This is a genomic window from Stenomitos frigidus ULC18 (assembly GCF_003003795.1).
In the GTDB taxonomy this organism is placed as follows: domain Bacteria; phylum Cyanobacteriota; class Cyanobacteriia; order Leptolyngbyales; family Leptolyngbyaceae; genus Stenomitos; species Stenomitos frigidus_A.
This window is the reverse complement of sequence record NZ_PVWK01000121.1, coordinates 1-57,671: the sequence shown is the minus strand read 5'-3', so window position 1 is coordinate 57,671 and position 57,671 is coordinate 1. Positions and strand designations below refer to the sequence as shown.

General features: G+C 50.3%; 47 protein-coding genes (1 of these 47 running past the window's edge). 24 read left to right on the top strand and 23 right to left on the bottom strand.

Annotation, left to right across the window (positions count from 1 at the left end):
• Positions 1-193 carry the end of a cofactor assembly of complex C subunit B gene (locus C7B82_RS22105; RefSeq protein WP_106258646.1) on the top strand. Its footprint begins 338 nt before the window's first position, so the window shows 193 of its 531 coding nt (coding positions 339-531); the start codon falls outside the window, past its left edge; the stop codon is at positions 191-193.
• A 210-nt stretch (positions 194-403) separates the two neighbouring features.
• Here C7B82_RS22105 and C7B82_RS22100 read toward each other — a convergent pair whose 3' ends face one another.
• Positions 404-721 (bottom strand): DUF3155 domain-containing protein, encoded by a 318-nt coding sequence (locus C7B82_RS22100; RefSeq protein ID WP_106258644.1) that lies wholly within the window; start codon positions 719-721, stop codon positions 404-406.
• Positions 722-1,357: 636 nt separating this feature from the next.
• On the opposite strand from C7B82_RS22100, the gene C7B82_RS22095 reads away from it, so the two are divergent.
• Positions 1,358-2,767 (top strand): GAF domain-containing sensor histidine kinase, encoded by a 1,410-nt coding sequence (locus C7B82_RS22095; protein WP_245940042.1) that lies wholly within the window; start codon positions 1,358-1,360, stop codon positions 2,765-2,767.
• A gap of 648 nt (positions 2,768-3,415) precedes the next feature.
• Here C7B82_RS22095 and C7B82_RS22090 read toward each other — a convergent pair.
• Positions 3,416-4,642: an S-layer homology domain-containing protein gene (locus C7B82_RS22090; RefSeq protein WP_106258702.1), complete on the bottom strand. Its 1,227-nt coding sequence runs from the start codon at positions 4,640-4,642 to the stop codon at positions 3,416-3,418.
• Between the two features lie 431 nt (positions 4,643-5,073).
• Between C7B82_RS22090 and C7B82_RS22085 the strand changes: the two genes are divergently transcribed.
• Complete coding sequence (locus C7B82_RS22085; RefSeq protein ID WP_106258641.1) at positions 5,074-8,352, top strand: PAS domain S-box protein; 3,279 nt, start codon at positions 5,074-5,076, stop codon at positions 8,350-8,352.
• Positions 8,353-8,484: 132 nt separating this feature from the next.
• On the opposite strand, the gene C7B82_RS22080 is transcribed toward C7B82_RS22085, so the two are convergent.
• The gene (locus C7B82_RS22080; RefSeq protein WP_106258639.1) at positions 8,485-9,261 is read right to left on the bottom strand and encodes an RNA polymerase sigma factor SigF; all 777 of its coding nucleotides are present in this window, start codon (positions 9,259-9,261) and stop codon (positions 8,485-8,487) included.
• Between the two features lie 734 nt (positions 9,262-9,995).
• A complete protein-coding gene (gene psbO / locus C7B82_RS22075) occupies positions 9,996-10,826 on the bottom strand; it encodes a photosystem II manganese-stabilizing polypeptide (protein ID WP_106258700.1) in 831 nt (276 codons plus the stop codon).
• A 438-nt stretch (positions 10,827-11,264) separates the two neighbouring features.
• On the opposite strand from psbO, the gene C7B82_RS22070 reads away from it, so the two are divergent.
• Complete coding sequence (locus C7B82_RS22070) at positions 11,265-11,636, top strand: hypothetical protein (RefSeq protein WP_219904634.1); 372 nt, start codon at positions 11,265-11,267, stop codon at positions 11,634-11,636.
• Between the two features lie 199 nt (positions 11,637-11,835).
• Here the strand turns inward: C7B82_RS22070 and psbM are convergent, their stop codons facing one another.
• Complete coding sequence (gene psbM / locus C7B82_RS22065) at positions 11,836-11,952, bottom strand: photosystem II reaction center protein PsbM (protein WP_106258638.1); 117 nt, start codon at positions 11,950-11,952, stop codon at positions 11,836-11,838.
• Positions 11,953-12,128: 176 nt separating this feature from the next.
• Positions 12,129-12,434 carry a 2Fe-2S iron-sulfur cluster-binding protein gene (locus tag C7B82_RS22060; protein WP_106258698.1) on the bottom strand — a complete coding sequence of 102 codons (306 nt, stop codon included), beginning with the start codon at positions 12,432-12,434 and terminating at the stop codon, positions 12,129-12,131.
• Between the two features lie 533 nt (positions 12,435-12,967).
• Between C7B82_RS22060 and psbB the strand changes: the two genes are divergently transcribed.
• The 3 genes from psbB (at position 12,968) to C7B82_RS22045 (ending at position 15,561) form a co-directional block, all read left to right on the top strand.
• A complete protein-coding gene (psbB, locus tag C7B82_RS22055) occupies positions 12,968-14,500 on the top strand; it encodes a photosystem II chlorophyll-binding protein CP47 (protein WP_106258636.1) in 1,533 nt (510 codons plus the stop codon).
• Between the two features lie 144 nt (positions 14,501-14,644).
• Positions 14,645-14,740: a photosystem II reaction center protein T gene (locus tag C7B82_RS22050; protein ID WP_106258635.1), complete on the top strand. Its 96-nt coding sequence runs from the start codon at positions 14,645-14,647 to the stop codon at positions 14,738-14,740.
• Positions 14,741-15,099: 359 nt separating this feature from the next.
• Positions 15,100-15,561: a GNAT family N-acetyltransferase gene (locus tag C7B82_RS22045; RefSeq protein WP_106258696.1), complete on the top strand. Its 462-nt coding sequence runs from the start codon at positions 15,100-15,102 to the stop codon at positions 15,559-15,561.
• Positions 15,562-15,766: 205 nt separating this feature from the next.
• Here the strand turns inward: C7B82_RS22045 and C7B82_RS22040 are convergent, their stop codons facing one another.
• Positions 15,767-16,786, bottom strand: a complete 1,020-nt coding sequence (locus tag C7B82_RS22040) for a long-chain acyl-[acyl-carrier-protein] reductase (protein WP_106258633.1) — start codon at positions 16,784-16,786, stop codon at positions 15,767-15,769.
• A gap of 338 nt (positions 16,787-17,124) precedes the next feature.
• Entirely contained in the window at positions 17,125-17,820 is a 696-nt protein-coding gene (locus C7B82_RS22035) for an aldehyde oxygenase (deformylating) (protein ID WP_106258632.1), read from the bottom strand.
• 342 nt (positions 17,821-18,162) lie between these two features.
• On the opposite strand from C7B82_RS22035, the gene C7B82_RS22030 reads away from it, so the two are divergent.
• Positions 18,163-19,002, top strand: a complete 840-nt coding sequence (locus tag C7B82_RS22030; RefSeq protein WP_106258630.1) for a carbohydrate ABC transporter permease — start codon at positions 18,163-18,165, stop codon at positions 19,000-19,002.
• A 99-nt stretch (positions 19,003-19,101) separates the two neighbouring features.
• On the opposite strand, the gene C7B82_RS22025 is transcribed toward C7B82_RS22030, so the two are convergent.
• Both C7B82_RS22025 and C7B82_RS22020 read right to left on the bottom strand, forming a co-directional pair.
• Positions 19,102-19,992: an alpha/beta fold hydrolase gene (locus C7B82_RS22025; RefSeq protein ID WP_106258629.1), complete on the bottom strand. Its 891-nt coding sequence runs from the start codon at positions 19,990-19,992 to the stop codon at positions 19,102-19,104.
• Positions 19,993-20,114: 122 nt separating this feature from the next.
• Complete coding sequence (locus C7B82_RS22020) at positions 20,115-20,867, bottom strand: ferritin-like domain-containing protein (RefSeq protein ID WP_106258627.1); 753 nt, start codon at positions 20,865-20,867, stop codon at positions 20,115-20,117.
• A gap of 266 nt (positions 20,868-21,133) precedes the next feature.
• On the opposite strand from C7B82_RS22020, the gene C7B82_RS22015 reads away from it, so the two are divergent.
• Positions 21,134-22,804, top strand: a complete 1,671-nt coding sequence (locus C7B82_RS22015) for a bifunctional pantoate--beta-alanine ligase/(d)CMP kinase (RefSeq protein WP_425443650.1) — start codon at positions 21,134-21,136, stop codon at positions 22,802-22,804.
• Between the two features lie 777 nt (positions 22,805-23,581).
• Here C7B82_RS22015 and metK read toward each other — a convergent pair.
• The 4 genes from metK to nrdR all read right to left on the bottom strand — a co-directional run bounded on the left by metK (position 23,582) and on the right by nrdR (position 27,957).
• Positions 23,582-24,841, bottom strand: coding sequence for a methionine adenosyltransferase (metK, locus tag C7B82_RS22010; protein WP_106258624.1), 1,260 nt, complete (start codon positions 24,839-24,841; stop codon positions 23,582-23,584).
• 340 nt (positions 24,842-25,181) lie between these two features.
• Complete coding sequence (locus C7B82_RS22005) at positions 25,182-25,925, bottom strand: HAD family hydrolase (protein WP_106258623.1); 744 nt, start codon at positions 25,923-25,925, stop codon at positions 25,182-25,184.
• A 129-nt stretch (positions 25,926-26,054) separates the two neighbouring features.
• Entirely contained in the window at positions 26,055-27,029 is a 975-nt protein-coding gene (locus tag C7B82_RS22000) for a 30S ribosomal protein S1 (RefSeq protein WP_106258621.1), read from the bottom strand.
• A 391-nt stretch (positions 27,030-27,420) separates the two neighbouring features.
• The gene (nrdR, locus tag C7B82_RS21995) at positions 27,421-27,957 is read right to left on the bottom strand and encodes a transcriptional regulator NrdR (RefSeq protein WP_106258619.1); all 537 of its coding nucleotides are present in this window, start codon (positions 27,955-27,957) and stop codon (positions 27,421-27,423) included.
• Between the two features lie 1,272 nt (positions 27,958-29,229).
• Between nrdR and C7B82_RS21985 the strand changes: the two genes are divergently transcribed.
• Positions 29,230-32,718 (top strand): response regulator, encoded by a 3,489-nt coding sequence (locus C7B82_RS21985; RefSeq protein WP_106258617.1) that lies wholly within the window; start codon positions 29,230-29,232, stop codon positions 32,716-32,718.
• A gap of 88 nt (positions 32,719-32,806) precedes the next feature.
• On the opposite strand, the gene C7B82_RS21980 is transcribed toward C7B82_RS21985, so the two are convergent.
• Together C7B82_RS21980 and C7B82_RS21975 are read right to left on the bottom strand one after the other, a co-directional pair.
• Positions 32,807-33,712: a tetratricopeptide repeat protein gene (locus tag C7B82_RS21980; RefSeq protein WP_106258615.1), complete on the bottom strand. Its 906-nt coding sequence runs from the start codon at positions 33,710-33,712 to the stop codon at positions 32,807-32,809.
• Between the two features lie 277 nt (positions 33,713-33,989).
• Complete coding sequence (locus C7B82_RS21975) at positions 33,990-35,645, bottom strand: mucoidy inhibitor MuiA family protein (RefSeq protein ID WP_106258614.1); 1,656 nt, start codon at positions 35,643-35,645, stop codon at positions 33,990-33,992.
• A gap of 453 nt (positions 35,646-36,098) precedes the next feature.
• Between C7B82_RS21975 and C7B82_RS21970 the strand changes: the two genes are divergently transcribed.
• The gene (locus C7B82_RS21970; RefSeq protein WP_219904633.1) at positions 36,099-37,364 is read left to right on the top strand and encodes a glycosyltransferase; all 1,266 of its coding nucleotides are present in this window, start codon (positions 36,099-36,101) and stop codon (positions 37,362-37,364) included.
• Between the two features lie 442 nt (positions 37,365-37,806).
• A complete protein-coding gene (locus C7B82_RS21965; RefSeq protein WP_106258611.1) occupies positions 37,807-38,532 on the top strand; it encodes a class I SAM-dependent methyltransferase in 726 nt (241 codons plus the stop codon).
• A 140-nt stretch (positions 38,533-38,672) separates the two neighbouring features.
• Here C7B82_RS21965 and C7B82_RS21960 read toward each other — a convergent pair whose 3' ends face one another.
• Both C7B82_RS21960 and rpaB read right to left on the bottom strand, forming a co-directional pair.
• Complete coding sequence (locus C7B82_RS21960; protein WP_106258695.1) at positions 38,673-39,869, bottom strand: cysteine desulfurase family protein; 1,197 nt, start codon at positions 39,867-39,869, stop codon at positions 38,673-38,675.
• A 73-nt stretch (positions 39,870-39,942) separates the two neighbouring features.
• A complete protein-coding gene (gene rpaB, locus C7B82_RS21955; protein WP_181357608.1) occupies positions 39,943-40,674 on the bottom strand; it encodes a response regulator transcription factor RpaB in 732 nt (243 codons plus the stop codon).
• A gap of 199 nt (positions 40,675-40,873) precedes the next feature.
• Between rpaB and radA the strand changes: the two genes are divergently transcribed.
• The 7 genes from radA to C7B82_RS21920 all read left to right on the top strand — a co-directional run bounded on the left by radA (position 40,874) and on the right by C7B82_RS21920 (position 48,441).
• On the top strand, positions 40,874-42,487 hold the full coding sequence (radA, locus tag C7B82_RS21950; protein ID WP_106258608.1) for a DNA repair protein RadA: 1,614 nt from the start codon (positions 40,874-40,876) through the stop codon (positions 42,485-42,487).
• Positions 42,488-42,531: 44 nt separating this feature from the next.
• Positions 42,532-42,753 carry a hypothetical protein gene (locus C7B82_RS21945; protein ID WP_106258606.1) on the top strand — a complete coding sequence of 74 codons (222 nt, stop codon included), beginning with the start codon at positions 42,532-42,534 and terminating at the stop codon, positions 42,751-42,753.
• A 119-nt stretch (positions 42,754-42,872) separates the two neighbouring features.
• Positions 42,873-43,340 (top strand): DUF2141 domain-containing protein, encoded by a 468-nt coding sequence (locus C7B82_RS21940; protein ID WP_106258605.1) that lies wholly within the window; start codon positions 42,873-42,875, stop codon positions 43,338-43,340.
• A 96-nt stretch (positions 43,341-43,436) separates the two neighbouring features.
• A complete protein-coding gene (gene nfi / locus C7B82_RS21935) occupies positions 43,437-44,159 on the top strand; it encodes a deoxyribonuclease V (RefSeq protein ID WP_106258603.1) in 723 nt (240 codons plus the stop codon).
• 121 nt (positions 44,160-44,280) lie between these two features.
• Positions 44,281-46,254, top strand: a complete 1,974-nt coding sequence (locus C7B82_RS21930) for a glycoside hydrolase family 10-like protein (RefSeq protein WP_106258601.1) — start codon at positions 44,281-44,283, stop codon at positions 46,252-46,254.
• Between the two features lie 197 nt (positions 46,255-46,451).
• Positions 46,452-47,453 (top strand): DNA cytosine methyltransferase, encoded by a 1,002-nt coding sequence (locus C7B82_RS21925; RefSeq protein ID WP_219904632.1) that lies wholly within the window; start codon positions 46,452-46,454, stop codon positions 47,451-47,453.
• Positions 47,443-48,441, top strand: a complete 999-nt coding sequence (locus C7B82_RS21920; protein ID WP_106258598.1) for a restriction endonuclease — start codon at positions 47,443-47,445, stop codon at positions 48,439-48,441. The genes C7B82_RS21925 and C7B82_RS21920 overlap by 11 nt, the downstream gene beginning before the upstream one ends.
• A gap of 407 nt (positions 48,442-48,848) precedes the next feature.
• Here C7B82_RS21920 and C7B82_RS21910 read toward each other — a convergent pair whose 3' ends face one another.
• Together C7B82_RS21910 and C7B82_RS21905 are read right to left on the bottom strand one after the other, a co-directional pair.
• The gene (locus C7B82_RS21910) at positions 48,849-49,085 is read right to left on the bottom strand and encodes a type II toxin-antitoxin system Phd/YefM family antitoxin (RefSeq protein WP_106258596.1); all 237 of its coding nucleotides are present in this window, start codon (positions 49,083-49,085) and stop codon (positions 48,849-48,851) included.
• Between the two features lie 59 nt (positions 49,086-49,144).
• Positions 49,145-50,017 (bottom strand): S-methyl-5'-thioadenosine phosphorylase, encoded by an 873-nt coding sequence (locus C7B82_RS21905; protein WP_106258594.1) that lies wholly within the window; start codon positions 50,015-50,017, stop codon positions 49,145-49,147.
• A 120-nt stretch (positions 50,018-50,137) separates the two neighbouring features.
• Here C7B82_RS21905 and C7B82_RS21900 point away from each other — a divergent pair, with 120 nt between their 5' ends.
• From C7B82_RS21900 to C7B82_RS21890, 3 genes are all read left to right on the top strand, one after another.
• Positions 50,138-50,806 carry an endonuclease III domain-containing protein gene (locus C7B82_RS21900; RefSeq protein ID WP_245940041.1) on the top strand — a complete coding sequence of 223 codons (669 nt, stop codon included), beginning with the start codon at positions 50,138-50,140 and terminating at the stop codon, positions 50,804-50,806.
• A gap of 99 nt (positions 50,807-50,905) precedes the next feature.
• Positions 50,906-51,610 carry an exonuclease gene (locus C7B82_RS21895; protein WP_106258593.1) on the top strand — a complete coding sequence of 235 codons (705 nt, stop codon included), beginning with the start codon at positions 50,906-50,908 and terminating at the stop codon, positions 51,608-51,610.
• 59 nt (positions 51,611-51,669) lie between these two features.
• Complete coding sequence (locus C7B82_RS21890) at positions 51,670-52,041, top strand: MGMT family protein (protein WP_106258591.1); 372 nt, start codon at positions 51,670-51,672, stop codon at positions 52,039-52,041.
• 50 nt (positions 52,042-52,091) lie between these two features.
• Here the strand turns inward: C7B82_RS21890 and C7B82_RS21885 are convergent, their stop codons facing one another.
• Positions 52,092-53,057, bottom strand: coding sequence for a ferritin-like domain-containing protein (locus C7B82_RS21885; RefSeq protein WP_106258590.1), 966 nt, complete (start codon positions 53,055-53,057; stop codon positions 52,092-52,094).
• A 116-nt stretch (positions 53,058-53,173) separates the two neighbouring features.
• Here C7B82_RS21885 and C7B82_RS21880 point away from each other — a divergent pair, with 116 nt between their 5' ends.
• Positions 53,174-53,557, top strand: a complete 384-nt coding sequence (locus tag C7B82_RS21880) for a hypothetical protein (RefSeq protein ID WP_106258588.1) — start codon at positions 53,174-53,176, stop codon at positions 53,555-53,557.
• Between the two features lie 23 nt (positions 53,558-53,580).
• Here the strand turns inward: C7B82_RS21880 and argS are convergent, their stop codons facing one another.
• A complete protein-coding gene (argS, locus tag C7B82_RS21875; protein WP_106258586.1) occupies positions 53,581-55,341 on the bottom strand; it encodes an arginine--tRNA ligase in 1,761 nt (586 codons plus the stop codon).
• Positions 55,342-55,748: 407 nt separating this feature from the next.
• Here argS and C7B82_RS21870 point away from each other — a divergent pair, with 407 nt between their 5' ends.
• Entirely contained in the window at positions 55,749-56,603 is an 855-nt protein-coding gene (locus C7B82_RS21870) for a C39 family peptidase (protein ID WP_106258585.1), read from the top strand.
• A 30-nt stretch (positions 56,604-56,633) separates the two neighbouring features.
• Here the strand turns inward: C7B82_RS21870 and nadC are convergent, their stop codons facing one another.
• Entirely contained in the window at positions 56,634-57,494 is an 861-nt protein-coding gene (nadC, locus tag C7B82_RS21865) for a carboxylating nicotinate-nucleotide diphosphorylase (RefSeq protein WP_106258583.1), read from the bottom strand.
• Positions 57,495-57,671 lie beyond the last annotated feature (177 nt).

Below are 57,671 nucleotides of genomic sequence, written 5' to 3'. Positions count from 1 at the left end.
GCTAGGGCTAACGTTGTTGTCTCCAGTGGCTGGGTTATTTTACTGGCGTGGGGCTGCACGGCCTGAGCAGGTGGTGCTTCAGGTTGAAAAGGAGGGCGCTTCAGAGCAGGGCACAGTCAGCATTGTCACGGTGACAGCGCATCGTGATGAATTAGCAGCACTGCAGCGAAACCTTCCCTTAACGCTGCTTTAAGCCGCGTGCAGGTGCGTTGGGTAGGAGCAAGGTTATAACGCTACTGCCGCATGTTGATTCAAGCTTGTGCATAAGCTCGTTGTAAAAGCCAAACCCCGCCTGAAAGCTTTCAAGCGGGGTTTTTGATTCAATGCTTCGTTTATCGAGGTCTTGAATATTGTGAGAGTAAGAAAATACTCACTGTCAATTTTTAAAACTGTCATCCGGACTTCAACAGCTCTGCGCCACCACTGGAAGCTCATCAGCTTCTTCATCCGACAGTTTTAAACTAGGGAACAGAAAATGGTTTTCTTCAACGTATTGTGCCCCAAACAACCCCTTCTCTGCCCAGAAGTACCGATCCGTGGTGTGCTCATTGCGCTTTACTAGCAGCAGAGCTGGCGGCGCAATGCCTTCTGAGTGGATGAATTTTCGGGCTGCTGTGACTGGTTTGTCCTCTCCGCATTCGATGCTAAATTGAGGCACATTTTCCAGAATTCTCCGACCTTCCTGCCGTCGACGGCTTTTCCGCTTACGTCTCCTTGCCAATCCCGTTACCCCCTTTGTTGTCGATCAAGTGTAGTGATAGTTACAAAGACGACGCAAGTATATCGATTCGGGACTAAAATTTCAACTTCTTTTAACCCATTGATACAAACATTAAATCTTCCCTTGGGCAGAAATTAAGCGATACCATACAGTCAGAGCGTTCTAGCCTGAAAAGAGTAGCTTGTATCATGGCTCTTTAAGCAGCCTTCGTGATTAACGAGCCTTAGTCTACCCAAAGCATAGCAACCGCAGCTTCGAAAAAAACATCAAAGAAACATCAATATTTGAACTCAGGGCCTTCCGTTTGCTCTTTGCCAGGTATTGCTTCAAACGCGTCGGCATTGTAGAAAGAAGAACGATATGGAGGGGCCTGTGTAAGCGATCGGGCCTAAGCGTTTCATCATGAGGCCTCACAGCTATGATTGCCCTGCATCAATCGCCTCATTTAAGGAATTCCTTACATCCCTGGATAGAGTGTTTGAGGCGTAGATAACCGAGCTATGCTTGAGGACAAGTAGGGAGGAGTGGCTATCGACTACTCTTAAACGTCGATTCATGTTGATGCTGACTAGTTCAGAATTCATTGCCCTTTGTCGGGCTCAGATTATACTCCTGACCCAAGCGTTAGGTGCATCTTTGAGCGTTGTATATCTCACACAGGAGCTGTCAGAAGGTGCCGAGACACAGCTGATACCGATCATGGCGTATCCAGAGTCGGCTCTTGATTGGCAGGCACAGGGGATGCCGCGATCGCTCATGTCTGCAACTGACACAATTAACGCCAGCCCTCGTCTCCTGGCTGATGATCAGCCTACCCTGCCTCAAGCTAAACAACTTCCAGGCTTGCCGCACCGCCAAACAACGCCTCCCTTGCCTGAAACCGCATCGGATTGGTTTAAGGCTGATGCCGATCGCACTCCACAGGCCGATGCAAGTAACGCAGGACGTGCGGCAATCGTCGCTGAGCGCCGGGTTGTTTTGCCGCTGATGCACGAAGATGTGGTCCTGGGTCTACTGGTCACCGAACGCAACGATCGCCCCTGGACGGAGTGGGAGCAAACGCAAATTCATCAGATTGCTGAGACGTTGGCGATCGCATGTGTGCTCGATCAGCGCTATCAGTGGTTAAAACAAGACCATCGCCAGCAGCAGCAGCTTCAAGAACAGCAGCATGATTTACTAGATAATTTGCTGCATCAGTTTCGTAACTCTCTGACCACGCTTCAGACCTTTGGCAAGTTAATTCTCAAACGATTGTTACCAGAGGATGGTAATCGTGAGATTGCTGCCAGTCTTGTGCGTGAAACAGCGCGTTTGCGTGACCTTGCCCAGCAGCTTGAATTGGCTGTAGCGGGAACCGAAGCCGTTACTGTGCCGCCACTGGCGTTGCCCCCTGCTGTGCAGCGGCAACTGGACGATCCTGCTGCCGCTGCTAGCCCCATCCTTCAACAAGACGCACAACGGTTGCCTCTTTTACCAGCGGCCGGTTTTCTGTCAAGCACCCCCTTGTCTTTAGTGCCTTGCCAACTAGCGGCAGTACTGGAGCCACTGCTAGCTGCGGCAAGTGCGATTGCCCAAGAGCGTGACCTCAAACTACTTACCGATATTCCCGACGATCTGCCGCCGGTGCAGGCAGAGGCTCAGATGCTGCGGGAAGTCTTGAGCAATGCGATCGACAATGCCTTAAAGTACACTCCCACTGGCGGGCTGGTGCTAGTGCAGGCGAGCGTGGGAAACGTAAAGGGTCAAACTGCAGACGACAGACGACAGGCAGCAGAAATTGCCATCACAGATACGGGGCCAGGCATTCCACCTCAAGACCTGCTGCATCTCTTTGAGCGGCGTTATCGGGGTGTTCAGGCCCAAACCGCTATTCCTGGCAGTGGTCTAGGATTGTCGATCGCGCGTGCTTTAGTCACACAAATGCAGGGTGAAATTGATGTGTTTAGCCCTGCGCGGAGAAGCTGGGTGCAGACGGATGCAACAAATACTATGACCGCACAAGGCCCCGGTACAACGGTTGTTGTGCGACTGGCGATCGCTTAGGACTTGTTAAAAAATATAGCAATAGACAGATGGGTTAGGACGGGGTGCAGGGGTGGAACCCCTGGCTGGGGGCAACGCCCCCACCCCCCTTTCATCCCCATGTCCTAAACGTTGTGACGATCGCCATAACCCTCTTCTGTCACTTTCGCTGGAGTGAATTCTAAAAGCCCTGCCTAGTGCCTCTTTTTCAATAAGCCTGTCAATAAGTATCAGAGGAGCGAAACTGCTACACAGCATAGCTTTCATCTTTTCATCTGCCTAGAGTGATTAAAGAGGGATAACTGCATACGTTTGGATTAGCTACCAGCTATCAGCTTTTCTCTAACGGCTGACCGCTGATGGCTGATCGCTGATGGCTGACCGCTGATGGCTGACCGCTACAGTCCATGACGTTATTGCTTTACACCCCTTAGTTAGCTATTAATTGCAGCAGAATTTAGGAGTCAGAATCCAGGAGTTAAGGCTGTTGGCTTCACAGGCGAACCTGTAGCCAGTGATTTTAGAAGGAGTGCAAAAGGCTACAAACAAAGCCCTTAGGCTTAGATGTGTCCTTACATCAAGCTGAAGATACTGTCTTTGCTACCAGCTCTTAACCCTCTAACCACTGACTACTAACCACCGACTCCTTACTACTGACTACCACACGTTCTAGCGAATCACCAGATCGGATGTCAGCGTCAAGTTCAAATCCGTATTGGGGTTGATCACCAGCAGCTCTACTTTGTCTTTGCCAAGGAAGAATCCGGCAAGCGCACCAACGGCTGCACCGGGCAGAACTTCCTCAGCCTTGATGGTGCGATCGCCCGTGACTCCAGCAATGCCAGCCGCTGCGCCAGCTCCGACAACGGTACCAGCGATAATTCTGCCAACATTGGCGCCTTTGCGGATCGTCTCCGTTTTGGTAATCAACTCAGAATTGGCGCTCACAGGTAACTGCGTACCATCTGGCAGCACAATCTGGCTGGCAACAAACTGGGCACCGCCCTGGGTCGTTTGCAGTTGCCCATTCACGTCGCTATTGACTGGAATCAGCACCTTTCCTTGGGCATCAACAATGTTCTGCGACACTTTTAAGGTCAGTGGTGCGGGATTGGGTTCGTTTTTAGCAAGCAGAATTTTGTCTGCTTTTTCGTAACGTAAAGGGAGCGCTGTGCCAGCCGGAATGCGGATTCCTTGTGGTACTGCTCCAACAATGTACGGTGAATTGATTGCCGATGCTTGCCCGGCGCTGACCAACGCTTGATACACAAACGCTGCGACTTCAGCCCGGGTTGCCGTCTGATTCGGACCCAGCGTCTTCACATCGGGGTAGTTGACGACAATCTGCTTTTGAGTCGCTGCCGCAATGCTAGGACGAGCGTAGTCGGGAATGCTAGCAGCGTCATTGTATGCAACCAGCACACTATCGACCGAACCGCTAGCGGTATAGTTCAAACCGTTGGCGAGTGAGACTAGCACTTGGGCGCGAGGAATATTTTCGCTCGGCCTAAAGGTATTGCCAGGGTAGCCTGCCAAGAAGCCAGTCGTGTAGGCCGCTTGAATCGCATCCGCTGCCCAGAAGCCAGCCGGAATATCCGTAAACTGCACCGGATTGCGAATGGGAGTTTTGTTAAAGGCTTTGCGAATAATAGAGGCGAACTGAGCACGCGTTACTGGCTCTTCAGGACGAAAAGATCCATCCGGAAACCCAGCGATGATGCCCCGAGTGACCAGTTCTTGAATAAAGCCGCTTGCCCAGTAGCTGGAAGGTACGTCTGGAAACGTGGTTTGGGCAGACGCGGGAGCCATTATGACGATCGGTGCCCCGGTTCCCGCAGTCATCCCAAGAGCAACCAAAAGGGCCGTCCCAGATTTCCACGCATTGACATAAGACATGGGAAAGATCTCCAAGCGATACATTGATGATTCGTTAGATTTATAGACCTTGAGGGAGCCTGAAGGTTCCTTTGAAGGAAATTCAGCGAAAAGCTTCGATTTTCAGCACAAAAGCCGTGATTTCAAGTCTCACGATCGAGAGTGTCTTCTCTCCTTCTAAAATTGAAGACGAATGGTTATGCAATTAGTTGCTGTTAAAACTGGCAAAGAGCTGCGACGGAAAGTTGACCGTGATGATACCCGTTCCCCGCACAAATGCACGATTATTTTCTCATGCTCTTTAAAGAATGGGTTTATGCACGTCTGGTACAGTGCTGCAATAAGCCAACGAGCCTAAATTCTTCCTTTGAAAATGAGTTCATCTCAGGTTTTAACAGCAAGATGGGATAGAAGCAGTAAATAAGCAGACGCGTTACTTGCAGGAATTGGCGATGATTCTTGACACAGCTGACTTACAGACAATTCGGGACTGCTGTCGAGATGAGGCAGCCTTTGAGCGTCTTCTCAGTGTCCTGGCGGGTTCTCTGGCACCACCAGAAACTCCGCCACCGCCACCGCGACAGATCTGGTATGAAGCCATCTTGCAGGCATTACCCGATCGCGTGTTTCTCGTTAACCGCAATGGCGACAGCCTGGATTTCAAAGGCACTCCAGAGGACACTGAACACGGGTTTAGCCGCGAGGCGATCGTGGGCACCAATCTGCGCGAGTTTCTGCCGCCTGATTTGGCTCAAAGGTGCCTGGATGCGATTGCCCGTACCCTCGACTCAGGCACACTGCAAACTTTGGAGTACCAGATTCCTACAGCCTGGGAAACCGCTGCAGGGGAACTGCGTGACTATGAAGTCCGTTTAGTCGTGAGTGGCCCCTCTGAAGTCTTGGGGATTGAGCGGGATATCACCGCGCGTAAGCGCACCGAGGAGGCACTACGCGAACGCGAATATCGCTATCGATCGCTCTACACCAATACGCCTGCCATGCTGCAGTCGATCGACTGTCATGGTTGTTTGATCAGTGTAAGCGATTACTGGTTGTCGTCTCTGGGCTATACACGTAGCGAAGTGTTGGGTCGTCAAGCGGTGGAGCTAATGACGCCAGCATCGCGCCACTACGCCGAAACCGTCGTGCTGCCGGAGTACTTTGCAACGGGCGTGTGCAAGGATGTGCCCTATCAATTCGTGAAAAAGAATGGCGAAATTATGGATGTGTTGCTATCTGCAATCGCCGAATGGGATGCGGACGGCTCCATCATTCGCTCCTTAGCTGTTCTAACCGATGTCACCGAACGTAGGCGCGCCGAACAAGCTAGCGATCGCGCGCGACGACTGTTTGCAGAAGGTCCAGTCGTGGTTTTTCGTTGGCTGGCGCAAACAGGCTTCCCAGTCGAGTATGTTTCTGCCAACGTCAGCCAGTTTGGCTACCAACCAGAAGACTTCACCAGTCGGAGCCTCCTTTATGGCGACATTATCCATCCTGATGATGCCGCTAGAGTGTCCGCAGAAGTAGAGGCTGGTAGCGCCGTACACTTAACAGCGATCGAGCAGGATTACCGCATCATCACCGCCGATGGAGAGGTGCGCTGGGTTTATGACTTTTGCAGCTTGATTTGCAGCGAACAGGGGCACCTGACCCATTACGAAGGCTACATTCTAGACATTACTGAACGGAAGCGATCAGAGCAAGCCTTACGCGAATCAGAAGAGAAGTTTTCAATCGCCTTCCGTTCCAGCCCCACCGCCATCACCCTGACGACGCTGCAGCCAGCCGCTTTGTCTCGCATCATTGATATCAACGATAGCTTTCTAGACGTTACAGGCTATCAGAGAGAAGAAATCATTGGGCTCACGATCTCAGAGCTAGATCTGTGGGTTGACCCGGCAGCACGTGCCCAGATGTTGCAGACGCTTCAAGCCTCTGGGTCAATACATAACCTGGAAATGAAATTTCGTCGCAAATCCGGTGAAATAGGGGTAGCTCTCCTTTCTGCGGAAATCATTCACCTCAAAGGCATCTCTTGCTTGCAGACGGTCACAATCGACATCACCGATCGTAAGCGTACAGAAGAAGCACTCCAAATCAGTGAAGCGCGAAATCTAGCGTTTTTAAACGCCATTCCCGACATGATGTTTCGCATTCGTCGAGATGGCGTTTACTTGGACTGCAAAGCCGATCAGGAAAGCGATTTTGTGATATCACCTAGTCACATGATTGGCAAAACTGTCTACGAGGTACTGCCTCTTGCCGCAGCCGAACAGCGTATGGCGTATATCGAGCGCACATTGGAAACAGGTGAAATCCAAATTTTTGAATATCAACTGCACAATCGGGGTGAACTGCGTGATTATGAAGCCCGTTTAGTGGTGAGCGGCAAGGATGAAGTGCTAGCCATCGTGCGTGACATTACGCAGAAGAAGCGAGCGATCGCACAATTACAGGCAAATGCTGAACGCGATCGTCTATTAGGGTTGATTGCCCTCCGCATCCGACGATCGCTCAATCTGGATCAAATCCTTACAACGACCGTTGCTGAGGTTCGTCAATTCCTGCAGGTCGATCGCGTCTTTATCGGCCAGATTGATGCGGCATGGCAGGGCAAAGTGGTTGCAGAGTCTGCCGCTCCGGCGTGGGGTTCGATCCTTACATGGATCGCTGATGATATGTACCTGCGCGAAATTCGGGCACTCTTTGCTCAAGGGCAAGTGCAGGCGATTGATGACACCGCTACCGCTACCGTATCGCCTTTGCTGGCAGATTATTACACGCGCTGTCATATCAAAGCCAGTCTGGGGGTGCCCATCATCCTTGGCGACGAATTTTTCGGCGTGTTAATTGCCAATCAGTGTGACAACCCACGCCCTTGGGCCGCCTTTGAGGTGCAGCTCTTAGAGCAATTAGCGGTGCAGGTAGCGATCGCCATCCAGCAAGCAGGGCTCTATCAGCAAGTGCAGACGCTTGCCGCCAGTCTCGAACATCAGGTGCAGGAACGTACCGCTCAACTACAGCAGAACATGCAAGAACTCCAGGAACTTAGCCAAACCAAAGACGACTTTCTGAACGCCGTTTCTCATGATTTGCGGACACCCGTGATGGGTACGATGATGGTGCTCAAAAATCTGCAGCATAAACCGGGCGCTACGGTCGCCATTTCCCGCTCTGTCTTGGACCGGATGCTACAAAGCAGCGATCGCCAGCTCAAGATGATCAATTCTTTGCTAGAGGCGCATTCCAGCGAAGCAGGGGGCATCAATCTAAACTGCGAACAGCTACATCTGGGTAATCTGGTACGGGCGATCGTGGACGATCTAGAACCTCTACTGGTCGAGAACCAGGCAACGCTGATCAATCAAGTGCCGTTTGATCTGCTACCCGCCACTGCTGATCCGGCGCTGATTCGGCGTGTGTTTGAGAACCTCCTCACGAACGCCCTCAAGCACAATCCGCCCGGATTACAGCTGACTTTAACGGTTGCGATCGAGGACGATCTCATCCGCTGTAATGTTCAGGACAATGGGGTGGGTATGACTGCCAGCGAGTGCGATTCCCTTTTCGAACGCTACGCTCGTGGTACCCGTGCTCGTCGCTCTACTGGCATCGGTTTGGGTCTCTATCTTTGCCGACAAATTATCACTGCTCATGGTGGACAAATTGGTGTGAGCAGTACGCCAGGTGAGGGTGCTACCTTTTGGTTTACGCTCCCGCTGACAACCTAAGGCTGCCGCTTAGGAATGAGAATGAAAGCAGCTTGAGCGTTCGTCGGAGCGAAACTTGCTTGAAAACCAAGAGCGGCAGAACTTAATCATGTTCTGCCGCTCTTGATCAATGCTGCAATTGGCTTAGAACGGTTAGTCCTCAGCCCCTACCATGAGATGCTGAAGTGACTCTAATCCTTTTTTGACTCGACGAGAAACCGTTACAGCACTGATACCGAGTCGATCAGCAGTCTCTTTCTGGGTTAAGTCATGAAGAAAGACAAACTCCAAAATTTCACGAGTTCGTTTCTCCAACTGGACTAACGCCTGCTGCAACCGTAGTTGATCTTCTTGCGCTAGCTGAAAGCTCCGATACTGGGTATCTGGCATCAGTTCACCCAGCGACGACGCCCCTTCTTCCTCATCGCGGATGGGTGCATCTAAACTGAGCATGGCGCGGTTGCGGCAAGCGAGCTTAATCTCTTGCCACTCAGCTAAGCTAATGTCGATCGCCGCTGCGATTTCTGAATCGATCGGTTGACGCTTCAGCTTGACTTGTAACTCTCGTACTGCCAATACGGCCTGCCGCTCTAGCGCTTGCCAACGGCGGGGAATACGCACAGAAGGGCTTTTATCACGCAGGTAATGCTGAATTTCACCCCGAATATAAGGGATGGCAAACGAACTGAAGGCGTGTCCTTTGGATAGATCGAACCGCTCGATCGCTCGAATTAAACCAATCGAGCCAACCTGAAGCAAATCCTCGTAGCACTCGTTGCACTGGTTAATCCAGTGATGAGCTTCTTTTCTGACTAAGCCAATATTGAGTTCCACCAATTGATTACGAACCTGAGGACAAGGTGATTGTTGATAGGCTCGCAAAAGCTGCAAACTCTCGCTTTTTAATTCACAGTTAGCTGTCGTAAGCATGACGAATTTCAGTCGGTAGAGCAAGTGACATCAGGACTATTCAAACTTCAGTCTTGTTTGATGTTCAGCAAGGGCACACTGATTAAAGGCAGATACCGGGTTTAAAGCAGACATCGGGGACAGGGGCTCTTCAAAGGACTGGTAACGAACTGGGAGCACTCAAGTGTTCAATAGAACGTACCAAAGTGGTGTGGTCAGGGGCAGCGCATTCAGCGTCACCAAACATTGTGCTAACGTCCTACCGTTACAAACCAACCTTATCCGTTCCTGTAGGCTCCTAGCAACGGCATTCTTACGGACTTAGGGTGTCTGTGAAACCGCCTCAAGGCCGGGTTTTTACCAAGTGCTGGAGCACCATTATTCAAGAAGCATTCTACACAGTCGTCACTCCCTCAGCAACGTACCACGAACTCACTAATTCTACGGAAATGTAAGGGAGCAAAAACTAATTTTTACGAAGTCTGCTTCAAGCGGCTAACTGTACGCTTAATTTTCCAGACTGAAGATTCAGTGTTTATGCACAAAAAAAGGGGCATGAAGCCCCCTTAAAATGAAAGATAGCGATTGGATCAAAAGATAGTAGTACCCTTTGAACTGCCGTTTTTTGGGCCAGGAGTGAAGTGCCTTCAAGACCGATACCCAGTCAAACAATTGATGAGTACGCTGCGGTAGTGATGAACTGCTGGTGCACGTTCAGCGCAAACACATAGAGACACCTAAGTAGATTCACACGCCTACACTGCCGTTTGCTCAACGCGAGCATAGAAAAGACCACGAATCTTGATATCGCTTGCCTTTTTAGAACCCATATCGGTTTCAGACGGCTGTTCACTTTCAAACGTGCCCGCAATTTCACCTGTCACATTGTCAATTTTGGCAACCCGAAGTGAAATTTTGCCCTTATCGAGCTGAAACTGTTTGGTGTTTTCTTTTGCTAATTCTTCGTCGTCCGCTTGTCCAGGAAGGCCAACCGCATTGTCATAGCCAGCAGTCAAACCACGCCCTTTGGGGTCGAGGAAGTTAGAGGTTCGGTATGAGGGTACCTTAAAGACGCCCTCAAAATCAGTTGATGTACTGATGCTGGTTGTCCCTGGCTCTGTTGTAGCAACCAAATTCTTGATGGTGAAGAGAAATGGCACACGCTCACCACCGGGAAGCTGAACGGTAATGGCTTGGAAGTCAATACCGTCTTGTTCAACAAATGTCAGGCTCCCGTCAGGATTGACGTTTAGCTTGCCCTCTACCGACTCGATACTGGAGGTGTAGCGGGTCATTAATTTAGCGGAAACGAATTCTGCTTTTTGTCGCTTGTTAGCAGATTCTTCCTTGACCAGGAAGCTTGTCGGCTGCAAGCAAAGAGAGGTGAGGGAGTAGGACTTGTCAGGATCGATCGGAATCGATCCACGAGACGTTTCTTCTAACTGAGGGCAACTGTTAGCCAAACCTGTACCTCGAATCTGATCGTAGGTTAGAGCTTCTTTAGCAAACGCTGGGCTTGTAGAAAAAGCGGTCAACAGGCTAAAGCAAAGTGCCAGAAGTGCAACGGTTAAAGCGCGGTACCTCATGAAAACCTCAATATCAACGTAAATATTTTTTTGCCAGTGCAATCCAGAGCCGGGTTTCAATGGTCTTCGTTCATAAGGCAGGAGGGTTGCCCTTTCAACAAAGATGACAGCAGGCACGCTCCAAGAAAGCCCAGACGCTAAGTATCTGAGACAATGCCCGATTTTCGAAGAGACAGATTGAACCACGCCTACACTTGACTAAGTTCTCATGTCCCCGGAATGATTTAACAAAGGTTTCATCCTGCATTTTACATGGCAATGTAACCTTTACTTTGACTTCAGCAACAAAATTGGTGTGATGGCGACAGTCGTTGTCCATTGAGAGTCGCGGGTAAGTGAAGGGCAGCCTGTTCAGGATGTTTTTATTGACTGTGCCAGAGTACGCTAGAGCTAAACTCTGGCCAAATGGGCTGATGGCGTTTACAGGGATACACTTTGATGAGCAATCGCGATCGTTCTAAGACAGAACAGCTTGAATTTGAATCGAAGCTAAAGTCTCTTGGCGACACCATTCGAAATTTAGCCAATGCTCGGCAGGGGGAAAGCTTGGCTTTGCTGTCACTACTGAGGATGTTAGAAGGCTTACACCAGGAGATCCGCGATAGCCTTTTTCAGGATTCCTTACCTGACAACCGCCAGGCGCTATACAGTCTTTTGAAAGACATTGAGACGTCTGGTGGCTGGCCTTATATTCATCGTATGAAGCTAAGGGCCTTGCTCAGCAATTTTCAAGATCTCTCGGATGAGGATATGGGCGCGATGTTTACAACCCTATCGCCTGTGGCACCCGTAGACGAGACGATCGACTAGGGCATTTATGCGCAATCAACTTTTCTCAGCACCACGTTGCTGAGAAAAAGAGGGTCTTTAGATGCAGATCCTCAGTAAAAAGCTATCCCTTCAATTGGTCAAGCCTCAGACTAACGAAATCGATCGGCCTCATAAACAGAAAGCGCTAGAGGTAAATGCCTCCAACGCTTAAAGGGTAAAGAATGCTGGGTAGCATTGCTTAGGAATCTTTATTGGCATTACTGCTTGCCGTTTGAATGTAAAGGATGAGCAGAAAAACTGCTGGAACCAATACAAAGAGGATGCTTGCAATAAATCCTAGATCGTTGACTTGCATAAGACTTGCCTAATTTTTAGATAGCGCTGCATCGACACAAATAGAATACCACTGTGCGATCGCCCCCTGCAGCGTGTAAAACCTGGTTGAGCCTTTCGAATCGTTCTAAAGCTTATTTCTCTTTAGACATTATTTCTTCGGAAAGCTGTTGTGGCGGCTGAGAGTACGGTGAAGAATTATTTGGCAGACGGCTTAGTCTTGACCGTAACAGCGCCGTTAACAAGGGTTTGACAGGCTAAACGGTAGGTTGCAGGCTTCTTCTTCAGCTTCTTTTTTTCGGTCTCAGTGGGCGGTGAAAGATTCTCCATCCCATCGACAATTTCAACAATGCAGGTGCCACATTGACCGTAGCCACCGCAATTCGTCATTTTTCCGACAAAAGTATAAATATCAATACGGTTCTCTATGGCTTTAAGTCTTAGGTTTGCGCCATCTGCCACAACAACTTCTCGATCTTCCTTTAAAAATTTGATGGTAGTCATTGACTTGATTTCCTTTAAGAGAGCAGTGGCGCTATTGGCAAACGAAACGGGGCGCGCTTGGCATGTCGGTTTGCATCCCATTTGTTCCTTACTCCGACAGAGAAGTCAAGCACGGAGGCCAAAAGAGCCTTCTTGCCAATGCTCCTAAACGCGACGGACCTGAATGATTCAAGTGTTCACAGCCTACCGACTTTGCCGCCTCTAAAATTTCCGCGCTACTTCGAGCGGGGGATGGACTGTGTCTGTTACACAAGTTCACAAAAACGCGTCCAATTCCCTCAAAACTCTGGCAGAGTCATCCTTTGCTTGCAATCGGTTCTCACACTGGTTACACTTCTTTATACGCTTTCATTTTCATAAACACGGCTGGTAGATTGCGATTCGACTCTATTTGAAGGTCGAACTGGAGACCAGATTGAGGAGTGCAGAGTTGAAGTAGCCTCAGACCTGGTACATTTACCAATGTCCGGCGCTTTAATAAAATGTTTAGGAATACGTTGAACTAGAGCTATTCACAAGGAGGAGCGTAGTCAATGGGACTACCCTGGTACCGAGTACATACTGTCCTTATCAATGATCCCGGGCGGCTGATTGCAACGCACCTGATGCACACTGCACTGGTGGCGGGCTGGGCAGGTTCGATGGCACTCTACGAACTAGCAATTTTTGATCCTAGCGATCCAGTTTTAAATCCGATCTGGCGGCAGGGCATGTTTGTACTGCCATTCATGGCACGTTTGGGTGTTACTGGTTCCTGGAGCGGTTGGAGCATCACTGGTGAAACTGGTGTTGACACTGGCTTTTGGTCGTTTGAGGGTGTTGCTGCTGCACACATTATCCTTTCCGGTCTGTTGTTTTTAGCTGCTTGTTGGCACTGGGTTTACTGGGATCTGGAGCTTTTTAGAGATCCTCGCACGGGTGAGCCTGCACTGGACTTGCCAAAAATGTTTGGCATCCATCTGTTCTTGTCCGGTCTACTCTGTTTCGGTTTTGGTGCGTTTCACTTAACTGGCCTTTTTGGCCCTGGCATGTGGGTTTCTGATCCATATGGTCTGACTGGTAGCGTTCAACCGGTCGCGCCCGAATGGGGACCAGCAGGATTCAACCCCTTCAATCCAGGGGGCGTTGTGGCACATCACATTGCTGCGGGCATTGTTGGCATTATCGCGGGCCTATTCCACTTGAGTGTTCGACCACCAGAACGCCTGTACAAGGCACTACGGATGGGGAATATTGAAACGGTGCTGTCTAGCAGTATCGCCGCCGTTTTCTTTGCAGCGTTTATTGTTGCAGGTACGATGTGGTTTGGTAGTGCTACGACACCGATCGAACTGTTCGGTCCAACGCGCTATCAGTGGGACAGCGGTTTCTTCAAGCAAGAGATCGAGCGTCGCGTGCAGTCGAGTTTAGCTAGTGGCGACAGTTTGACCGATGCTTATGCGGCCGTTCCTGAGAAACTAGCGTTCTATGACTATGTGGGCAACAGCCCTGCTAAGGGTGGTTTGTTCCGCACTGGTCAGATGAATAAGGGAGACGGAATTGCTCAATCTTGGTTGGGTCACCCTGTTTTCAAAGATAGTGAAGGTCGAGAACTGTCGGTACGTCGCTTGCCCAACTTCTTTGAGAACTTCCCTGTTGTCTTGACTGACAAAGATGGGATTGTACGAGCAGACATTCCGTTCCGTAAGGCAGAGTCAAAGTATAGCTTTGAGCAGAATGGTGTGACTGTTAGCTTCTACGGCGGGGCATTGAATGGTCAGACATTTAAGAACCCAGCAACGGTGAAGCGCTATGCTCGCGCTAGTCAGTTAGGCGAACCATTCGAGTTCGATCGTGAAACGTTGAATTCAGATGGTGTCTTCCGCACTAGCCCGCGCGGCTGGTTTACCTTTGGTCATGCAGTCTTTGCACTTCTCTTCTTCTTTGGTCATATTTGGCACGGTACTCGCACCATCTTCCGTGATGTCTTTGCGGGTGTCGATCCAGACCTGTCTGAAGAGCAAGTAGAGTGGGGCTTCTTCCAGAAGGTGGGTGACAAGAGCACCCGTCGCAAAGAAGCGATCTAGAGCTTTTGTTGTGGCATTCTCAAGGAGGGGTAAGCAACTTATACTGTTGAACGTTAGCTTTGCTAAGCGTTAGTAAAAAGTTGTTGACCCCTTTCTAGCCTTGGTTGATAGACTATCCTTAGCAAATGGTTGAGAGATTTTACGATGGAAAGCGTTGCTTACATTTTGATCCTTACTCTAGCGATCGGCGTTCTCTTTTTTGCGATTGCCTTTCGGGAGCCGCCCCGCATCGGTAAGTAATTCGTGACCGTGTTGTAAGACTCTTATGTCACTGCATAGATGGCTCGGTAAGCTTGATGGTTGATATAATCTGACAGCTGAATGTGCACAAACATGCAAACAAAATTTATCTGTTCACACACAGAAAAGCATAAAATCCCACAGTCTTAGAGCGCTAAAGCTGTGGGATTTTAGTCTGAAAGAATCAAAAGTGCAACGACCTTAATCTTCTCGCTTTATGTTTTTCTTGAACCATAGTTAACAGCATTGACGGAGTGTTTCTGAAATCGCCCGACCTCATTGTTCGTTCTGCTCGCTTAAACGATTTAGCAAACCTTGTTGAGGTTCTTTCCGATAGCTTTTACCCTCGCACTGGTCTCATGCGTTTTTTTCAGCCCGTCCTTCGGCTTGGCGTGTATGAAGACTTGCGTCACCGCTTGCGCTCATCTTTAGCATCTGACTACGTGTGTCTTGTTGCTGTAGTGACTCTGCTAGATGGTGAATCTGATCTGGTGGGAACCGTTGAAATTACCTTCCGTTCGACAAGCCCGTTTCAATTTCGTAGCCTGCCCTATCCTTATCTCTCAAATTTAGCTGTGCGCTTGGAGGCTCGTAGACAAGGAGTCGCGCAGACTCTTTTGCGTCGCTGTGAGACCATCGCTTTAGATCTGGGTTTCCAAGATCTCTACCTGCATGTGTTAGAAGATAACCATCAGGCTAGGCAGCTTTATACTAAAGCGGGCTATCAATCCAAGCAAACTGACTCCCTCTGGTATTGCTGGTTTTTCAGACAACCCCAGAAGCTGCTGATGCACAAGCGGCTCGCTCGTCTTTCTCAATAGTCTGCTGTTAATCGGTTTCTGTTGATGCTGAATTCTAGCTACGAATGAAAACAAATTTGCACGTTTGATCAAGACGCGCTACTAGAGAGCTCCTTGTCGCTTTGCTTGCAGGCAAAATAGTCTAAGAGAAGCATGACTACTCCTGCCTCTTTCTGTACAAAAACGAATAGGTAGGAATGTCTTTGCTCAGGATGCCAAACACCCACTAAACGAGCAGTGGTCTAAACCCATGCTTAACTGAAACTGCGCCAATTTGCTCCATCTTTTCCACCGTAATATGGTTACGCCCCCAGGAAAAATTGGTGTGCCATTTTTCGAATTCAAGAAGCATTGACTCAGCAAAACAAGCAAAGAGTTGACGAGCTGGAATGTCCATGTTGACAATTTTCATGATACGCCAGTCAATATCGAGAGAATGCTCTACGATACCGCCATTCAAAACACAAACGCTCTCTCCTTGAACTTTGGTCGCCAAGTTTTTCGGATAACCACCATCAATCAACAGACAGGGCTGTTTTAAGGTTGCTGCGTCAATCTCTACGCCTTTAGGCATACTGGCGACCCAAACAACAATGTCTGCTTGCGGCAGTGCTGTCTGTAAATCTAGAATTTTGCCACGGCCAAGCTCATCTTGTAAGGCTTGCAGTCGTTCCTGATTGCGGGCAATGAGCAGGAGTTCCGCTACATCAGTGCGAGTGTTGAGCCAACGGCAAACAGCACTACCAATATCGCCAGTCGCGCCACAAACGGCAACGGTTGCTGTAGAGAGATTGATGCCTAGCGCTTGTGAGGCCTGCTCAACTTGGCGGCAGATGATGTAAGCGGTGTGAGTATTACCGGTGGTAAAGCGCTCAAACTCCAGCATGACATTACGGACTTGTCGAATCTGCTGCAAATTGAAGTTTTCAAAGATGATAGAGGAGAAACCGCCAAGTGCTGTGATGTTGATACCATGCTTTTGAGCGTGGGCCATCGCATTGACGATTTTGCGAGTAGCAGCTTTGATGCGGCGAGCCGCTAACATTTCGGGGAGAAAGCAAGATTCGACATAGCGACCTTCAATGGTCTGACCTGTCACACTTGTGACTTTGATGGTATCGACGATTTGCGGCGGGGCACTACACCAAAAGTCAAGACCTTGATTGGCGTACTCGGGGTACCCCAATTCTTCGGCGACTGATTGAGCGTGCTCTAGGCTAGTGAGATGACCGATTAAACCAAACATGAACTACTCTGCAAAACTTAGAGAATTTTGATGGAAACGGATTCAATGATGAGCAAACTTCAAAGAGCATGACCAGATCGTGCCCAAAAATACCAATTCACTTTCGAATTGAGCGATCGGTCAATAAAAACAGTCATGCTAGTGATTATCTGCAGTAATAGGAGTTGACAGCGATCGCCGCCAACTCCCTAATGAGCTTGAGTTTGGAACAAATACGAGGCTGAATGTGGAGGATCTCTCTTGGCGACTCAGCTTAAAGCAGCCTCTTCGTACCGAAAGCCACTCTTTGGAGCCCAGTTCACAAGAACTAACAAGGAGTCCTGCGTCTTGAGGAGCCGCTAGGCTGCCGAAAGACCCAGCGCCGACATCCGCATGATTTCGCGCGTGCTGAAACCAATGTTTTCCAATGCTTCTCCGTATTGGATCATAAAATCTTCAACAAGCGACTCTTTCTCCATGCCTAGAACATGAGCATCCTTCTCTACCTGATTCAGCATTTGCCAGACCAACGGTAGATTTTGACGATTGGCCGTCTCTAGTTCGGCTTTGGCTGTCTCGAAGTGCGCTTTCAACCACTCTTCGCCAAAGTTGAGGTGGCTATATTCCTCTTTGACAACGCCTTCGGTAATCTTGCGGGCAAAGTCGTCAGCGACGGGAATATAGATGTTGTAAGCTGCGATCGCAAAGCATTCAATGATCAGCGACTGAATCAATAAACAGGTCACAACGTTGTTCTGAGCAGCGGCAGACTGAAAGTTTTCGTGCAGTTTGGAGAAGAACTCGCGGGCAAACTTTAAGTCGGGCGTCACCTTGAGATTGCGTCCACAGGCTTCAAAGCCTTTTTTATGACGATGCTCCATTTTTGCTAGGCTCAGCAATTGATCGTTGTGATCTGGAAGCAAGTCAGCAAGCCTGATATAGTTTTCGTTGGCTTCCTGCTCTCCCTCGATCACGATCGCATTAATGCGGCTGTAAGCGTCTTTGTAGGTTTCACTGTAAAAATCAATTGCTGCACTAGCCTCAAGCTGCGGCATAAGTCTATTGTCTCCTCAAGAATGCAGCCGATAGTATTTCGGCATAGGACGATCAAGGTAAGAAATTTGGTGCATTGCAACGAAATGGTTAAATTCGTGCCTATATCACTTTAGCTCTTTCCTGAAGGGGATCGACCAATTAGCCAAAGATTCCGTTCCCGCTCACGCAAATAATGCTGTAAAACTCCTCTCCGCCGCAGTTTATGCTTTAAGGCAGTTAAGGCGGACAGCTTTTGATAGAGAAAATGTAGGCTGTCAGCGGCTTTTGATCGCCATTTTCAGTCAGCGACTCTTCCTTTTGCCAGGTTGTCTTAGCTGTTGCATCGTTTACGGTCTTTAGACATGGCCCAAGAAAAAACTAGACCATTTTTAGATCATGGCGCGATCGGCTTACTTGCGCCTGCTAGCGTTGCTTTTCTCTTCGCTGGTGCTGGATTTATGCTGCTGCCCTTGGGCGTAGTGGCTGTCACCTCTTTTTTACCCTCCGATGGACTGATGGGTGACACTGGTTGGACCTGGCAAAACTATCATCAGGCGTGGCTCCAGGGAAACTTTCTGCTGGCCTTTGCGAATTCTACACTGGTAGCACTGGTGGTTACTGGCGGCCAGATTGTGACGTCTGCTCTAGCGGGGTATGCCCTAGCACGCTTGCACTTTCGTGGGAGACAGGCGCTTTTGCTGATCATTCTGGCTACGCTGGTGATTCCGTTTCAGATGCTGGCCATTCCCATTTTTCTAGTCTTGAAGTGGGGACATTTGATCAATACCTACGGAGCCTTGATCTTGCCTACGATCGCCAATGGCTTTGGTATTTTTCTACTGAAACAATACTTTCAGACGATTCCAGTGGAATTGGAGGAAGCCGCGGCGATCGACGGCGCAAATCGTCTACAGATTCTTTGGCGAGTCATGTTCCCACTGGCCCGTCCAGCGCTGGTTACATTGTTTCTGTTCACATTTATTGGCGAATGGAATGATCTGTTCAAACCACTCGTGTTTACGACCCGACCCGAACTGCAAACCGTGCAGCTAGCCCTCGCTGAATTTCAAGAGCAATTCACCAGCAGTTGGTCGCTATTGATGGCAGCTGTCGTGATTGCTACGCTTCCAGTCATACTGCTCTTTTTGGTTGGGCAACGGCAGTTTATCCGAGGCATTGCGACTACCGGTCTCAAAAACTGAAGACCGTTTGCAGGGGCTGTGACTTGTCTCGCCTCCTACAAATGGTTCTTCGTCATGCTCTAAAAGGCATGCGTGTTGCTTTGAAGTTCGTTGCTCTGTTTAACGATCGGCCATCACCCACGATCGCAGCAGCTGGTTCACCTGGTCGGGGATCTCATCATGGGGACAGTGACCGGCACGCAAATAGTACTCGGTCAGTTGAGGATGATACTGACGGAACTTTTCGCCTCGCTCTCTGGCATTGATCCAGGGATCTGCTTCACCCCAAAGCATCAACAAAGGGCTGGTGATCTGGCCAAGCAGACGATCAACCTTTTCCCCTTGAGGCGTACGAAACACTGAGGCAAACACTTTGGGTGCGCCGGGATCGCAGGATGGCTGATAGATTTCCTCGACCAACTGCTCTGTGACCGCGTCTTGATCTAAGTAGACCTTTTCCAAAGTCTTGCGGATCAGTGCTTTCTGGCGCACGTACTGAAACAAAAGGAAACTTGCCCAATCTTGTCGAAACAGCGTTTGGACGACTTTGCCCATCACTTCGCGTACTGGATCAGGTTTCGTTGTGCCTTGAATGTCTGTGAAGGGGCCAGCGCTGTTGATGAGTACCAGCCCTGCTGCTGACTCAGGGCGTTGGGCTGCGACACAGAGGGCCGCGTAGCCACCTAAAGAGTTACCCACAAGCACGACTGGTTGACCAATTACTTGAGTAATGAAGTCGTGGAGTTGGTCACGCCATAAATCGCCACTATAAGCACGATCGGGCTTTGCCGATCGACCAAACCCTAAAAGGTCGATCGCCCAGACTTCAAAGTCCTCGCTCAAGCCCGCGATCGTCTTGCGCCAGTGATCTGTAGAGGCACCAAACCCATGAATCAAAAGCAGCGGTGGACGTTCCGCTTGTTTCGTTCCAGCTTTGACATAGTAGATAGGCTGCTGTTGCCATTGCCAATACTGACCAGGCTTTGGCAGCGAAATTGAAGGAGCTTGCATTATTTAGAGAGAAGAATCAGAATCACCTCTCGTATTTTAGCGTTGATGCCTATCGCTAAAGGCTTTCAGGAATTAGTTTCCGTCTGTAGGAACGTTGCATGCAACGTTCCTACGAACATCAATTATGCTGCCAGAGCGGGTTCTGGAGTTGCTGACAGCTCAGATGGCACGCCATCCTGAACGAGAGACGGAGATTTGCTGCTCTTTTGGATGAAGCTGCTGACCATCGCGAGTATGGCGTTCACTTTGCGTGTACGCCAAGAGTCGATGACGGCATCTACTTCTCTAACCATTAAACGCCGCTCTAGTGCTTCTCGCAGATAGGCAGCGTGTCCGGTTTCATCACTGGCGACGCTGAGAATGCCTTTTTTGAGCTTGGCGCTCACAGGCTCATCTTCTGGCAACACATTTGCCATCCGCACAAAATCTTTGCTGGCATCCAGTTCCAGAATGTAGGTGCTTGCCAGAAAGGCAATCCAGTCGATCGCCTCTGGCTTCAACTCTCCCTGCGAGTATCCCTCAAAGTAGGCATCAAAAAAGGGATTGCGCTTTGACTCACCGGACTTTTCTGCTGCTTGCGGTGCTTTCTTAAAATCAATCACCTGCTTATTCAATTGTTTCAGGGCATTGGCGAAGATTTGTCCATGGCGACGCTCATCGTTAGCGTGGCAGGTGAGTTTCTCTGCTAGCCAGGTATCACCTTCAGCAGAGGCACGATCGCGCAACGCCTCTAAATAAGGAACAGAGCCAGACTCCGCTAGTTGCAGGCTTGCCAGCGTGTTTGGGCGCGTGAGCGGGTCACGCATATTACGAGCTGTGATGAATGCAGCCGCACCTGAACCAACCAGATGTAATACTTGCGTGAAAAAGTCCATAGCTATCTGAAGAAGAGCCTACAGACGACATCCTAACGCGCTTCGCCAAAATGGACAGGCGTACTGAAACTCGTTTTGAGTAGCAGCAATAGCAGTCTTGTTGATACGCTTAACAGGTGAAATTTAGGTTTGGGGTGTGAGGCCTTTGCCTTCTCAACAAAATATCAGTCATTTTGGGGGTTGCGGTGCGTTTGTTCAAAACCGTTGCCGGCTTACGTTGTTATCTCAATCGCTATCGTTCCGGTCAACCTCTCTTTGATCGCTTCATGACAGGTGAATCATTGCCTGAGGTCTCGATCGGCTTGGTTCCGACAATGGGATCGCTCCATGCAGGACATTTGAGCCTGATCCAAAAAGCACGACAAGAGAATAAGCTGGTTGTGGTGAGTATTTTTGTTAACCCTCTGCAATTCGGCCCAACCGAAGATTTTCAGCAGTATCCTCGCATGTTAGAGCAGGATCAGGCATTGTGTGAGCAGGCGGGAGTGGATGTGATCTTTGCGCCTAGTGTGGAAGAGATGGGAGTGGGGAGACAGCAATCAGCTGCCAGCCGTCAGCCGTCAGCAGTTAGCAGCCAGAAGGCAGAAGGTGGGAGCCAGAAGACAGAAGACGGAAGTCAGATGTTAGAACTTGAAGCTCAAACTATTTCCTTTGGAGACGCTTCACGTTTCTGGAATACCCAAGCTGATACAAAATCCCCTAGCGCTCAATCCTCGCCCACGCAAGTGATTCCGCCCGAACCAATGACATCTGTATTGTGTGGTCGATCGCGAAGCGGGCACTTTCAAGGTGTGGCGACGATCGTGACGAAGCTGCTCAGCATTGTACAACCGCAGCGAGCGTATTTTGGGCAGAAAGACGCCCAGCAGTTGGCGATTATTCAGCGATTGGTTGAGGACTTAAATTTACCCGTGGCGATCGTGGGCTGTCCCATTGTGCGCGAGCCGAGCGGTCTGGCTTATAGTTCGCGGAATCAGTATTTAACCCCAGAGCAGCGCGCGCAGGCGATTGTGCTTTATCGGGGTTTGAGTCAGGCTGCGCAGGTGTTTCGAGCAGGCGAACGATCGGCTGATGTGTTGATTAATATGGTTAAAACGGAACTGCAAAGCGTGTCGACGATCGACCCAGAATATATTGAATTAGTTCATCCATCCACGTTGGAGCCTTTGGAAATGATTGAGGAAACTGGCTTACTGGCGATCGCGGGTCGCATCGGTTCGACTCGCCTGATTGACAACATCCTTTTGTCCAGCCGTAAGCCTATTGTGGCGATTGACGGCCCTGCTGGGGCTGGAAAATCGACGGTTGCTCGCCAAGTGGCGCAGGTGCTCGATTTACTGTATCTAGACACAGGTGCGATGTATCGTGCGTTGACCTGGCTCGTGCTGCAGTCTGGTCTTGCCGTTGACGATGAACCCAGCATTGCGGAACTGGTGAGTCAGTGTGAGATTGAGCTTAGCGGTCAGCCAACTCTCATGGAAAAACAAGCTACATCTATCAGTGTCTCTATCAATGGTCAAGACGTGACGCAGGAAATTCGGAGCCTGGAAGTGACATCCAATGTGTCTGCGATCGCGGCTCAACCGATCGTCCGCAAGGAACTGGTGCGCCAGCAACGACGGTATGGGAAAAATGGCGGCATCGTCATCGATGGTCGAGACATTGGCACGTATGTTTTTCCTGATGCGGAACTCAAGCTTTTCTTGACCGCTTCTGTACAGGAACGGGCACGTCGTCGGCAGCAAGATCTAAAGAACCAGGGCAAGGACGAAATCAGCCTGGATGAGCTAGAACAGTCAATTTATGATCGCGATCTCAAAGACAGCACTCGTGCGCTTGCTCCCTTACGTCAGGCTGAGGATGCGATCGAAATTCAAACTGACAATCTCAGTATTGTTGAAGTGGTCGATTGGATTGTACGACTTTATCGAGAGTGAACGATCGCTGGGGCGCAGGACTGATTCTAGGCATGGTTGCAATCGCTAAAACCGCATCTGGGGACCTCGACTGTTCACCAGCTTTCCGTTAGTTGCACTGTGTTTTCAGTTTTGTAGCGGACGCGATCAAACGGCCATCACTCAATTGATACGTTCGCAAAAAGACATCTAGTTGCACACCTCGCATCTTTTCGTCTTGCCCAACAATTTAAATTCCCGTGGACTGGCAGCAGGTCCTTCAAAGATGAATTTTGCTGGAATATCGATCGCTTGATTCATATCACGATCGTCTCTCTTTTTGAACCCATAAGCATCTTTTCTGAGACACCGCTTGCCAGTAGAGACGGTGAAATGCCTATCCCAAAATTTGCTTCCTCATAGATGCCTTGAGCGATCAACACAACCATCATCTGCTTTCCCTGCATTTGCTCTACTTCCAGCTTGATCTTGAATGCACTCAGACAACTATTGTGACTGGCTTAGCTGAAAACTCAAACCCCTCACGATTACGAGCTGAAAACTGTCCATTTAGTATTCCAATTGGGTGATATGGCTATAGCCATGCTGGTTAGGACGGGGTGCAGGGGTGGAACCCCTGGCTGGGGGCACGCCCCCACTCCCCCTTTGATCCCAATGTCCTAAGCTTTGTGACAACAGCTATATAAAAATGGCGATCGCAGTTGTCGTGCCAAAAAAGTTTGCAAAAGAAATAGCGGCTGATGAGCAGCCGCTAGAAAAAAGCCTATCAATAACCGACAGCTTTAGAGCTGCTTACATCTAATGCTTAAGCGACAGTGAGTCCTTCAAAGCGGCTTGCAAAAGTGGCGCTTTATCCAATTGCTCCCAGGGCAGATCTAGATCGGTGCGACCCATATGACCATAGGCTGCAACATCCTGATAGAAGCGACCATTGCGCTCTCCTGGAAGATGGCACAAATTGAAGGTTTGGATGATGCCAGCAGGGCGCAATTCAAAGTGCTCTTTGACTAGCTCTAGCAGTCGATCGTCGCTGATTTTGCCTGTCCCAAAGGTGTCAATCATGATGCTAACTGGACGAGCTACCCCGATCGCATAGCTAAGCTGCACTTCACATCGGTCTGCTAAGCCAGCTGCCACAACATTTTTGGCGACATAGCGGCTAGCATAGGCAGCGCTGCGATCGACCTTGGTTGGATCTTTGCCTGAGAAAGCACCGCCACCGTGACGAGAATACCCACCATAGGTATCGACAATGATCTTGCGCCCTGTCAGCCCTGAATCACCTTGAGGACCGCCAATGACAAATTTACCGGTTGGGTTGACCAGAAAGCGAGTGTTGCTGTCAGGCTTCACATCAATGTCGATAAAGACAGGCTGCACGACCAACGACCACAGATCTTCCTTGATCTTGGCTTGAACGGCTGCTTCATCCGTAATGTTGCCAATCGTTGGCGTGTGCTGAGTTGAAACGAGAATGGTGTCAATCCCGATCGGCCGATTGTCTTCGTATAAAACCGTCACCTGCGTTTTACCATCGGGACGCAGGTAAGGGAGTTGACCTGTTTTGCGGACGGTCGCCAGTCGACGCGAAACCCGATGCGCTAGAGAGATGGGTAGCGGCATCAACTCAGGCGTCTCATTACAGGCAAAGCCGAACATAATGCCCTGATCGCCAGCACCAATCAAGTCAAGGTCTTCATCACTTGCCTGCTCACGGGTTTCATGCGCAGCGTCGACACCCTGTGCAATATCTGGTGACTGGGCATCCAGCGCGACCAATACAGCGCAGCTATGTGCTGAGAAACCGCTATCAGCACCAGAATAGCCAATTTCAGCGATTTTTTGCCTAGCCAAATCAATATAATTGACCTTGGCCGTAGAGCTGATTTCACCTGTAATCAGCACGAGTCCCGTATTAACAACGACCTCAGCCGCAACCCGGCTTTTAGGATCTTGGGCCAAGAGGGTGTCTAGAATGGTGTCTGAAATTTGGTCACAGATTTTGTCAGGGTGACCTTCAGTAACGGACTCAGAAGTAAAAAGATAACGTCGGGACAAGCGTCAATCCTCTCTGGCTAACGACTGTTAAGATGACTATAAGCTGACCGTAGATAGTCAACTTGTAGAAGTTGTGCTAGGTCTCGTAAAGTTTAGAGTAAGTTCAGCAGATTATAGCATCTGTACTTGACCGGAAAAACTCACACGAGTGGGTAGGAATTGCAACAACGGCGGAAGCATCGTCTTTGAGAGCAATGGGGGATGACGCTCTCCTCCCTGCCTCTACCTATGAAGGCGATTGTTGAAAAAGATTGTACCTCTTTAGGTCGGTGATGCCTTGTCCTCCTACGTAGGATGAGCAAGTGATGGCTCATTTATGCTCCGGCAACTTAACTAAGTACTAGCCCTTGAAAAGTTGAATTTCCGTTAAGTGCGATATCAGCGCGTCTGCTTGATGAAGCTGTGTGGGCTGAGTCCATCCCCATGTGACGGCAACACAGCCTGCTGCCTTTGCTGCTTTTGCCATTTCAATATCTGCAGCAGAATCACCGATCGCCAGCACATTTTCGGGTAAAACGTTTAGGGCTGCACAAGCTTGATGGAAAACGGTTGGATCGGGTTTCCCAGGACCGCGATCCACTCCTAAACTGACCTGTACCCAGGCCCCCAGTTCGTAGCGTTCCACAAAATCTTTGACATTTTCAGTCGTGTCGGCAGACACAATACCAACCGAGATACCAGTCTCTGACAGGGCTCGCAAAACCTCACGTACGCCCTCAAATAACGGTGTGTTATCTGCTTTGCGCTGAAAGACTTTGTCTGCTTCGGCAAAGGCCGATCGTACCAGGCTTAACGATTGAACCCAATCACGCCCCGTCTCTGCCACATAGGCTGCCGCAGCGATTTCATTTTCATAGCGTGTGCCAACTGCCAGGAGCCCTGCTGAATTCAACTGATCTCCATCGAGCCCAAACGCCATCAGTAAAGGCTCTTGCACGCCAGGAACTTGCGCGTCAATTAAGCGCGATCGCTTCCGACCTAAGTGGCGCAAAAAGGTCTGGGAATCTGCTAGCGTACCGTCTTTGTCGAACAATACTGCCTTAATCGCCTGGAATTGAACGTTGCCGCACTGAATGGTAGCCAAGGGAGTGCTTCCAGTAAGAGAACAAAAAAGAAATGGTCACAAAAAAGAGGAGGTTACCCTCCTCTCTGAGGGATGGAGAGGCACTGCTGCCTCTCCATCCCTCGACAAATTGAAACTGCGCGAATCGAATTATTCGACTGCAGAGGGCAGTTCCTCTAATTCGCCTTCTGGAATCGCCACAGCGATCGTTTGCTGTTGTTGCTGTTGAGCTGCAAGTACCTGTTCACGGTACTTAGCGGCCATTTCCTCTGCCTTGTCATACACAACTTGAGGATTCTTCACCATATCACCAGGCTCAGGTTCCAGTTGCTTAGTGGACAGTGAAATGCGACCCCGTTCCGCGTCCAAATCAATGATCATCACTTTTACTTCATCGTTCACGTTGAAAACGCTGTGAGGCGTATCGATGTGATCGTGAGAGATTTCGGAGATGTGAAGCAGACCACTAACGCCCCCAATATCAATAAAGGCACCATATGGTTTGATCCCGCGAACGGTACCAATGACTACTTCACCAACTTCCAAGCGGTTCATCTTACGCTCAACCAGCGCACGACGATGGCTAAGAACCAGTCGATTCCGTTCTTCATCGACTTCCAAAAACTTCAGCGGCAGCTCTTCGCCAACCAAATCTTCCTTCGGTTTGCGGGTACTGATATGAGAGCCAGGAATGAAGCCGCGCAAGCCCTCAATGCGTACCAATGCACCCCCTCGATTGGTCGCAAAGACGCTGGAGCGCACCGTTGCATCTTCTGCTTGAAGCTGGCGCACCCGTTCCCAAGCGCGCATGTATTCAATGCGTCGAATGGAAAGCGTTAGCTGACCGTCTTCGTTTTCGTCAGCCAGAATGAAAAACTCGCGAGTTTCGTTTGATTGCAACACTTCTTCAGGACCATCAATCCGATTGATTGACATTTCCTGAATCGGAATATAAGCAGCCGTTTTCGCGCCAATGTCAATCAGTGCGCCCCTTGGCTCAAGACTAAACACTGTGCCAGCGACAACATCACCTGGGCTGAAGTGATAGTCGTACTTATCGAGTAGGGCAGCGAAATCCTCGTGGGTAAAGCCAACATCTATTTCTGTCGTTTCCTGATTGACCATGCGAATCGTTTCCTGGTAGTTATCTCCGTAAGATTTTGCCTCCTGTCGATGTATACGCACATTGGGACTGTGCGGCCTACACCCACGTCTCCCCCAACAAGTGGTAGGAGAGCTAAATTTGGACAAATTAATAGCTCAGAAGAACCATGATAACCTATGTGAGGTTACTGGGCATACTCTTTCTCGATCGCTCCAGTCTGCTTGGTTGTTAAGGCAAGCAAACGGATTGAACGCCGAACAGAGACCACTAGTCCAGCATAGCGAATCATATAAAGGACTGTACAGAGTAGTAGACATCTCTCCAGCGTGGTTTGCAGTACGCAAGTGCAGGAGTGGGTTAGGGTGAGTAAGCTTTGCGGCGCTATGGCTGTCTGATAGTCCAGCGTGGATTTTATGACGAGGCAAACATTGAGGCATCGTCAGCTTTTTCAAGTTGACTTGCCTCCCCCTGCACTTGATTTGTTTGCTCCTGATTAGTGTCGCTGCGGAGATGATTGAGGGTATCAACAAAATCGCGAATGCCTTGGAATTTGCGGTAGACCGACGCAAACCGAATATAGGCAACTTCACTCAAGCTGCGCAAACTCTGGAGCACCAATTCACCGATCTCGTAACTGTGGACTTCGCGAACGGCTCGCTGCTGTAGTTCTGCCTCGATTTCGTCAACCAAATTTTCAAGCTGCACAGAAGAAATACCAGTTTTTTCGCAGGCGCGCACGATGCCACGTAATAGCTTGAAGCGATCGAACGACTCACGATCGCCATCCCGTTTGATGACTGTGATGGGGACGTATTCAATGCGCTCATACGTGGTGAAGCGGCGTTCACAGCGCAGACATTCCCGCCGCCGCCGCACGCTTTGACCCGCTTCCGCTGAGCGCGATTCAAGAACACGGTTATCAGTGTATTGGCAGAAGGGACACCGCATGACTAGGGAAGACTCCAAGCGGAAGGAACAAAGATTTGCCGAAGCATGTGCGATACCGTTATAAACCCCAACCGCTAAAACGACACAAATCTAGCAGGCTAAAATTTAAACGTGGCGTTTAGTTGAGTCAATGGCTGCTGCGATCGGAACCTCTAAAAGAAAGGATTAATCTTATTCATGATTATTATGCCCGATCTGTCTCATTAATTTTCTTTGAGCTTAGCCTCTCTTAGACGGGCTGCTTGTTGCACACTGGATGAGTCGGACATTTTTGCAGGTGTGGCTTCCAGTGCTTGTCTCGGCCGCTTTGTCTGGATAGGTTAGTCTTTGGTCATGCGATTGACTTATAGCCATTGATCACTTGCAGGCACTAAACTCTGCAGGTACATATGATGTCTCAGGCGTTCATGGTGACCGTTATGGCGGTTCGTAGCCTGCTTTCGTGGTCAACTTGGGGTGGTCATCTGACACAGGCATGGGATATTAGAGGGCTATAGGGGCAACATAAATAAAAATCGCTGTCAGCGGCATACAAAAATCCTGCTAGAGAAACTAGCATGTGAGAAGTGCATCTATGTCAGGAACTATGAGCTAGCTGTGTTGTGGCAACCAGGTTGATCGAACCAATTTGAGCAGCATTGTGATGGGTGCGGTGAACGTAGGAAACAATCAGAAACAGGCTAAGACAATTGCCTTTTAGACTACTTTGGCTTTTCGGGGGTTCCAATGTTGATGTTGCTCAAAATTAGGCGCTGGAGTCAAAATCTACTTCACGGCCTGGCGCTGACACTACCTCTTGACCTTGCCTTAAGCTGATGGTGCGTGTGCTGGTGGCGACGACAGTTCACGATCGGACGTTAAAAAACGTTTCATCAAGGGCAACCTAAGTGAGGTCTCGTCAATGAGTTTTGCTGACTTAGAGTTGGAGTACTATCGCACTAGTTGGTTGCCTTCATACTGCTGCCGTTTTCAGAGGACGATTTTGAGCGCTTTCTGCTTCATTCTGTGTGGTTATCTGTGTCCTCTCATCGCGTTGAAATGTCTGTTGAGCACGGCTGGCGCTCAAATTCTCAAGCCTCAAAACAAATGTGTACGTAAAAATACTTACGTACAGTCCTTTGAAAGTAGTAGTGACATGCAGGCAGTCAAGAGACGACACACGATAGAACAGGACGATCACGTCAATCGGGAGCACCCAACGCTAATGTTGGGACAAGTCTGTGCTGATCAACGATGGGTTGCCCAGCTGCCCTCACTTTTGGAGAGCGGCGCATGAAAACTCCTTCAGACCACAAGCCCAAGCTCTTGGTCGTCGATGACGAACCAGACAATTTGGATTTGCTATACCGTACATTCCACCGTGAATTCAAGGTTTTGAGAGCTGAGAATGGGCCCATTGCTCTCGATCTGTTGTCCAAGGAAGGCGATATTGCGGTGATCATCTCAGATCAGCGTATGCCGCTGATGAGCGGAACAGAGTTTTTGAGTCTGACGGCAACGCAGTACCCCGACATTATGCGGATTATCTTGACGGGGTATACAGATGTTGAGGATCTGGTCGAGGCCATTAACTCTGGCAAAGTGTTTAAGTATGTCACAAAGCCCTGGGATGACGATGAACTGAAGGGGGTTGTGCGTCAAGCGGCGGATACGCATAACGTACTTAAAACACGGACGCGCGAACTGCGACGATCGCTGCGGCAAGAGTCACTTCTCAATGCAGTCACAAGTACCATTCGTAGCGATCTCAGCTACCGTCAAATTCTGCATACGATCGGGGAAACGGTCGGTCACATTTTGGAGGTCAGCAGCTGCGTCGTGCGTCCCTTGCAGGATGGGCTGATGGATGACGATTGGTTCGTTTATGTCAATGAACAATCAGCAGTAGCTGACGCCTCTCAATTAGCCAAGCAAAAGACAATGCTGGCACGGACTGTTTGGGAGACTCGTGAGATTGAGGTGATTCAGGACGTTGAAACGCACGATCGCTGGCAAGGTGATGCGCCTGAACTCCAACAACGACAGCAAGTCTATGCGGCTGCAGGGATACACTCTAGCTTGATTGTGCCGTTGGTGTGCCAGCAGGAGTTGATGGCAATGCTGGCGCTCCATCAATGTGACGAACCGCGCTTCTGGCAGGAAGATGAAGTGCAACTCCTGCGGTTAGTGGCAGACCAAGCCGCGCTGGCACTTTTTCAAGCCCGTACTTATGAGCAGGTGCGTGCACTGGCTAAACGAGAAGCGTTAATTAACACCATTACCACGGCCATTCGTTCTAGCCTTGATCCCCAAGAAATTTTTGCGGCGATTACACAGCAGCTTGGGCAAGCCCTCCATGCCGATGGATGTGCCTTGTCGCTGTGGACGCGGGAAGATGAGTTTGTGCAGTTGGTTGGGTTGCACGATGCAGCTCATAGCGGTTGGGCAATAACTTCTACACCCCATGAACAGAATGCTCTGAGCGCCGCTGATGCCTTACCGCCAAAGATGCAGCAGCCGTCACCAGAGGGCGATGGGGCACCACGTCTGCTGCCTCAATCCACTGTGCCGATCGAAGGCAATCCTGTACTTAAACAGCTGCTGCTCACGCAACAGCCTGTCGTGATCAGTGACTTGGAGCAGGATCCGATGATGACGGTTTCTGAACAGCCATTTCGCAACCCAGCCCGGGCGTTGCTGGTGGTGCCGTTGATCCTGGATGGTCAGATTATTGGCAGCATTTCTCTGCGTCAGAACCGTCAATCGCGTCGCTGGCAGCCTTCAGAGATTGAGCTGGCGCAAGCGGTGGCGGTGCAAGCAGCGATCGCGGTGCACCAGTCTCGCCTGTATCAGAAAACCCGTCAGCAAGCAGAGCAACTCTTAGAGCTAGATCAACAAAAAACAGAGTTCTTTCAAAATATTTCTCACGAGTTTCGCACACCGTTGACGCTGATGATTGGGCCGTTGGAGTCAGCGATCGCCCAACAGCAAGGGTTGTCCCACGACCAGGCAACCGTGGCGCTACGAAACTCGCGTCGTTTGCTGCGGTTGGTCAACCAACTCCTCGATCTCCAGCGCTTGGATGCTGGACGCATGCAGCCTAGTTTTCGTCCGTGTGACCTGGTGGAATTTGTCAGTCAGACGGTAGATTCCTTCCGGCCTTACTGCGAGAAAAAAGGCATCGTGCTTACGACTCGCCTCACTTCCTGTCCACAGGTGTATCTTGATCTAGAAAAATTTGACAAGGTACTGTACAACCTCTTGTCAAACGCGATGAAGTTTACGCCAGAAGGCGGCACGATTACCGTGATGCTTCAGCCTGCTGGCGATCACTGCTTACTTAAAGTGACAGACACTGGCATTGGCATTCGCCCTGACCAGATGCCGCACTTGTTTGAGCGCTTTCGACAGGCAGAGGGATCAGCGAACCGCAGCTACGAAGGTAGCGGCTTGGGACTGGCACTGGTGAAGGAACTGGTTGATCTGCATGGTGGGCAAATTTCAGTCGAGTCTGTTTATGGCTCAGGCACAACCTTTACGGTTTGGCTGCAAACAGGGATGACGCATTTACCGCCGCAGCAACTGATCGAAGTGCAAAGCGAAGCTCAGCCCAGCCGTGCCTCCGTGGAGTTGGCCGATGTCGAAATGGAGCTGTACGAAGATCAGAGTGGAGAAGATGGATTGCTCGCTGGATCGCCCACAAAAGCCGATGCTTCACGCATCCTCATCGTGGATGACAACCCAGATTTGCGTACCTACGTTTCAACCATTTTGCGCGAACAGGGCTATCGGATTTGGACGGCTCGCAACGGGGCTGAAGGGTTTCAGAGCGCACAAAAGCATCGCCCGCAATTAATTGTGACCGATTTGATGATGCCGATGGTGTCGGGTCTGGATATGATTCGGATGATTCGTGAGGATGACGATCTGAAGGGCATTCCCATTATTCTGCTGACTGCGAAAGCTGACGAGGACACGCGCATTGAGGGCGTCGAGCGGGGAGCTGATGCGTATCTGTCGAAACCGTTTAGCGATCGCGAACTCCTGGCAGAAGTCCGTAACCTGCTGGCACTGAAAGCGAACGAACAGCGGGTCGCCGAACTGAATACCTATTTGACTGAATCTGTTCTCAAGCGCTTTCTGCCGCCATCGCTGGTACAACGTGCCGCACGGGGCGAACTAGTGCTTGATCTCCGTCCTGAACCGCGCATGGTCACCGTGTTGTTTAGCGACATCATTGGCTTTACACAATTGTCTAACACGCTGCGATCGCGTCGCGTCGCCGAACTGTTGAACGAATACCTCGCTGAAATGACCCGCGCTGTGTTTGACAATGGCGGCACGGTTGATAAATTCATGGGCGATGCGATTTTGGCACTGTTTGGCTCACCCGAAGAGATGACGCCTAACGAACAAGTGCGCCGTGCGATCGCTGCTGCCCGACAAATGCAGCGCTCGCTCCACCTACTCAACAAACGTTGGCAAGAGCAAGGTATCAGCCAGGTACAGTTCCGCTGTGGCATTCACCAGGGCACTGCTGTGGTTGGGATGTTTGGCGGCGCAGAGCGATCGGACTACACCGCGATCGGCCCCAGCGTCAACATCGCCTCCCGCATTCAAGAAGCCGCTGAACCCGATTGCATCCTGGTTTCTGCTGCGGTCGCAGACTACTTAGAACAAGACGAAATCACCAAATTCAGCCCACTGCGGCTCAAAGGTGTGGATGAAACGGTTCTAACCTTTGCGGTAACACCAGAACCAAGTCCCCATGCTCGGCACTAGAAGGCAGGAGGCCGATGGCACGAGTCTAGAGATTGGGCAACGTTCACTGCTTCCAACTCAAAACTCAAAACTCACTCCTTCCCCTCTCCTACCGTCCTGCTTTCGCTTTTTGCAACTGTTGTTCAGCTTTCGTTGCCCAGGGGCTATTGCCCTGTTTTGCATATAAATCTTTGGCGTAGGTCAAGACCTTCTGCGCGTCGTCAAATTTGTTTTGACGCATAAAGACCAGGCCAGCCGCGTAGTAGGCGTTGGCGTAGTTGGAGTTGGCTTGTGCCGATCGCCGAAAGGCATTCAAGGCTCCGTTCAAATCACCCTGGGTAAAGAGTAGCGACCCAAGATTGTAGTGAGCTTCGGCGTAATTAGGATCGATTTTGATGGCTTGCTCGAAGGCCGCGCGGGCTTCCTTGGGCTTGCGCTGTTGGTTGTAGACCAACCCTAAGTGATAAGCCGGTTCAGGTGCTGTGGGACTAAGCCCGATCGCCGTTCTGTAGGTACTGATTGCCTGATCAAAACTCCCCTGACGTTCTAACACGAGCCCTAAGTTATAGTGAGCCAACCCTAGCTTGGGATTGAGTTCGACGGCACGCTGCAAATAATCTCTGGCTTGAGGCAGGTTGTTTCCTTCTAGCAGTGCGGCACCCAAATTGGCATAGGCAAGGGCAAAGGTGGGGTCGGTCTGCGTCGCTTGATAAAAAGCATTGGCTGCAGGCTGTAGCTGTCCCTGCTGGCGCAGTGCGAGCCCCAGGTTGTAATGAGCGGCAGACATGCGGGGATCGAGCTGAGTAGCGCGACGAAAAGCATCGATCGCATCACTCAACTTCCCTTGCTGAATGTACTGAATACCTTGATTGATAGCGCTTTCTGCGGTTTGAGCCGCTTGAGCAACCTGAACGGCTGGCCGTGCTAGACCGATCGCTGGTGAGAGCAGCAAATTACTACCGAGCATTATTAACCCAATCAATCCACTGAGGTGCCATTGCCGCTGTGCTTGCATAGATTCGTTGCCCAATATCTGATAAGCGAATGTCTGATAAGTCAAGTATCTAATCGTCGAATGTCTTCTGGTAGTTGCTCTTTGCATTCACTGACACCAGACAAATGTGGAGCCAACGAATGTTGACGCTATTTTACAGGAACGAGCGCAAAACCAGCCCCCAAGCCAGATGAACTTCATGTTGAGGCTCGATCGCGTTTAGAGCACACCGCTAGATATAGCCGTTTTAAATGAAGCGAGCAGATGGGACTGAAAGCTGATCGCTGACCACTGATAGCTATACGTCCAAACCGACAACGGTCAGCGCAGGTGCGTGTTCCACCGTGAACTGATAGGAAATTTCCTGCTGCCCTTTGGGTTGTAGCTGCAGTGACCATGCCAAAAGTCCCATTTCGCCAACCTGAATTTGTGGGCTTGTGCGGTTCAGGCGGACTTTGATTTGCTCATTGCGGCTCACCGGAAGCTGTTCGGTCAGGACGAGTGATGCTTCTTGATCGCGTAGATTGATCACGCTGAGGCGATAGGCGTAGGTAATGCGCCGCTGACTGCCAATGAGTTGCTTATCAACTTTGCGTTCAATCAGATCGCGGGTAATTCTCAGCCCTTCGTCAATGCCCAGGTTGAGCTTAAACTCCTGACCAGGAGCAATATTTTCTAGCAATGTGGTGCCGACAAAACGGTTGTCGCGGAAGATATTTGCCTGACCCGGTAACAGCGTTGCACCGTCCGGTGGATTAGTGACAACGGCTTGCAGATACGCAAAACTCACAAGCTTGGGTATGGCGACGTATTCCAGACGTGACGGGTAATCATCGCTGAAGATCGTGATCTTATGAAATGTACCGTCAGTAGGAATGTTGTTGTTGCCATCGATCGAAAAAGTGACAATGCCACCTTCGTTTGTGATTTGCGCAGCGGGTGCTTCCGCAACCAGCAATTCCTGCATTGCAGCGGAGCCAAAAGCCGTTTCATTCATGGCCGTATCTGCAAGCAGCTTATAGTGATCCTCATCATTACTGCCTGGTGCGGCTGAAGCAACGGCACGTTGGCGGGACATCATGGGCGCTGGTGTTGGTAAAGGGCTAAACACATCCACATACCAGGGCGATAGTTTGGGCGGCAGGGTTCCGAGCCCAGGTTTAGCGGTTGAGAGCGTCAGGGCAATGGCGCTCCAGTCTTCACCAGTGGTTTGCTTTACGTCTGCAAGGTAGGTCAGGTGAACACGATGATCAGTGCTGTTGACGCGCACATCGTAGAGCGGTTGCCAACTAGCGCGATCGCATACGTAGGATACCTCCAGTTCAAACTCTCCCGCTCCTGAGGGCGCAATGTTTACCGCCAGCCGGTAGCTTTCCTGTGGGCGTGGCGTTTGAATTTGTTGCAGTTGCTGGTACAGCGCTTGAATCTGTTTTTGCAGTTGAGTGTGTTCACGATCGTGCTGAGCGATTGCGTCCGATGCATCGCCATAGCGCTGTCCCAGAAAGTTCAGCAAGTTACGCGTTTCAGCGAGGCTTACCTGTTGTTGGGCGAGACTGCGGGAAAAGCGATCGGCGGCTTTTTCACTCAGGGTTTGAATAAAGTTTCGCTGTAGGTTTGCGGCTGCGAGTTTGTCCTGCACAGAGCGTTGTTCGTCCACCAACTGTTCAATTTGTGCCGTGAGCTGGGCGACCCGATCGGCGACTGGTTCTGTGGCAAACTGGCGTTCTGTCTGTACGCCTAACAGCCTAACTGCAACCGTACCGGTACCCGCCGCTCGCACTGATTCTGGTTGCAGGGTCAAAGGCAATGCGTCAAGCATTAGCGTTTGCTCTTGGCCTGTTAGGGTCAGTCTGCCGCGCCGCGTGACGAGTGCCTGGTGGGTGTAAACAGTAACGGCTGTGATGCGAGTTTCTAACGGAATGACGGCTGCATTGGGTGTTGCGAGTGTGTCCATTGCTACGGGTTGGCGAGGGTAAGCCTAGTTAATACGCCAACGCTAGCACATGCGCCAAACGTTTTTGGAGGCTAAGATTCAGTGCTGAAAGTGCTTCTGGACAGCAGCTATATCGGTAGGAGGGACTTAACGGTCAGTCGCTAAGCTGGCGTTCATAGCTGAAAGCTGACGACTCTTCTCAATGATGATTCAGTCGCGCGATCGACATGGGGCACATTCCTGGGCCTCTTGCGTCTAAGGAGGACAGTGCTCACTTTACAGAAGATTTACACAATGACCGCTCTGTGTAAACCTGGTGAGAGGCAAGAAGGGCAGTGATTTTGTTTTATAAGCAAGATTAATGGTTCAGCAATCGTCACCTGCGGCTGTTCCGTATTCGGCTCGTCAATGACTAGCAGCTCATAACACTGCTGCTTCTGTGCTGATATCCAAACTAATCAACTCAAAATGTCTATGGTGACAACTGGCTACAATCAGCTTCTGCCTGAACTTTCAGGGCTATTGCAGGTGCCACGGCGATCGCTGTCGGCACAGCCGTTTGACGGTATAGCGGAGGGTCAAGCAGTCGCGATCGGTGCAGTACGCTTCTCTTTGGTAGTACCGACCTACAACGAGAGTCATAACATTGAGCGGATTGTGGCGCTATTGAGTCAGCAGTTGGATGCTGTGCTGCCCCACGATTACGAAATTATTGTGGTTGATGATGATAGCCCGGATGGTACCTGGCGGATAGCACAGGCGCTAATGTCTCGCTATCCCTTTTTGCGCGTGATGCGTCGCCAGGCGGAGCGAGGGCTTTCGACGGCAGTGATTCGTGGCTGGCAGGTCTCGCGGGGTGAGGTTTTAGGGGTCATTGATGGCGATTTGCAGCATCCACCGGAAGTGCTGCAGCAGCTTCTCGCTGCGATCACGCAGGGTGCCGCGTTAGCGGTGGCCAGTCGCAATGCGGATGGCGGTGGTGTTAGTACCTGGAGCGCGATGCGACGGTTTTTGTCGCGGGGTGCTCAACTGCTGGGGCTGGTGTTGCTGCCCGATGTCGTGAGTCGTGTGTCTGATCCTATGAGCGGCTACTTTCTGGTGCGCCGCAGTGCCATTGCGGGACGATCGCTCCATCCGCTGGGCTACAAAATTTTGCTGGAAGTGCTTGGACGTGGCGAGATTGAGCAGATTGCGGAAGTGGGCTATGTGTTCCAGGAGCGCGAAGCTGGGGAAAGCAAAGTTACCTGGAAGCAGTACCGTGACTACATCTATCATCTACTACGTTTGCGCGTGTCGTTGGGACGACTGGGGCGCGTGAGCCAGAAGCTAAACTTTCCGTTCATCCGGTTTGCTCGGTTTGCTTTTGTGGGCTTGAGCGGACTGGTTGTGGATATGGGGCTACTGTATTTACTACATAGCACGTTGGGGTTTGGGCTGACCCGCAGCGCGATCGTGGCTGCGGAACTGGCGATTATCAATAATTTTGTCTGGAACGATCGCTGGACGTTTGGCGATCTGGCGCAACAACAGCAAAAGCGGCATCAGGTTATTAAGCGTTTTGCTAAGTTCAACCTGATTTGCTTAATGGGGCTGATTCTTAAAATTCTGATCCTAAATCTGTTCTTTAATGCGCTGCATTTCAATCCTTACCTGTCGAATTTTCTGGCGATCGTCATGGTTACACTCTGGAACTTCTGGATTAACTTGAAGCTGAGTTGGCGCATTACTCAGGTGAAATAACGCAAGTACTCAGGACGTTGATCTTCGCTACTGACGAGAAGGCAACGGACTATGGTTGAACTGAAGCGGTCGCAACAGTTTGCGCTGCCATGCGTGTTAGTCGGGGAACGGATTACCTTAAGGTGATGTGCTGTAGAAAGTGCATTGTCTGCTTTGCAATGTGTCGACGAAAACAAGCATTTTTACAACTTGGTCGCTATCATACGGGTAGTTAGCTGGTGGCTAACGATGACCTGCTATGAAAGCTTAGAGAGCTTCTATTGTTGCGCTCATGAATCAGGCTTTAGTGAAAGTTTTGCTTTAGTAAAGGATCATTTAAGAGAAACTCTTTGGCCTGCAAAGCTTTGTAAAAGTGACAGATGAGAGCGTAATCGGTTGAGACGTACAGTTTAAATTTTCGGCACCGGTCGCTGAATAGTATTGCTGAATATCGTGAGCTTTTATGCCTAAAAATGCCTACACATCTCAAATTGTTACTGATTACGAAACGTTGGAACCTGGAGAAACCGATAGTTGGAATCCTCTCGGAAATGAGTATGAGCTAGCCTATCGTCTTGCTGTCTTTTATGCGCTGACCCAGGCATTGGAGATGAGCCAGATTTCACTTCGCGATCTCAAAGTCTTAGATCTTGGCTGTGGAAATGGTCGAAGTACTCGGATGTATATTGATTTAGGGCTTTCCCCAAGACAGCTTACGGGTCTAGATCTACGGCCAGGTACAATTGAGCTTGCAAAAAAGTTGAACCCCGGAATTTCCTATTTAGCCTATGATGGCGAAACGATTCCATTCCCGTCTCACAGTTTCAATTGGATCTCGGTAACAACTGTCTTTTCATCCATTAAAGGTGAGGAATGCCGCAGACATATAGTTGAGCAGATTTACCAGGCTCTTCCTCCAGGAGGCTATGTATTCTATTTCGATTTGAGGCTGATCAATTGGTTTGCAGGTATTGGCCCTGTTCGACCCTTGCAACTCTTTTCCAAGTTTGATCGAGTATGGTACTACCCTGTTAAGCACATGGATTTTATTCCACTTGACAAGCAATTTAGAAAAGTAAGTCAAGTGTTTAGATCAGGAGATATAAAACAGTTTCGGTCAACAATACTCAGTCTGCCTGCTCGCTTTTTACAGTTTTCTCATGAAGCCTTGCTTGTTCAAAAAAGATAACCGGTCTTTCCTGGGGGCTGAACTGATCAAGGAGCGCTCCAAGCAAAGAAAGCTTGGAAACCGCGATCGCTGAATTTTTCTGAGACAATCGAAAAAGATTCCTGCTCGACCGTTAGAGAACCCATACGCGATCGTAATCATCAGTAAGACAGTCTGGAGAGAGAGAGTTCTGGTGTGAGTCGAGATAGCACTTGCTTGAGTACCATTACTGTCCAATCGATATCAGCTTCAGTTGTCTGTTTCCCCAGCGTCAGGCGGATGCCCGCTTTGGCCGCGCGATCGCTGTAACCCATTGCCTGCAAGATCGGGCTGGGAGACAGCTTGCCGCTATGGCAGGCAGACCCAGCGCTGATGCCAATGCCAGCGAGATTCATTTGGCGCACCAGCGTTTTACCGTTGAGTGTCTCGCCGTCTGCCTTTTGGAGATAAAAACTGGTGTGGTGCGGTAGGCGATGCCATAGTGTCTCTTTCAACGTTGCGCCACTGATACCCGTTGGCAGCAATCCAGGCACATCGGCTAATTGCTCAAACAGTTGGTTTCGCAAGCGTATCAAGCGGGGTGTTTCGATCGTCATTTCCTGCGCCGCTAATTCAGCTGCAACCCCAAAACCCGCGATCGCCGGTACAGCCTGCGTTCCCGATCTCAGCTTGGCTTCTTGACCGCCTCCACCGACGAGCGGCAACAGTGTGACACCCGGTCGCACGTACAGCGCCCCTGCACCCTGCGGTCCGTAAAGCTTATGGCTGGACAACGACAGTAGATCGACGGGTAATTGCTGCACATCGACGGGGAGCCGACCAACAACCTGCACGGCATCGGTATGAAACAGGGCACCGTGAGCACGGGCGATCGTCCCCAGTGCTTGAATGGGCTGTAACGTGCCGACCTCGCTCTGACCGTAGATGATCGACACCAGAACTGTGTTGGCTTGCAGCGCTGCCCGGAGATCCAGGGGATTGACCCGTCCCTGAGTATCTACAGGCAAGCGGGTCACGTCCCAACCCAATTGCTCTAGCCAGCATACAGGCTCAGCGATTGCCGAATGCTCCACACTGGAAATAATTACATGCTGTGGTGTGGCATATTGACGCACCACTCCCATCACAGCCAAGTTGTCTGCTTCGGTGCCACCAGCGGTAAAAACGATCGCTTCAGCAGGCGCATTTAGCAATCGTGCAACCTGCACCCTGGCACGTTCCACCACGATCGCAGCGCGCTGTCCCCACGCATGGAGGCTAGAGGGATTTCCCCATTCATCGATCAAAGCAGCTTGCATTGCCGCGATCGCTTCCGGTCGCGTGGGCGTGGTGGCGCTGTAGTCCAAATAAATTTGCATGGGCACCCCAGCATTAGACGTTCCTTCCTCCAGCATACAAGCCCAGGCATACAAGCCTATCGCTCGTCTGGTCTTATTCGGTCTCGCCGGGTTCAAGAATGCGCTGGAAGAGGTAGCCCGTGCCACGAGCCGTCAGTATGAGTTCGGGATTGCTGGGGTCATCTTCGAGTTTGGCGCGGAGGCGAGAAATATGCACATCCACAACGCGTGTATCAACGTGACATTCAGGCGTGTAGCCCCAGACTTCTTGCAGAATTTCTGAGCGTGAGAAGGCTTCTCCAGAGCGGCTGACCAGCAGTTCCAGTAAGCTAAACTCCATCCCTGTTAAACGGATGCGCTCATCGCCTTTGTAAACCTGGCGCTTGTTGGTGTCGATGCGAATGCTGTTGATGTGGATGACACCAGAGCTGGGAATGCCTGTAGTGCCTGTTTTCTCGACGCGTCGGAGGACCGAACGAATGCGCGCTTCCAGTTCTTTAGGCGAAAAGGGTTTGACGACGTAATCATCGGCACCCAGCTCTAACCCGGTGATGCGATCGGCAACGTCGCCCAGGGCCGTTAACATGATGATGGGCACATCCGATTCTTTCCGTAGCTCCTGGCAAACCCCATAACCATCGAGCTTGGGCATCATGACATCCAGCACCACAAGGTCAGGATCGGCATTACGAAAGGTGTCGAGCGCTTCTTCACCATCAGCGGCTGTCACCACGTCGTAGCCAATCATTGAGAGGCGCGTTTCTAAGATGCGGCGAATGCTTGCTTCGTCATCAACTACTAATATCTTTTCTTTGTGATTTTCCAAGTTGATAGACTCCTTAAGCTAATTTTAGAATCATTAATTTCTGTACTTTATCATTAAAGATAGTACCCAAAGATAGTAGCCGATGCAGCCCAGTTTGAACCGCTAAAATTCTCTCCCTCAAAGCGCTTCAGACTTTCTTAATATTTAGCTTGTTAGCGCGATCGTTTCTGAACATACTCTTAACATCTCATCATCAAACATGCCCAAATTGCGATCGCACTACGTTTGTAACCAATGTGGTGCAGAGTCTTCTCAATACTTTGGAAAATGCCCCGCCTGCAATAGCTGGAACTCACTCGAAGAACAGGTTGCACCCGTCACAAACACAGCCGCCCGTCCCGGTGCTGCTCGCCTCGGTGGGCGCTCTAGTAGCACTTGCCAAACACCTGCTCAACCCAAAGCGGCCCTGACGCTGGCGCAAATCTCCGATCATCCCCAAGCCCGTTTGTCTTCAGGCTATAGCGAACTCGATCGTGTCCTCGGTGGCGGCATCGTCCCCGGTTCCCTGGTGCTGATTGGTGGCGATCCAGGCATTGGCAAATCCACCCTGCTGCTACAAACCGCCAATCGACTCTCTCAAACCTATCGCACTCTCTACGTTTGTGCCGAAGAGTCTGCCCAGCAAGTGAAGTTGAGGGCGCAGCGGTTGGGGGTGGGGGAGGAGAGGGGAGGAGAGGGGAGAGGGGAGAGGGGAGAGCAAAGGGAGCAGCGGGGGCAGAGAAGCAGGGGAGAGGAGTTAGCAGCGGTCAGCGGTCAGGAATCAGACGCGGCTCGGAACTCAAAACTCAAAACGCTTCCCGACACCCGACACCCGATACCCGACACCCCATCTTCCCAACTCTACCTTTTGCCCGAAACCGACCTCGACACTATCCTCGCCGAGTTGGAGTCGCTGAAGCCTCATGTAGCAGTGATTGACAGTATTCAGGCGCTGTACTTCAGTGCGTTGTCGTCGGCTCCGGGGTCAGTGGCGCAGGTGCGGGAATGTACGTCGGTGCTGATGCAGATGGCGAAGCGGCAGAATATTACGCTCTTTATTGTAGGGCATGTGACGAAGGAAGGGGCGATCGCGGGACCCAAGGTGCTGGAACATCTGGTGGATACGGTGCTGTACTTTGAGGGCGATCGCTTCGCCAGCCATCGATTGCTGCGATCGGTGAAAAATCGCTTTGGGGCAACTCACGAAATTGGTGTGTTTGAGATGGTGGATCAGGGCTTGCAGGAAGTACTCAATCCATCGGAACTCTTTTTAGGCAATCGGGATGAGTTCTCGTCGGGTAGCGCAACGATCGTTGCTTGCGAAGGGACACGCCCGATTGTCGTTGAGTTGCAAGCGCTGGTGAGTCCGACCAGCTACAGTTCACCTCGACGATCGACGACTGGAATTGAATATAATCGACTCCTGCAAATTCTGGCAGTGTTAGAAAAGCGCGTGGGGATTCCCCTTTCTAAACTGGATGCCTATGTTGCATCGTCCGGTGGCTTGAGTGTGGGAGAACCTGCCGCTGATTTGGGCGTGGCGATCGCGGTGGTAGCGAGCTTCCGCGATCGGGTGGTTGATCCACGGATGGTGCTAATTGGCGAAGTGGGTTTGGGTGGACAAGTACGTCCGGTTTCGCAAATGGAGCTACGGCTAAAGGAAGCGGCGAAATTGGGCTTCAAGCAGGCGATCGTCCCCAAAGGTCAGGTGCTACCGGATCTTGGCATTGAGGTTTTTCCCGTTGCCAGAGTCGTGGATGCGATTGCGATCGCCCTGGCAGGCAAGAAGGCTACTAATGAGTCCACAGATCAAACTGATGATGAAACGGATTAATGGCAAGACCGCCTAAAATGGGTCTATCTTGAGCCGGTAACGCTATGACCGATCAATCATCCTCACTAGAACAAACCGTCGCCCATCATAACGCTGCGATTGCCCAGATTAACGAAATCCTGCTGCTGATTGCCCGACGACAGCAAGAAACCGTTCAGATTCAACAGGAAAATGCTCAGCAAATTGCCGCCAATGCTCAAGCCATTGCTGAGTTAAGAGCAACCCTTCAGGATCGGTACGGTGGGAACGGACAGCGAGGAGAGTAACAACCAAGCTGACGCAGAAACCGGGTTTCTCCATGAGCAATTGTCGTTTGAGTATGTAAGTTGCATCCAGAAACCCGGTTTCTTTCAAGAAGGTGTCTTTGAGGGTGAAGAGAATCGGCATGTTTGAGTTAAAAATTAGAATAGACGCGATCGCCCTACTAACACTTTCCAGCCTGATACTGGCACCGATCGCAAGCGCTGAACTTAAAAGCAACTTGACCATTGAAATTGATGGCTTGAAAAATCAGAAAGGTGAACTCTGCTTCAAGCTTTTCTCCAGCAGTTTCGACTTTCCTGACAACGATAAGAATGCCGTCGTACGTCGATGCATCAAGATTACCGAAGATCCGCTCAAAATCACGCTCAAAGATGTTGCATCGGGTAGCTATGCCATTGCTGTCTTTCAAGATCTGAATGGCGATCGCGTCCTCAACCGCAACACTAAGGGCATCCCCACCGAAGGCTACGGCTTCTCCAACAATCCCATCACTCGCCAAGATCTCACCCGCTATGGCGACTGCGTCTTCCTTCTGGCAGGTGCGACTGAAACCATCAAAATTAAGATTAAGTACCCACCCCCAAAGTAGCCCATTCACCCGACACCTTGTATCTTTCGCCTTTCTTCCTCTGCTTCCCCTGCCTCCCCCTCACTCCTCCCCCCTCACTCCTCCCCTCTTTCCCCCATGCACATCATCCAACGCCACGAATGGGTGCTAACGGCAGAAGAGGCAACCGCTATTCAGCAATCACTCCGCAAGGATATTGTGACGATCGATGACTTCAGCACGATTCGTCATGTTGCGGGTGTCGATGTGGGCTTTGAGTGCGATGGCACTGTGACTCGTGCCGCGATCGCCGTGCTCAATCTGGACGATTTGCAAGTGCAGGATCGGGCGATCGCCCGTCGCCCCACGACCTTTCCCTACATTCCCGGCTTCCTTTCCTTTCGGGAAGTGCCTGCGGTGCTGGATGCGCTGGCAAAGATTACGGTGATTCCAGACTTGCTGCTGTGTGATGGTCAGGGTATCGCTCACCCTCGTCGTTTTGGGATTGCCTGCCATATCGGGCTTTTAGCAAATGTGCCTGCGATCGGCGTGGCAAAATCTCTGCTGGTGGGCAAACATGCCGAGTTGGCGGACGATCGTGGCAGTTGGCAACCGCTGATTCACAAAGGCGAAACCATTGGTGCGGCGTTGAGAACGCGTCCCGGCACCAAACCGCTGTATATTTCCCCGGGACATCGGGTGAGTCTCGAAACGGCGATCGCGTATGTCATGCGCTGCACCACCAAATACCGGCTACCGGAAACGACTCGCCATGCTCACAAGTTGGCATCGGGTCCAGCGATCGACCAGCCAGCACCGCCAGATGAATCATCGCCGCAACAGATGTCTCTAGATTTGTAGTAGAAACCGGGTTTCTGAAAACAACCTGCTTGTTTAAACAGCATCGTCTTGTAAGAAACCCGGTTTCTGTGAAGGTTTCTGCGCAAGCTTTGGAGGATAATGAACTCAAAAATTGCTGCGTATGGTCGCTTCTTCTGGTTTCCCTGATACTCAAACCCATTGGGCGCGTCCCTTTATTGAAGGGTTGGCGCAACGCAACATCATGCGCGGCTTTGAAGATGGGTCGTTTCGTCCCGAACGCGCGATGAGTCGGGCAGAGTTTGCCTCTGTTTTGCAAGCGGCGTTTAGCCCGTCTGCTACCCGTCCCTACGTGCCGTTTGTTGATGTACCGACAACTCATTGGGCAGCCGGTGCCATTCGTAGATCGTACGAAGGTGGCTTTTTAACCGGCTATCCGGGACAGCAGTTCCGCCCGAATGAAAACATTCCGAGAGTGCAGGCATTGTCAGCGTTAATCGGTGGGCTGGGTTTGCCGTCGGAGTCTTCTGTGACACTAGCAGAGCTTTATCAAGACAGTGCTCAGATTGCGGGTTGGGCGATCGACGCGATCGCGGCAGCCACGGCGAACGAAATCGTCGTTAACCATCCTGATTTGCGCCGACTGCGACCCACCCAACCTGCTACTCGCGCTGAAATTGCCGCCTTTGTCTATCAATGTTTGGTTGCGCTAGGGAAGGCACCTGCGATCGACTCCAGCGCGATCGTGCCATGGGTGAAAACAGTAAGCGTGTCGCACACACGAGAATTTCGTGCTGCCTGGGTTGCCTGTGTTTGGAATGGCGATTTTCCCTCTAAGGCAGGGCTTTCCACTCAGCAGCAGCAGGCAGAACTGATCGGCATTCTGGATCGCATGCAGGCGTTGAACTTGAATGCGCTGATCTTACAGGTGCGCCCCGAAGGCGATGCGCTTTACCGATCGTCGCTGGAACCCTGGAGTTTCTGGCTGACGGGCACACAGGGCAAAGCACCAGACCCGTTTTATGATCCCCTGGAGTTTGCGATCGCTCAAGCCCATCAGCGCAATATTGAACTGCACGCCTGGTTTAATCCCTACCGCGCCCGCACGTCTGAACGCATCGTCAATGTCAGCCCGCATATGGCGGTGACGAACCCCGATGTGGTGTACCGCTGGGATAAGCAGCTTTGGATGGACCCTGGCGCAAAGGTGGTGCAAGACCGCACCACGAATGTCATTCTCGATGTGGTGCGTCGGTACGATGTGGATGGCATTCATCTGGATGATTATTTTTACCCGTACCCGATCGCCGGACAAACCTTCCCCGATGACAAAACCTATCAGGCGTACAAAACGGGTGGTGGTTCGCTGTCTCTGGCAGACTGGCGACGAGACAATGTGAATCGCCTCATTCAACGTCTTTTTACGAGCATTCGTGCCGCAAAACCACACGTCAAATTTGGCATCAGCCCGTTTGGTATTTATCGTCCTGGTCAGCCGCCGCAAATCCAGGGACTGGATGCCTACAACCAGCTTTATGCCGATTCCCTCAAATGGTTGCAGGAAGGTTGGGTGGATTACCTTTCGCCTCAGCTTTACTGGCGGATTGATGCGACGGCACAAAGCTATCCCATCTTGCTGCGCTGGTGGACGGACAACAACCCCAAACAGCGACATCTTTACCCTGGTAACAATTTGGGTGCCTTGAGCGGCAACCAGTGGGATCTGTCCGAAATTCTGAACCAGATTGACCTGACTCGGCAGCTCACACCTCAACTGGCACTGGGCAACGTGTTTTTTAGCGCAAAAGCACTAACGGCAAATCATCAAGGGATTGGCGATCGCTTCCGCACAGAAACCTACGCCAACCGCGCCCTTCCTCCTTCTATGCCCTGGCTGACCTCAACGCCACCCGCTAACCCCACTGGCGTTCACGCTAGCAACGGGACGCTGATCTGGAATGCCTCCACCCAAGACATTCGCGGCTGGTCACTCTACCAGCAAAACGGTACAAACTGGACATTGCAACAGATTCTTCCCGTTGCAACGACAAAAACTACCCTGCCGTCAGGAACCTATGCTTTGTGTGCTGTGGGGCGATCGGCTGTAGAAAGTAAAGGTGTTGTGGTGAAGGTGTGAAGGGGCGATCGCTATGTTTGGGTAAAGAATAGCATTCATAAAAAATCGCGATTCTGTAAGTATTTAGCTTTCTAAGGAGGGTCGCTCTTGAGCGTATAAATAAATGATGGTTTTGCCCCCTGACTCACTTTTTGTACTATTATCGCCTCTATTAAGTAAGGTGGGTTCAGTTAAGTAGCATGTTGAACGACGTAGGGATGGGTAAGCCGAGCTTTGCTGATGTTTTACCATTGAGTGGTTCGCGGCAAGTGCAAAGAGTGCTTCGCATTAAACCAGCGCGAGCAAGCGTCGTTTCTCTTTTCTCTGGTTGCGGCGGTATGGATTTAGGTATATCTGGCGGGTTTAGATTTTTAGATAAATGGTATAAACGCCTCGCTTTCGATATTGTGTGGGCAAATGACATCAATGAGTTTGCTTGCAGAAGTTACAAGCATAATCTTGGTAAAGAAATAGTTTGTGGTGATATTTGGGATCTAATGAGTACTATGCCTAAGACTGCTGACGTAATTGTTGGTGGCTTTCCTTGTCAAGATATATCTGTAAATGGTAAACAGGCTGGTGTTGGCGGTAGTAGAAGTGGGCTTTACAAAGCAATGGTTGAAGCAGTACGAAGGCTAGAACCAAAAATATTTGTAGCCGAAAATGTGAAAGGACTGCTTATGAAAAATAACAAAGTGTCTTTGGAAAAAGTTATATCAGACTTTTCAAGCATTGGCTACAAAGTTGATTACAAACTCTATCACGCAGCAGACTTTGGAGTTCCTCAAACTAGAGATAGAGTTTTTATTATAGGAACACAACCAGGAATAAATTTTGAGCCTCCAAAGGCAGTTCTTTCAAAAAGTGAGCATATTACAGCTCAACAGGCGATAGCTGACTTAGAGAAAATGCCAGAGGATGAATCAGTAAATCATATTTGGAGCAAAGCAAACCGAAGCCCCGAGCAAGGCGACAGATGCTTGAAAGCCGACAGACCAGGCTACACAATACGCGCAGAATGCCACGGGAACATACAGTTCCACTACAATCAAACAAGGAGAATTTCTATGCGGGAGGCGGCACGTATTCAGTCTTTTCCGGATAAGTTTATTTTTCAGTCTAAGCTTCGAGAAACAGAGAGGCAAATCGGTAATGCTGTTCCGCCCGTTCTATCATGGCATATTGGCAAGGCTGTACTTGCTGCACTAAATGAACATTGATGAATTCGAGGCTGTCATATCAGAAGTTACAGCTCGACTAAATCAAACAATAATGACAAGTGGCAAGTTTACATCCTCAAAGCAATTTGAGGACGAAGTTAGGAATGCGCTTGCGTCGATGGGTCTAACCATTAACTATGAACCTCATCCTCATATCTTCCCTGATATACCACTAGGTGAGTTTGGTATAGAGGTTAAATTTACAACAAACGATACATGGAGAAGCATCGCAAACAGCATATTTGAAGGTATGCGCGATTTATCTGTTGAGCATATTTACTTAATTTTTGGGAAAATGGGAGGTGAGCCAGAAGTTAGATGGGGGAGGTATGACGACTGCGTTATGCATGTCAGAACCTCACATGTTCCAAGATTTGAGGTCGAGATGACTGCGGAAGAAAGCCTGTTTGAGCGGATGGGGACTACCTATGCAGCTTTCTCCAAAGCTTCAGACGAACAAAAAATGACCCATGTAAGGGCTTACGCAAGAAAACGTCTTAAGCGAGGGGAGCGACTGTGGTGGCTTGAGGAAAAAGAAGAACAAGAACACTCTTTGCCTCTTCAGGTCAAGATCTATATGAACCTTGATCAGAAAGAGAAGCGTCAACTTCGTGCTGAGGCAGCTATACTATGCCCTCAAATAGTAAAGCCATCGCGGGCTAAAGATAAATACTCAGATGCTGTAAGTTATATGCTCACTTATAGAGGTGTTCTCTGTCCGCAAGCTCGTGATCTGTTTTCTGCTGGTAGCGTTGCATTAAGAGCAGACGGTTCTAGAGGAGGGAATTATCTCAAGAGAGCACTTGCTGATATAGAAAATGAAATGCGAATTGCTGCTGTAACTCTTGAAGATGCACTTTTTGAGGAATATTGGGGAAGGATTGTGCCTAGCGAAGAACGAATTTCTACTTGGTTAGTTATGGCTGATAACTATGCAAGAAATTGGATTCCTTCTGAAGAGTTGTTTTTGGATCAAACCTCTGAGTGAGGTTTCGCTTATTAAATGAACATTCCGTTGGAAAGAAGTGAGTGCTCTTTAATATAGTTTGAGTTAATATCAGTTTGTGAGAAGTCGCAGCTAGGTCAAATGGGTGATCGCTCGACAAACACCCCTTATTATTCTGCGAGGATCTATGCGATCGATTGAGCAGCTAACCGAAGAACTTCTCGCTCTCCCTCATGCATCCAGGACGCTTCTGGCAGAAAAGCTCGTTGGAAGCCTGGAATTTGATACCGATTCAGGCGTTCATAATCAGGAAAATTCTCTTGTGCTAGAACGGGGAAACTTATCTCCCCTTCCGGGGGATTGCTCAGAGTCAACAACCATCAGGAGATCTTGATCCTGATGAGAACTACACTAACTACCTCACCGAGAAGTATCGGTAATGCGAGTTCTCATTGACACAGCAAAACATAGTCCTCAAAATCCTCCAAGGGCGCATCAAAATCGTCAGATAGGCTCACCAAGCCCTTTGCGCTGCCAAACTTAGGACGAGGTTTTGCAGTATTAAGCTGCACAATCTGAAACGATGTACCATCGCTACGTGTAATCACAACTTCTTCACCGCTAGCGACTTCTTCAATGAGTGCTGCCAGTTGGGAAGCCTCCTCCTTGAGATTAACCTGGTGCATATTTTGCCTCCAACAGCTTTTCAGGTTGCCCAATTGTTTATTGCTTACTCTGCTATTCCTTAAAGATACTTTTTGAGTAGCAAATTCAGCTTTTCCTTTGTTGCAGCCGAAACTTTATCCAGCGGCGTGAGAATCGCGTACTTAAGTGCTGAATGAGCATCCGATGTAGGCGGATTTTCGCTGAGGCGACGCACGGTTTCTTGAATCACTTTTTGAGCATTGACGGCATTGCGCTGAAGATTGGCAATGACGAGATCGACGGTCACGCTGTCGTGGTCGGGGTGCCAGCAGTCGTAGTCAGTGACCAGCGCTAAGGTGGCGTAGGCAATCTCTGCCTCTCTCGCCAGCTTTGCCTCTGGCAGATTCGTCATGCCGATGATGGTTGCATCCCAACTGCGATACAGGTTGGATTCGGCTTTAGTCGAAAAGGCAGGACCTTCCATGCAGACGTAGGTGCCGCCGCGATGCAGGGTGACATCGGTAAGATTGAGGCTGGCGACTGCATCAGCGAGAACGCCTGCCAGATTGTGACAGACGGGATCGCCAAAGGCAATGTGGGCAACGATGCCATCGCCAAAGAAGGTGGAAACGCGGTTTTTGGTACGATCGATAAACTGATCGGGTACCACCATATCCAATGGCTTGGCTTCTTGCTTGAGTGACCCAACGGCTGAAGCGGAGATTAGATACTGCACGCCCAAGCTTTTCATCGCATAGATATTGGCGCGAAACGGCAGTTCTGAGGGTGTGAGATGGTGGTTTCTGCCATGCCGTGCTAGAAAGGCCACCCGTGTGCCGTCGATCGTCCCCAAAATAATTGCATCAGAGGGTTTGCCAAAGGGAGTGTTGATCGTCACCTCTTCTACATCCTTCAGCGCCTCCATTTTGTAGAGTCCGCTGCCGCCAATAATGCCGATCGCTGCCTGAGACATGGTGAGTTCCTTACTGTGGTCGTAGATATTCTACCTGTTTGAGGAGGGATGAAGGATAAGGGATGAAGGCTGAATAATGGATGAACCTTTGCCTTGACTGAGACGTTTACTGGACTCACTGTGGATCAAAAACAACCATTCGAGATTGATCAGGCAATAGAACTGCTGCGGGATGCCGTACGTCCTTTTCCGAAAGCAGCGATGTTTGCGTTGGCAGAACTGGGCTACACATCACCGTTTGAGCAGCTCATTGCCTGTATTATCTCCATTCGCACGCGGGATGAAACCTCGCTTCCAGTTGCCATCAAGCTGCTCGATCGCGCCCGCACTCCAGTGGCAATGTTGCGCCTGACCACTGAAGAGATTGAAGATCTCATTCGTGACTCTACCTTCCACGAAACCAAGGCACCCCAAATTTGGGCGATCGCTCGTCAAATTGTCGATACCTATGGTGACGAGCTGCCGTGCGATTTCGATACGCTTGTCTCGTTTGCCGGCGTCGGCCCTAAATGCGCCAACCTCACGCTGGGCATTGCCTGCAAGCAACCGTCGATTAGCGTGGATATCCACGTCCATCGCGTGACCAACCGCTGGGGCTATGTGCAAACGCGCACACCCGAAAAAACGCTGAAAGCGCTAGAAGCAAAGTTACCCCAGCGCTACTGGATTGAAATCAACGAACGGTTAGTGCCCTTCGGCAAACACATTTGCACCGGAGAGCTACCGCGTTGCTCGACCTGTCCGCTGCTTGCAATGTGTCAGCAAGTGGGTGTGCAGTCTCATCGTTAGAGAGTGGGGAGTAGGGAGTAGTAAAAGGTTAACGTTGGGTGTCAGTAAAAGCAGTACAGAAAGACTACAATCCAGGCAGACTGTCATCATTGCAACGTCATGATTTCTGATTCTCAAGCGCTTCCTATGCTGAGTGCGAAACAAGAGCGGCAGAACGGTAGGCAATATTACGTGAACGATCGCGGCGATCGCTTGCCCAGTGTGAGCACAATTCTCAACGCGACGCGATCGCAGCAGCAGCGAGATGCCCTGGCTCATTGGAAAGAACGAGTCGGCGCAGAGGAAGCCACTCGCATTAGCAGCACTGCCAGTCGGCGCGGTACAGGCACTCACAAGCACGTGCAGCGCTATTTACAAGGCGAAGTCGTGACCTGTCCCGATGGGATCAAACCTTACTGGGAGAGCATCAAACCTGTTGTCCTGGCGATCGATGAGGTACGACTGCTCGAAGGGACTGTCTTTCATCATGATCTTGGCTATGCCGGAAAGGTCGATTGCGTTGCCAGTTATGACGGCGTTGCATGTCTCTGCGAATGGAAAACCGCCGATCGCCCCAAACATTCGCTTGAGCGCCTGAACGACTACCCCTTACAAGTCGTTGCCTATTGGGGAGCCGTGCAGCACACCTATCCAGACTACGATTTGAACTTGCACCATGCCCTGTTGGCGATCGCTATCCCCGATCTGCCCGCCGAAGTCTTTTGGTTTGATTTGGAAACTATTATGTACTACTGGCAGCAGTGGGAAGAACGAGTTGCCATCTTCTGGCGGCGGCAGGGGGGAAGAGAGAAGTATGAAGGCTAAAGTATGAAGGATAAAATGAGTCCTTAGCTTTTAGCCTTTATCTCTTTAGCCTTTCCTCCATGTCTTCCTACGAAGCTATCTACGCGATCGTGCAACAAATTCCCTACGGTCAGGTAGCAACCTATGGGCAGGTGGCAGAATTGGCAAACTTACCAGGACGGGCACGACTAGTAGGCTATGCACTGTTTCGTGTTGCGCCAGAAGCTGACATCCCCTGGCATCGAGTGATTAACTCAAAGGGAGAGATTTCGGAATCGCCTGTGCGGTATGGCAGCGATCATTTACAGCGATCGCTCCTCGAAGCCGAAGGCCTCCAGTTCAATGCTCAAGGACGCGTGAATCTACGCACCTACCGCTGGCAAGGGAAAATCGATGATGAGAAGGACAGTTTTGATATGACGTTCCCGAATTCCCCTGCTCAGAAGCCCTAGAACTGTAGATGTATCGGTTCTGGTTAACTCAAAACTCAAAACTCAAAACTCTATTCCCCGTCCGTTTTCTCTTCAAACAACCCTGCCAAATACTCCGGAGTCAGGCTATTGCTCCAACCCCACAAGCGTTGCAAGATGCAGGTGCATGTGTATGCAAAGGTTGCGCGGTTCGTCCAAGTCCAGTCTGGCCAGTGGAGGACTCCTGTCATGCGATGTAAGGTTCCAACAAGACTGCTGCGATCGCGGCTATAGGTTGGGCGACCGTTTGTCGTTTGCAACAAAGTGCGGCAAACCCAAAGTGGCGATGCTTCAGGATAGGCCCAGATGCCAAAACCCCAGAATTTGGTCATGTGGTTGATTTCGTCCTGCGTCAATTCTTCCAGGACGGTGCGTAAAGCTCCAGTCGTGTGTGCCATTAACCAGAGGTAGAGGCAAGTCGCACCATATTCGGTGGCAATGCGATGCAGACCGTGCCGATAGAGATCCAGACGAGGGCTATCAGATGGCTGGTACGATCGTGCTTCGCGGGGCGTTGGCGTAACTTTTTCGCCTGTTAGTTGAGCATAGATTTTGAGCAGAGATGGCGTATGCTGGCGCTCTTCTTTTTCCCACAAGCCTGGTTCCAGCAATGTACCGTTTGACGCGATCGTGCCTCCGACAAAGCGGGCAAGCTGGGGATGCAGCTCTTCTAGATATTGCCGACTGGTCTGTGTGTATTGCCGAATGGGGGCTTCAGTATCGATCGCTCCTACAAGAATCGCTAAAAAGACATTGGGATCAATGTCTACAATTTGGTGGCGCTCGATCGCGTGCCAATCGATCGGTTGCCAGGGACGTGGCTGTGGATTAGCAAATTGAATGGGTAAATCTTGCAGGCGATCGTGAAGATGTTCGTTTGAAAGATGGCGATCAATTAAAGCGCGAAGTTGGCGTTGCACTTGAACGTAGCCAGGATGAGAATCAGGCTGGATTGCGATTTCTCTCTCGTACCCTTTGTGCTGTGCTGTGTCAGTCATAGTTCTCACACCTGTGTCAAAGCGATGAATGTGAATTGGCTCCAGCTCCCCCTTTTGATGAACGGTTGTAGATACAGCAGTTGATCTAAGATCAAGGCGGTTCACTAAAATTCCGCATGAAAATTCTGCTTTTGCGTAGTTTGTTGAGTGTGTTTGCTGGTCTCATCACAACAGCCGTGAATGCTCAGGTCGCACCCACAAATTCTGGGAATACTGGTAACTTGCTTAGCCACCCATCGGGCACACGCATTTATCAGGGTGGCGCGATCGTTACCCCTACTGGAACGGTTGTTAATCCCAGCGTCACTATGCCAGGTGCAAATGGCTCCAACACCTATTACTACCCGGATGGCAGCCTTATCACCACGAATGGCAGGACGATTAATTCCTCTGGTAGTTTCCTGGTTCCTAACAGCCCCAACGGTGGGCTAGGAAACCCAACCATCAAACCAGTCCAGCCCTTTTCTACACCTAATCGCTTGAATCAGGGTTTAAAGTAGTTCGACTCCTGATTCCCAGGCTTCTACATTCGTTCCAGCACAGGAATACCGAGTAGAGAGAGTCCTAGCTTGAGCGATCGTGCTGTCAAATCAGCCAAAATCAGCCGCGAGGTTCGTAATGGTTCATCAGCATCCAAAATTGGACACTGCTCATAAAACCGATTGAACTTCTGACTCAGCTCAAACAGGTATTGGCAGAGCCGATTTGGCAACAGATCCTGATCAATCTGTGCCAGGATTTCATCCAGTTGCAGGAGGTGTTTTGCCAGCGTTAGCTCGGATTCATCTTTCAGCACGATCGCAGCATTAGCGCCCAACTGCTCAAAATCGATCTGACCTTTCCGGCTAATACCTTGCACGCGGACATAGGCATACAGCATGTAAGGAGCCGTATTCCCTTGCAGCGAGAGCATTTTGTCGTAGCTGAAGATGTAGTTACTAGTGCGATTCTGGCTTAAGTCTGCGTACTTAATCGCGCTAATGCCCGTTACTTGAGACGCATGGGCAATAAAGTCCGCCGTCTCTTGCCGCTCTTCTTCTTTCAGTCGCGCTTCAAGATCAGTGCGAGCATGGGCGATCGCTTCGTCTAGCAAATCCTGAAGTCGTACCGCTTCGCCCGATCGCGTCTTCAGTTTCTTGTTGTCTTCCCCCAGCACCAGTCCAAACGGTGCATGGATAAACTCCACTGCCTCTGTAATCCAGCCTGCCCGTCGTCCTACTTGAAAAATCTGGGCAAAGTGATTCGTTTGCTCCATCCCCACCGGATAGATAACCCGCTGTACTTTGTCCTCCTTCACTCGATAGCGAATCGCCGCCAGGTCGGTTGTGGCATAGTTGTAGCCACCATCCGACTTTTGTACAATCAGCGGTAGTGGCTTGCCTTCTTTATTCGTAAAGCCTTCCAGAAAGACGCACTGTGCGCCGTTATCCTCTACCAGTAATCCTGTTGCCTTTAAATCTTCAACCACACTTTCCAGTAGGGGATTGTAAAACGATTCCCCACGCTCAAGGACGTGGGCAATACCCATGAGGTCATAGATGACGCGATAGGAGCGGCTGGACAGTTCACACACAATTTTCCAGGCACGCAGCGTTTCCTCATCGCCTGCCTGAAGCTGCACCACGGACAACCGCGCCGCTTCACGAAATCCTTCGTTTGCATCAAACCGCTGTTTTGCCTGTCGATAAAACGTTGACAGGTCGCCCAAATCCAGGGACTCATTCGCTGTCAGTGCTTCTGGATAGGCTGCACGCAAGTAGGCAATCAACATCCCAAACGGAGTGCCCCAATCGCCGATGTGGCTAATGCGTAAGACATCATGCCCAATAAACTCTAGAATTCGGGCAATGCAGTCTCCGATAATGGCAGGACGCAAATGTCCCACATGCATCTCTTTCGCAATGTTGGGGCTAGGATAATCCACAATCACACGCTGAGGGTGGGCAATCGGTGCCACTCCTAGTCGCGGATCAGACTGAATGGCTTTGATCTGTGACTCTAAATAACTTGTTTTCAGCGTCAGATTAATAAAGCCAGGTCCCGCAACTGTTGGCGTTTCACACAGATCAGCCACGTCAAGCTGCTGCACAATCTCCTCAGCGATCGCTCGTGGTGCTTTACCAAGCGGCTTTGCTAACGACAGCGACACATTCGCCTGATAATCGCCAAACTTGGGATTGCTGGCAGGTACGAGAATGGGATCAGTGGCTCCATAAGCCGCACCAAAAGCGGCTGTTAATGCCTGTGCAAAACGATTTTTCAGTTGGGCGATCGTAGAATTCATAACAAACAAAACGTAATTCGAGTAGCAAATTTGGCAGTGTCCAATCCAGCGTACTCTTCTTGGATGCTCGATCGCAGCTTCTCAGACCATTTCCCCTTCTTTCACGACACAAGCTGCCAGTATCCTGAACCGTTATGATCAATCAGAAAAAGCTGCCATGCCATTGTTGCCTGGTGCGTAGAAATGGGAATTTTAAGCTCAGCGTTTCTGCTGACTTTGTGAACTTGTCGTCACTGCTTCGAGGCGACAGATCTTTAATTAGTGCTTAAAGAATACAAATGACTTCCTGATAATCTTAGAGCTATGAGCTAACTCAAGAGCGCAATCAGCGATCGTTTAGATTGATTGAACGATCGCAGTCAAGAGGCAGTCTTGGCGACTAACTAAGCCTACTAACATTTATCACTATGCTCAAAATCACTGTTAAAACCGATACATTTTTCAAAAAGCGCCTTTTAGGATCAAGCGATTTAGCTGATTCCGAAAAAGTCCTTGTCTCCAAAGGCAGCAGCTTTGCTGTGACTGAATCTGCGCCCGATCGCAACCAGCATCTTCTCTTGAAGCTAGCATCGCCGTTAACGGCTAAAGACGGCACCAGTAAATTACAGTCAGTTTATGCCTACGATCCTCACGTTAAGCTTGAGGGCGATGAACTCCCTCAGTTGGTGAAGCTGAACGTACCCTATGCCAGTCAGTTAGGCAATGAACAAATCGTCAGGGATGGTCAAATTTGGTACGACTGGCGGCAATGCAACACCACGAGCAACACCATGTTGGCAAACTACTTGCTCAAGGGCGAACTGACTACCAAAGCAAAAGAACAACGTCTTGCTGAACCAGAGTCCGTTTACATGCGTCTGGTTGCGAAATACGGCGACACAACTGATCACGATGCTCAAACGAAAGCCTTGAAAGATTTAGGCATTGAGTCCTATTTCAGCTACACCCTCTCCTCAAAAGATGTACTTCTGTCGCTTAAAGCAGAGATTCCAGTCATCGCTGGCTTTGCTTACAAGTCCTCTGGTCACATTTGCATCATCGTCGGGCACGATCCGGTCAATAAAGTTTGGTTGGTTCACGATCCCTACGGTACCCGTCACGGAGCAAGCAACAACTACGACATTGGTATTGGCGGTGCCTACGACACTTACACCTACGACACGATGCAAAGTATTTTTTGGGATCAGGGTGGTGAAGCTGGCTGGGGCAGAGTGGTCACTAGCATTAAAGGCAAACCTACAGGTCTTCTCACGGGACTTTGAGCGGCTGTGCAGTTGGAAAAAGCAGCTAGCTTACAGCCTCATACTTATATCTAGCCACGTCGATCGCGTCACTGGTGCACTGCTTGAAATGTAGTCCACCCCAGTCTCAGCTACCGAGCGAATGGTTTCTAGCGTGATATTGCCAGAAGCCTCAATCTTGATGCGATCATTCGTCTGGCGAATCAGAGCAACGGCCTGGTGCATGCGCTCAAGCGGCATATTATCCAACATGATGATATCGGCTCCATGCTGCAACGCTTCTTTAACTTGCTCCAAATTCTCTGTCTCGACCTCAATTGTCAAGGGATAAGGGATTGACGGGCGGATTTGCGCGATCGCTGCTCCAATCCCTCCAGCCGCTGCAATGTGATTGTCCTTGATCATCACACCGTCATCCAATCCCATGCGATGGTTGACTGCTCCACCAACCTGGGTTGCGTACTTTTCCAGCAAGCGTAGTCCTGGCGTCGTCTTGCGCGTATCCACCAACTGCGCAGGCAAATCGGCAATCTGCTCGACATACTTGCGGGCTAACGTCGCAATACCGCTCAATCGCATGGTTAAGTTGAGCGCAACTCGTTCGCCTGTCAGCAGAGTGTCTAGCGACCCTGTAATAGATGCGATCGTCTGTCCCTGCTCTGCAATGTCCCCCTCAGCGACCTTCGCATCAAAGCTAACCTGCCCATGCAGGAGAGAAAAAACGTTTGCCGCTATTGGTAGCCCAGCGATGACGCCAACTTCCTTTGCAATCCATGTTGCCTTGCCAGGGGGAGCATCCTGGGGAAAAAGCGAAGCGGTGGTGCGATCGCCTCTGCCAATATCCTCGCTCAGCCAACTCAGCAAGAGTGGCTGTAAAACGAACCACGATGGCAAAACTGCTTTAATGCTCACAATGTACTTGCTCTTAATCTCTACATCTTAGAGATTAACTCAACGCAAATAGCTGTAGGGAGGCGGTTTCAGCCTCACCAAAAAATCTTCAGCTTTTTGCTTGACACGCTTCTTGGTTTACCGTTATATTGGCTAAGCGGTCGAGAGGAAGTGAAGCGCAAGCGGAACGGACTTAAC

Excerpts from the sequence above, each read along its gene's own strand:
- C7B82_RS22090 (WP_106258702.1), bottom strand. The coding sequence starts at position 4,642 with ATGTCTTATGTCAATGCGTGGAAATCTGGGACGGCCCTTTTGGTTGCT.
- C7B82_RS22085 (WP_106258641.1), top strand. The coding sequence starts at position 5,074 with ATGATTCTTGACACAGCTGACTTACAGACAATTCGGGACTGCTGTCGA.
- C7B82_RS22080 (WP_106258639.1), bottom strand. The coding sequence starts at position 9,261 with ATGCTTACGACAGCTAACTGTGAATTAAAAAGCGAGAGTTTGCAGCTT.
- psbO (WP_106258700.1), bottom strand. The coding sequence starts at position 10,826 with ATGAGGTACCGCGCTTTAACCGTTGCACTTCTGGCACTTTGCTTTAGC.
- C7B82_RS22070 (WP_219904634.1), top strand. The coding sequence starts at position 11,265 with ATGAGCAATCGCGATCGTTCTAAGACAGAACAGCTTGAATTTGAATCG.
- psbM (WP_106258638.1), bottom strand. The coding sequence starts at position 11,952 with ATGCAAGTCAACGATCTAGGATTTATTGCAAGCATCCTCTTTGTATTG.
- C7B82_RS22060 (WP_106258698.1), bottom strand. The coding sequence starts at position 12,434 with ATGACTACCATCAAATTTTTAAAGGAAGATCGAGAAGTTGTTGTGGCA.
- psbB (WP_106258636.1), top strand. The coding sequence starts at position 12,968 with ATGGGACTACCCTGGTACCGAGTACATACTGTCCTTATCAATGATCCC.
- C7B82_RS22050 (WP_106258635.1), top strand. The coding sequence starts at position 14,645 with ATGGAAAGCGTTGCTTACATTTTGATCCTTACTCTAGCGATCGGCGTT.
- C7B82_RS22045 (WP_106258696.1), top strand. The coding sequence starts at position 15,100 with ATGCGTTTTTTTCAGCCCGTCCTTCGGCTTGGCGTGTATGAAGACTTG.
- C7B82_RS22040 (WP_106258633.1), bottom strand. The coding sequence starts at position 16,786 with ATGTTTGGTTTAATCGGTCATCTCACTAGCCTAGAGCACGCTCAATCA.
- C7B82_RS22035 (WP_106258632.1), bottom strand. The coding sequence starts at position 17,820 with ATGCCGCAGCTTGAGGCTAGTGCAGCAATTGATTTTTACAGTGAAACC.
- C7B82_RS22030 (WP_106258630.1), top strand. The coding sequence starts at position 18,163 with ATGGCCCAAGAAAAAACTAGACCATTTTTAGATCATGGCGCGATCGGC.
- C7B82_RS22025 (WP_106258629.1), bottom strand. The coding sequence starts at position 19,992 with ATGCAAGCTCCTTCAATTTCGCTGCCAAAGCCTGGTCAGTATTGGCAA.
- C7B82_RS22020 (WP_106258627.1), bottom strand. The coding sequence starts at position 20,867 with ATGGACTTTTTCACGCAAGTATTACATCTGGTTGGTTCAGGTGCGGCT.
- C7B82_RS22015 (WP_425443650.1), top strand. The coding sequence starts at position 21,134 with ATGACAGGTGAATCATTGCCTGAGGTCTCGATCGGCTTGGTTCCGACA.
- C7B82_RS22000 (WP_106258621.1), bottom strand. The coding sequence starts at position 27,029 with ATGGTCAATCAGGAAACGACAGAAATAGATGTTGGCTTTACCCACGAG.
- nrdR (WP_106258619.1), bottom strand. The coding sequence starts at position 27,957 with ATGCGGTGTCCCTTCTGCCAATACACTGATAACCGTGTTCTTGAATCG.
- C7B82_RS21985 (WP_106258617.1), top strand. The coding sequence starts at position 29,230 with ATGAAAACTCCTTCAGACCACAAGCCCAAGCTCTTGGTCGTCGATGAC.
- C7B82_RS21980 (WP_106258615.1), bottom strand. The coding sequence starts at position 33,712 with ATGCAAGCACAGCGGCAATGGCACCTCAGTGGATTGATTGGGTTAATA.
- C7B82_RS21975 (WP_106258614.1), bottom strand. The coding sequence starts at position 35,645 with ATGGACACACTCGCAACACCCAATGCAGCCGTCATTCCGTTAGAAACT.
- C7B82_RS21970 (WP_219904633.1), top strand. The coding sequence starts at position 36,099 with ATGGTGACAACTGGCTACAATCAGCTTCTGCCTGAACTTTCAGGGCTA.
- C7B82_RS21965 (WP_106258611.1), top strand. The coding sequence starts at position 37,807 with ATGCCTAAAAATGCCTACACATCTCAAATTGTTACTGATTACGAAACG.
- C7B82_RS21960 (WP_106258695.1), bottom strand. The coding sequence starts at position 39,869 with ATGCAAATTTATTTGGACTACAGCGCCACCACGCCCACGCGACCGGAA.
- radA (WP_106258608.1), top strand. The coding sequence starts at position 40,874 with ATGCCCAAATTGCGATCGCACTACGTTTGTAACCAATGTGGTGCAGAG.
- C7B82_RS21945 (WP_106258606.1), top strand. The coding sequence starts at position 42,532 with ATGACCGATCAATCATCCTCACTAGAACAAACCGTCGCCCATCATAAC.
- C7B82_RS21940 (WP_106258605.1), top strand. The coding sequence starts at position 42,873 with ATGTTTGAGTTAAAAATTAGAATAGACGCGATCGCCCTACTAACACTT.
- nfi (WP_106258603.1), top strand. The coding sequence starts at position 43,437 with ATGCACATCATCCAACGCCACGAATGGGTGCTAACGGCAGAAGAGGCA.
- C7B82_RS21930 (WP_106258601.1), top strand. The coding sequence starts at position 44,281 with ATGGTCGCTTCTTCTGGTTTCCCTGATACTCAAACCCATTGGGCGCGT.
- C7B82_RS21925 (WP_219904632.1), top strand. The coding sequence starts at position 46,452 with ATGGGTAAGCCGAGCTTTGCTGATGTTTTACCATTGAGTGGTTCGCGG.
- C7B82_RS21920 (WP_106258598.1), top strand. The coding sequence starts at position 47,443 with ATGAACATTGATGAATTCGAGGCTGTCATATCAGAAGTTACAGCTCGA.
- C7B82_RS21910 (WP_106258596.1), bottom strand. The coding sequence starts at position 49,085 with ATGCACCAGGTTAATCTCAAGGAGGAGGCTTCCCAACTGGCAGCACTC.
- C7B82_RS21905 (WP_106258594.1), bottom strand. The coding sequence starts at position 50,017 with ATGTCTCAGGCAGCGATCGGCATTATTGGCGGCAGCGGACTCTACAAA.
- C7B82_RS21895 (WP_106258593.1), top strand. The coding sequence starts at position 50,906 with ATGATTTCTGATTCTCAAGCGCTTCCTATGCTGAGTGCGAAACAAGAG.
- C7B82_RS21890 (WP_106258591.1), top strand. The coding sequence starts at position 51,670 with ATGTCTTCCTACGAAGCTATCTACGCGATCGTGCAACAAATTCCCTAC.
- C7B82_RS21885 (WP_106258590.1), bottom strand. The coding sequence starts at position 53,057 with ATGACTGACACAGCACAGCACAAAGGGTACGAGAGAGAAATCGCAATC.
- C7B82_RS21880 (WP_106258588.1), top strand. The coding sequence starts at position 53,174 with ATGAAAATTCTGCTTTTGCGTAGTTTGTTGAGTGTGTTTGCTGGTCTC.
- argS (WP_106258586.1), bottom strand. The coding sequence starts at position 55,341 with ATGAATTCTACGATCGCCCAACTGAAAAATCGTTTTGCACAGGCATTA.
- C7B82_RS21870 (WP_106258585.1), top strand. The coding sequence starts at position 55,749 with ATGCTCAAAATCACTGTTAAAACCGATACATTTTTCAAAAAGCGCCTT.